Annotated in this window: 53 protein-coding genes (2 of these 53 cut by a window edge); 26 read left to right on the top strand and 27 right to left on the bottom strand. The window is 70.9% G+C overall.

Annotated elements, in window-relative coordinates; translation table 11 throughout:
- The 7 genes from GGQ91_RS08780 to GGQ91_RS08750 all read left to right on the top strand — a co-directional run.
- On the top strand, positions 1-515 hold the end of the coding sequence (locus tag GGQ91_RS08780) for an ATP-binding protein (RefSeq protein ID WP_182591835.1). The gene continues 967 nt to the left of window position 1, outside the view; only the last 515 of its 1,482 coding nucleotides appear in the window; its start codon lies off the left edge, out of view; its stop codon occupies positions 513-515.
- Complete coding sequence (locus GGQ91_RS08775; RefSeq protein ID WP_043346723.1) at positions 512-1,186, top strand: response regulator; 675 nt, start codon at positions 512-514, stop codon at positions 1,184-1,186. Before GGQ91_RS08780 ends, GGQ91_RS08775 begins: the two co-directional genes overlap by 4 nt.
- A 3-nt stretch (positions 1,187-1,189) precedes the next feature.
- Positions 1,190-1,888 carry a TenA family protein gene (locus GGQ91_RS08770; RefSeq protein ID WP_170861868.1) on the top strand — a complete coding sequence of 233 codons (699 nt, stop codon included), beginning with the start codon at positions 1,190-1,192 and terminating at the stop codon, positions 1,886-1,888.
- 16 nt (positions 1,889-1,904) lie between these two features.
- Positions 1,905-2,714, top strand: coding sequence for a DJ-1/PfpI family protein (locus GGQ91_RS08765; RefSeq protein WP_043382881.1), 810 nt, complete (start codon positions 1,905-1,907; stop codon positions 2,712-2,714).
- Between the two features lie 114 nt (positions 2,715-2,828).
- The gene (locus GGQ91_RS08760) at positions 2,829-3,290 is read left to right on the top strand and encodes a tellurite resistance TerB family protein (RefSeq protein ID WP_043346719.1); all 462 of its coding nucleotides are present in this window, start codon (positions 2,829-2,831) and stop codon (positions 3,288-3,290) included.
- Positions 3,291-3,305: 15 nt separating this feature from the next.
- Complete coding sequence (locus GGQ91_RS08755; RefSeq protein WP_043346716.1) at positions 3,306-3,710, top strand: CidA/LrgA family protein; 405 nt, start codon at positions 3,306-3,308, stop codon at positions 3,708-3,710.
- Between the two features lie 3 nt (positions 3,711-3,713).
- Complete coding sequence (locus tag GGQ91_RS08750) at positions 3,714-4,430, top strand: LrgB family protein (protein WP_043346714.1); 717 nt, start codon at positions 3,714-3,716, stop codon at positions 4,428-4,430.
- Positions 4,431-4,434: 4 nt separating this feature from the next.
- On the opposite strand, the gene GGQ91_RS08745 is transcribed toward GGQ91_RS08750, so the two are convergent.
- Positions 4,435-5,532, bottom strand: coding sequence for an NAD(P)/FAD-dependent oxidoreductase (locus tag GGQ91_RS08745; RefSeq protein WP_182591781.1), 1,098 nt, complete (start codon positions 5,530-5,532; stop codon positions 4,435-4,437).
- 302 nt (positions 5,533-5,834) lie between these two features.
- Between GGQ91_RS08745 and GGQ91_RS08740 the strand changes: the two genes are divergently transcribed.
- Positions 5,835-6,242 (top strand): Ros/MucR family transcriptional regulator, encoded by a 408-nt coding sequence (locus GGQ91_RS08740; RefSeq protein ID WP_182591780.1) that lies wholly within the window; start codon positions 5,835-5,837, stop codon positions 6,240-6,242.
- Positions 6,243-6,281: 39 nt separating this feature from the next.
- Here the strand turns inward: GGQ91_RS08740 and GGQ91_RS08735 are convergent, their stop codons facing one another.
- From GGQ91_RS08735 to GGQ91_RS08725, 3 genes are all read right to left on the bottom strand, one after another.
- The gene (locus tag GGQ91_RS08735; protein ID WP_182591779.1) at positions 6,282-8,954 is read right to left on the bottom strand and encodes an MGH1-like glycoside hydrolase domain-containing protein; all 2,673 of its coding nucleotides are present in this window, start codon (positions 8,952-8,954) and stop codon (positions 6,282-6,284) included.
- A 103-nt stretch (positions 8,955-9,057) separates the two neighbouring features.
- Positions 9,058-9,840 carry a fumarylacetoacetate hydrolase family protein gene (locus GGQ91_RS08730; RefSeq protein WP_075380701.1) on the bottom strand — a complete coding sequence of 261 codons (783 nt, stop codon included), beginning with the start codon at positions 9,838-9,840 and terminating at the stop codon, positions 9,058-9,060.
- Positions 9,841-9,949: 109 nt separating this feature from the next.
- Positions 9,950-10,615: an HAD-IA family hydrolase gene (locus GGQ91_RS08725; protein ID WP_182591778.1), complete on the bottom strand. Its 666-nt coding sequence runs from the start codon at positions 10,613-10,615 to the stop codon at positions 9,950-9,952.
- A gap of 210 nt (positions 10,616-10,825) precedes the next feature.
- Between GGQ91_RS08725 and trpA the strand changes: the two genes are divergently transcribed.
- The 4 genes from trpA to GGQ91_RS08705 all read left to right on the top strand — a co-directional run bounded on the left by trpA (position 10,826) and on the right by GGQ91_RS08705 (position 15,108).
- Complete coding sequence (gene trpA, locus GGQ91_RS08720; RefSeq protein ID WP_043382887.1) at positions 10,826-11,665, top strand: tryptophan synthase subunit alpha; 840 nt, start codon at positions 10,826-10,828, stop codon at positions 11,663-11,665.
- Positions 11,666-11,745: 80 nt separating this feature from the next.
- On the top strand, positions 11,746-12,642 hold the full coding sequence (accD, locus tag GGQ91_RS08715; protein ID WP_043346702.1) for an acetyl-CoA carboxylase, carboxyltransferase subunit beta: 897 nt from the start codon (positions 11,746-11,748) through the stop codon (positions 12,640-12,642).
- 7 nt (positions 12,643-12,649) lie between these two features.
- Positions 12,650-13,975 (top strand): bifunctional folylpolyglutamate synthase/dihydrofolate synthase, encoded by a 1,326-nt coding sequence (locus GGQ91_RS08710; RefSeq protein ID WP_043346700.1) that lies wholly within the window; start codon positions 12,650-12,652, stop codon positions 13,973-13,975.
- Positions 13,976-14,208: 233 nt separating this feature from the next.
- Positions 14,209-15,108 carry an outer membrane protein gene (locus GGQ91_RS08705; protein ID WP_043346698.1) on the top strand — a complete coding sequence of 300 codons (900 nt, stop codon included), beginning with the start codon at positions 14,209-14,211 and terminating at the stop codon, positions 15,106-15,108.
- A gap of 120 nt (positions 15,109-15,228) precedes the next feature.
- Here GGQ91_RS08705 and trxA read toward each other — a convergent pair whose 3' ends face one another.
- Together trxA and addA are read right to left on the bottom strand one after the other, a co-directional pair.
- Positions 15,229-15,552, bottom strand: a complete 324-nt coding sequence (trxA, locus tag GGQ91_RS08700) for a thioredoxin (protein WP_010682902.1) — start codon at positions 15,550-15,552, stop codon at positions 15,229-15,231.
- Positions 15,553-15,756: 204 nt separating this feature from the next.
- A complete protein-coding gene (gene addA / locus GGQ91_RS08695) occupies positions 15,757-19,254 on the bottom strand; it encodes a double-strand break repair helicase AddA (RefSeq protein ID WP_182591777.1) in 3,498 nt (1,165 codons plus the stop codon).
- Between the two features lie 211 nt (positions 19,255-19,465).
- On the opposite strand from addA, the gene minC (GGQ91_RS08690) reads away from it, so the two are divergent.
- The 5 genes from minC (GGQ91_RS08690) (at position 19,466) to GGQ91_RS08670 (ending at position 23,281) form a co-directional block, all read left to right on the top strand.
- Positions 19,466-20,134 (top strand): septum site-determining protein MinC, encoded by a 669-nt coding sequence (gene minC, locus GGQ91_RS08690; protein WP_051976083.1) that lies wholly within the window; start codon positions 19,466-19,468, stop codon positions 20,132-20,134.
- A 198-nt stretch (positions 20,135-20,332) separates the two neighbouring features.
- Positions 20,333-21,061, top strand: a complete 729-nt coding sequence (gene minC, locus GGQ91_RS08685) for a septum site-determining protein MinC (protein ID WP_043382925.1) — start codon at positions 20,333-20,335, stop codon at positions 21,059-21,061.
- A gap of 13 nt (positions 21,062-21,074) precedes the next feature.
- Positions 21,075-21,890, top strand: coding sequence for a septum site-determining protein MinD (minD, locus tag GGQ91_RS08680; RefSeq protein ID WP_043346690.1), 816 nt, complete (start codon positions 21,075-21,077; stop codon positions 21,888-21,890).
- Complete coding sequence (gene minE, locus GGQ91_RS08675) at positions 21,887-22,228, top strand: cell division topological specificity factor MinE (protein ID WP_043346685.1); 342 nt, start codon at positions 21,887-21,889, stop codon at positions 22,226-22,228. Before minD ends, minE begins: the two co-directional genes overlap by 4 nt.
- 168 nt (positions 22,229-22,396) lie before the next feature.
- On the top strand, positions 22,397-23,281 hold the full coding sequence (locus tag GGQ91_RS08670) for an alpha/beta fold hydrolase (RefSeq protein WP_043382924.1): 885 nt from the start codon (positions 22,397-22,399) through the stop codon (positions 23,279-23,281).
- On the opposite strand, the gene GGQ91_RS08665 is transcribed toward GGQ91_RS08670, so the two are convergent.
- Complete coding sequence (locus GGQ91_RS08665; protein ID WP_182591776.1) at positions 23,271-24,707, bottom strand: cytochrome P450; 1,437 nt, start codon at positions 24,705-24,707, stop codon at positions 23,271-23,273. The two genes, GGQ91_RS08670 and GGQ91_RS08665, sit on opposite strands and share 11 nt — an antisense overlap.
- A 77-nt stretch (positions 24,708-24,784) precedes the next feature.
- Positions 24,785-27,433 carry an ABC transporter transmembrane domain-containing protein gene (locus tag GGQ91_RS08660; RefSeq protein ID WP_182591775.1) on the bottom strand — a complete coding sequence of 883 codons (2,649 nt, stop codon included), beginning with the start codon at positions 27,431-27,433 and terminating at the stop codon, positions 24,785-24,787.
- A gap of 429 nt (positions 27,434-27,862) precedes the next feature.
- On the opposite strand from GGQ91_RS08660, the gene typA reads away from it, so the two are divergent.
- Positions 27,863-29,686: a translational GTPase TypA gene (gene typA, locus GGQ91_RS08655; protein WP_043346753.1), complete on the top strand. Its 1,824-nt coding sequence runs from the start codon at positions 27,863-27,865 to the stop codon at positions 29,684-29,686.
- 422 nt (positions 29,687-30,108) lie between these two features.
- Here the strand turns inward: typA and GGQ91_RS08650 are convergent, their stop codons facing one another.
- The 5 genes from GGQ91_RS08650 to cysK form a co-directional block, all read right to left on the bottom strand.
- Positions 30,109-30,267, bottom strand: a complete 159-nt coding sequence (locus GGQ91_RS08650) for a hypothetical protein (protein ID WP_182591774.1) — start codon at positions 30,265-30,267, stop codon at positions 30,109-30,111.
- Positions 30,264-30,578, bottom strand: coding sequence for a hypothetical protein (locus GGQ91_RS08645; protein WP_075380696.1), 315 nt, complete (start codon positions 30,576-30,578; stop codon positions 30,264-30,266). The genes GGQ91_RS08650 and GGQ91_RS08645 overlap by 4 nt, the downstream gene beginning before the upstream one ends.
- A complete protein-coding gene (locus GGQ91_RS08640) occupies positions 30,578-30,757 on the bottom strand; it encodes a hypothetical protein (RefSeq protein ID WP_182591773.1) in 180 nt (59 codons plus the stop codon). Before GGQ91_RS08640 ends, GGQ91_RS08645 begins: the two co-directional genes overlap by 1 nt.
- Positions 30,758-30,848: 91 nt before the next feature.
- A complete protein-coding gene (locus GGQ91_RS08635; RefSeq protein ID WP_182591772.1) occupies positions 30,849-31,346 on the bottom strand; it encodes a hypothetical protein in 498 nt (165 codons plus the stop codon).
- Positions 31,347-31,650: 304 nt separating this feature from the next.
- Positions 31,651-32,625: a cysteine synthase A gene (gene cysK, locus GGQ91_RS08630; protein WP_043346761.1), complete on the bottom strand. Its 975-nt coding sequence runs from the start codon at positions 32,623-32,625 to the stop codon at positions 31,651-31,653.
- A gap of 338 nt (positions 32,626-32,963) precedes the next feature.
- Here cysK and GGQ91_RS08625 point away from each other — a divergent pair, with 338 nt between their 5' ends.
- Positions 32,964-33,854 (top strand): TAXI family TRAP transporter solute-binding subunit, encoded by an 891-nt coding sequence (locus GGQ91_RS08625; protein WP_246410604.1) that lies wholly within the window; start codon positions 32,964-32,966, stop codon positions 33,852-33,854.
- Between the two features lie 12 nt (positions 33,855-33,866).
- Here GGQ91_RS08625 and GGQ91_RS08620 read toward each other — a convergent pair whose 3' ends face one another.
- Positions 33,867-34,403: a GcrA family cell cycle regulator gene (locus GGQ91_RS08620; RefSeq protein WP_043346762.1), complete on the bottom strand. Its 537-nt coding sequence runs from the start codon at positions 34,401-34,403 to the stop codon at positions 33,867-33,869.
- Positions 34,404-34,838: 435 nt separating this feature from the next.
- On the opposite strand from GGQ91_RS08620, the gene GGQ91_RS08615 reads away from it, so the two are divergent.
- Positions 34,839-36,026 (top strand): patatin-like phospholipase family protein, encoded by a 1,188-nt coding sequence (locus GGQ91_RS08615; protein ID WP_043758741.1) that lies wholly within the window; start codon positions 34,839-34,841, stop codon positions 36,024-36,026.
- A gap of 97 nt (positions 36,027-36,123) precedes the next feature.
- On the opposite strand, the gene GGQ91_RS08610 is transcribed toward GGQ91_RS08615, so the two are convergent.
- The 3 genes from GGQ91_RS08610 to GGQ91_RS08600 form a co-directional block, all read right to left on the bottom strand.
- Entirely contained in the window at positions 36,124-36,252 is a 129-nt protein-coding gene (locus GGQ91_RS08610) for a hypothetical protein (protein WP_043354815.1), read from the bottom strand.
- A gap of 95 nt (positions 36,253-36,347) precedes the next feature.
- On the bottom strand, positions 36,348-37,760 hold the full coding sequence (gene pyk / locus GGQ91_RS08605) for a pyruvate kinase (protein ID WP_043382905.1): 1,413 nt from the start codon (positions 37,758-37,760) through the stop codon (positions 36,348-36,350).
- A gap of 139 nt (positions 37,761-37,899) precedes the next feature.
- Positions 37,900-38,394, bottom strand: coding sequence for an SRPBCC family protein (locus tag GGQ91_RS08600; protein WP_182591770.1), 495 nt, complete (start codon positions 38,392-38,394; stop codon positions 37,900-37,902).
- Positions 38,395-38,528: 134 nt separating this feature from the next.
- Here GGQ91_RS08600 and GGQ91_RS08595 point away from each other — a divergent pair, with 134 nt between their 5' ends.
- Entirely contained in the window at positions 38,529-39,824 is a 1,296-nt protein-coding gene (locus tag GGQ91_RS08595; RefSeq protein ID WP_182591769.1) for a lytic murein transglycosylase, read from the top strand.
- A gap of 7 nt (positions 39,825-39,831) precedes the next feature.
- Here GGQ91_RS08595 and GGQ91_RS08590 read toward each other — a convergent pair whose 3' ends face one another.
- From GGQ91_RS08590 to GGQ91_RS08550, 9 genes are all read right to left on the bottom strand, one after another.
- The gene (locus GGQ91_RS08590; protein ID WP_182591768.1) at positions 39,832-40,620 is read right to left on the bottom strand and encodes an aldolase; all 789 of its coding nucleotides are present in this window, start codon (positions 40,618-40,620) and stop codon (positions 39,832-39,834) included.
- 94 nt (positions 40,621-40,714) lie between these two features.
- The gene (locus GGQ91_RS08585) at positions 40,715-41,731 is read right to left on the bottom strand and encodes a 5-oxoprolinase subunit C family protein (protein ID WP_182591767.1); all 1,017 of its coding nucleotides are present in this window, start codon (positions 41,729-41,731) and stop codon (positions 40,715-40,717) included.
- Positions 41,731-42,462 carry a carboxyltransferase domain-containing protein gene (locus GGQ91_RS08580; protein ID WP_182591766.1) on the bottom strand — a complete coding sequence of 244 codons (732 nt, stop codon included), beginning with the start codon at positions 42,460-42,462 and terminating at the stop codon, positions 41,731-41,733. The genes GGQ91_RS08585 and GGQ91_RS08580 overlap by 1 nt, the downstream gene beginning before the upstream one ends.
- Positions 42,459-43,220: a 5-oxoprolinase subunit PxpA gene (locus GGQ91_RS08575; RefSeq protein WP_182591765.1), complete on the bottom strand. Its 762-nt coding sequence runs from the start codon at positions 43,218-43,220 to the stop codon at positions 42,459-42,461. Before GGQ91_RS08575 ends, GGQ91_RS08580 begins: the two co-directional genes overlap by 4 nt.
- Positions 43,221-43,248: 28 nt before the next feature.
- On the bottom strand, positions 43,249-44,520 hold the full coding sequence (locus GGQ91_RS08570) for an MFS transporter (RefSeq protein ID WP_182591764.1): 1,272 nt from the start codon (positions 44,518-44,520) through the stop codon (positions 43,249-43,251).
- 43 nt (positions 44,521-44,563) lie between these two features.
- Positions 44,564-45,385, bottom strand: a complete 822-nt coding sequence (locus tag GGQ91_RS08565; protein ID WP_403091077.1) for a putative hydro-lyase — start codon at positions 45,383-45,385, stop codon at positions 44,564-44,566.
- Between the two features lie 159 nt (positions 45,386-45,544).
- Positions 45,545-46,438: a LysR family transcriptional regulator gene (locus tag GGQ91_RS08560; RefSeq protein ID WP_182591763.1), complete on the bottom strand. Its 894-nt coding sequence runs from the start codon at positions 46,436-46,438 to the stop codon at positions 45,545-45,547.
- A 504-nt stretch (positions 46,439-46,942) separates the two neighbouring features.
- A complete protein-coding gene (locus GGQ91_RS08555; RefSeq protein ID WP_043758726.1) occupies positions 46,943-47,809 on the bottom strand; it encodes an outer membrane protein in 867 nt (288 codons plus the stop codon).
- Between the two features lie 586 nt (positions 47,810-48,395).
- Positions 48,396-48,710: a hypothetical protein gene (locus GGQ91_RS08550; RefSeq protein ID WP_182591762.1), complete on the bottom strand. Its 315-nt coding sequence runs from the start codon at positions 48,708-48,710 to the stop codon at positions 48,396-48,398.
- A 707-nt stretch (positions 48,711-49,417) separates the two neighbouring features.
- Here GGQ91_RS08550 and GGQ91_RS08545 point away from each other — a divergent pair.
- Complete coding sequence (locus GGQ91_RS08545; protein WP_053611267.1) at positions 49,418-50,119, top strand: GntR family transcriptional regulator; 702 nt, start codon at positions 49,418-49,420, stop codon at positions 50,117-50,119.
- Positions 50,120-50,129: 10 nt separating this feature from the next.
- Here the strand turns inward: GGQ91_RS08545 and GGQ91_RS08540 are convergent, their stop codons facing one another.
- Positions 50,130-50,546 carry a nuclear transport factor 2 family protein gene (locus GGQ91_RS08540; protein ID WP_043389197.1) on the bottom strand — a complete coding sequence of 139 codons (417 nt, stop codon included), beginning with the start codon at positions 50,544-50,546 and terminating at the stop codon, positions 50,130-50,132.
- Positions 50,547-50,743: 197 nt separating this feature from the next.
- On the opposite strand from GGQ91_RS08540, the gene GGQ91_RS08535 reads away from it, so the two are divergent.
- The 4 genes in view from GGQ91_RS08535 to GGQ91_RS08520 are tightly spaced (at most 12 nt apart) and all read left to right on the top strand, a layout consistent with a single transcriptional unit that may run on beyond the window.
- A complete protein-coding gene (locus GGQ91_RS08535; RefSeq protein ID WP_182591761.1) occupies positions 50,744-51,925 on the top strand; it encodes an ABC transporter substrate-binding protein in 1,182 nt (393 codons plus the stop codon).
- An 8-nt stretch (positions 51,926-51,933) separates the two neighbouring features.
- Positions 51,934-52,803 carry a branched-chain amino acid ABC transporter permease gene (locus GGQ91_RS08530; RefSeq protein ID WP_182591760.1) on the top strand — a complete coding sequence of 290 codons (870 nt, stop codon included), beginning with the start codon at positions 51,934-51,936 and terminating at the stop codon, positions 52,801-52,803.
- 4 nt (positions 52,804-52,807) lie between these two features.
- Positions 52,808-55,276, top strand: a complete 2,469-nt coding sequence (locus tag GGQ91_RS08525; RefSeq protein ID WP_182591759.1) for a branched-chain amino acid ABC transporter ATP-binding protein/permease — start codon at positions 52,808-52,810, stop codon at positions 55,274-55,276.
- A gap of 12 nt (positions 55,277-55,288) precedes the next feature.
- On the top strand, positions 55,289-55,859 hold the 5' portion of the coding sequence (locus tag GGQ91_RS08520) for a polysaccharide deacetylase family protein (protein ID WP_182591758.1). The gene runs 320 nt beyond the window's last position; only the first 571 of its 891 coding nucleotides appear in the window; it begins with the start codon at positions 55,289-55,291; its stop codon lies beyond the right edge, outside the window.

The raw sequence follows: 55,859 nt of genomic DNA, 5'->3' as shown, positions 1-55,859 counted from the left end.
CCGCCCGGGCGGCCGAGATCAGCGCCATCGTCGGCCAGGTCCAGACGGTCAACCGGGAGCTTCTGAACCGCCTGCGGCCGCACGGGCTCGGGCAGGCGCCGCTCGCGACCTGCCTGGACCTGCTCCTGCGCGGCTTCGGGCAGCGCCACCCCGGCCTCAGCTTCGTGGGCCGGTTCGACGGTCTGGCCAAGGGCTACGGCGACCTCGTGGACCTCACGGTGTTCCGCTGCGTGCAGGAGAGCGCCACCAACGCCGTGCGGCACGGCGCCGCGACCCGGGTGGAGGCCGAGGCGACCGAGGCCGAGGGCCGGCTCGACCTCACCATCCGCGACAACGGCACCGGAATCCCCCCGGAACACGGCACCGGGCTCGGTCTGTCGGGGATGCGCGAGCGCGTGGAGGCCCTCGGCGGCACCTTCGCCCTTGACAATGCCGGCCCCGGGGCGATCGTCCGGATCATGATCCCCGTTCCGCCTGACCGGGGCGACGAGACCAGCACCGCGCCGAGCGCATGAACGCCATCGCATCCCAGATCGACGCCGCCGCCACGCGCCTGCCGGTTCTCGTCATCGATGATCACCCCATCGTCCTGCAGGGCTGTCGACGCGTCCTGGAGGATTCCGGCGTGGAGACCATCGCGGAGGCGACCACCGTCGTCGGCGGCTACCGGATCTTCCACCGGCTCCGTCCGCCGGTGGTGATCTGCGACCTGACCTTCCAGGGCAGCGGCATGGCCGGCCTCGGCCTGATCCGGCGCATCCGGGCGGTGGCGCCCGAGACGCGCATCCTCGTCTTCAGCATGCACAACGACCCGGTGATCGTCGCCCGCGCCCTCGAGGCGGGGGCCCTCGGCTACGTCCTCAAGGATCACGCCTCCGCCGAGCTGTTCGAGGCCTTCGCCAAGGTGCGTATCGGCGAGGTCTACCTCGACCGGCGGCTGGCCACCGAGGTGGCGATGCTGCGCGCCGACGCCCGCCGCGCGCCGGAATCGCAGCTGACCCCCCGCGAGCAGCAGATCCTGGCGCGCCTCGCCCAGGGCCGCTCCTACGGCGCCATCGCGGCCGACCTGTCGGTGAGCTACAAGACCGTGACGAATGCCTGCTCGCAGATGCGCCAGAAGCTCGGCGTGCGCACCCTCGCCGAGCTGATCCACGTCGCCGTCACCCACGCGCAGCGGCAGGGCTAGGGCGTGGCGTCTCTCGGACTGGCCGAGGCGGGCGCGCCGGTCTCGTTCTCGCAGGAGGCCTGGGCGCGCAACGCCGCCGCCTACGAGACCATCCGGTCGATGCCGTTCAATGCCGAGCTCGCCGCCGGCACGCTGCCGCAGGGTCGGTTCCGGCACTACATCGTGCAGGACGCACACTACCTGATCGGCTTCGGCCGGGCGCTGAGCCTCGCCGCCGCGAAGGCGCCGGATCCCGACGCGATCGTGCAGTTCTCCCGGGCCGCGCAGGAAGCGATCGTCGTCGAGCGCGCGCTCCATGGCGGCTTCTTCCGCGACTACGGCATCGGCCCGGAGACCTTCGCGGCCACGCCCCTGACGCCGGCCTGCGATCATTACGTCTGCTACCTGCTCGCCACCGCCTATGCCGAGCCCTTCGCGGTGGTCTGTGCCGCGCTGCTGCCCTGCTTCTGGATCTACAAGGCGGTGGGCGACGACATCTTCGCCCGCGCCGCGCCCGGCAACCCGTACCGCGCCTGGATCGACACCTATGCGGGGGCTGACTTTGCCGAGGCGGTGGCGGCCATGATCGCCGCCACGGATCGGGCCGCGCGGGACGCGTCGGCGGCCGAGCGCGCGCGGATGCATCAGGCCTTCACGCAGGCCACCCGGCTGGAATGGCAGTTCTGGGACAGCGCCTACCGCGACGCGGCCTGGTCCCTGTGACCGGCCCGGCGCGCCCGTGACCGCGCCGGAGGCTCGCCGCCGGGATCTCGTCGCCGCGGCACTCGCCGCCGCCCTGGTCTGGCCGCTCCGTCCGGCGCAGGCCGCCGGCTCTGCAGACGCGCCGGACCCGATTTCGCCGGAGCCGATCCCGGCGGACCGCCCCGTCCGGATCGCCATGCTGCTCTATCCGGGCCTGACCGCCCTCGATCTCGTGGGCCCGCAGACCTTCCTGGCCGGCCTCGCTCCGGGCAGCCTCCACCTCGTCGGTGCGGAGACCGGTCCCGTCACGAGCGATACCGGCCTCGCCCTGGTGGCGACCCACAGCTTCGCGACCTGCCCGGCGGATCTCGACGTCCTGTTCGTGCCCGGAGGCGACGGCACGCCCGCCCAGATGGGCCATGCGGCGCTCCTCGCCTTCCTGCGCGACCGCGCCGCCCGGGCCGGCTGGGTCGTCAGCGTCTGCACCGGATCGTTGATCCTGGGGGCGGCCGGCCTCCTGCGGGGCTACCGCGCGACGTCGCACTGGAGCGTGCGCGACGCGGTGCTGCCGCTCCTCGGCGCCGAACCGGTGGCGGAGCGCGTCGTGTTCGACCGCAACCGCGTCACCGCGGCCGGGGTCTCGGCGGGGCTCGACCTCGGGCTGGCGCTCGCCGCCCGCCTGCGCGGGGCCGACTACGCCCGCACCGCGCAGCTCGTCGCCGAATACGCTCCGGCGCCGCCGTTCCGGGCCGGCACACCGGCGGAGGCCGGTCCTGCCGTGGTCCGGGCCGCCGAGTCGATTCTCGCGCCGCTGGTGACGGGGGCCGAGGCCGTGGCGCGCCGTTGAGGGCCGCGCCGGCGATGCAACTTCGCCACGGTCGGGCGCCACGTGCGGCGCCGTGCTTGACGGAGCGACGCCGGGGACCGAACTGTTGCGGTGCACGATCCCCCCGGAGCCGCCATGTCCCTGATCGCACGCCTGCGCGCCTACGCGGCCGAGGCTCTCGGCGTCGGCAACCCCGAGACCGTGGACGAGACGCATCTCGCGGCCACGGCGCTCCTCGTCCACGTCGCCCGCGTCGACGGCATTCTGGCGCCCGCCGAGAGCGAGCGCCTGTCGCGCCTCGTCCAGGGTCATTACGCCGACGGGCCGGATGCGGCACGGGCCCTGATCGAGCGGGCCGCCGCCATGGACTCGGAGGTGCGCGACGTGGCGAGCCTCGTGGAGATGATCCCCCACGAGGCCGACCGGGCCGAGCGCGAAGAGCTGCTGACCATGGCGTGGTCGGTCGCGGCGGCGGACGGCAACGTCGACGAGTTCGAGGAGGCGCTGGTCGAGCGCCTCGGCCGCCTGCTCGGTTTCGACGAGGCCGCCATCTCGGCCGCCCGGCGGAGCGGTCAACAGGGTGTCGCGGCCGCCTAGCCCTCGCGTCCCGCCATGATCGCCAGTCTGGCGCTGATCCTGCTCGCCCAGCTGCTGGGCGAGGTCCTGGCGCGCGGCGCGGGCGTGCCGGTGCCGGGGCCGGTGATCGGTATGGGCTTGATGTTCGCGTTCCTGCTGCTGCGCGACAGCGCGGGGCTCGGCCTGTCGCGCTTCCTGCCGAAGCCGCTCACCGATGGGACGCTCGAAACGACGGCGCGCGGCCTGCTGATGAACCTGTCGCTCCTGTTCGTTCCGGCGGGGGTCGGCGTCGTCGGCCGCCTCGACCTGCTCCGGGCCCAGGGCGCCAAGCTCGCCCTCGTGCTGATCGTCTCGACGGCGCTGTCGCTGCTGGTGACCGTCCTGGTCTTCCGTGCCGTGGCCGCCCGGGTCGAACGGCGTCGACCCGACGGAGAGCCCTGACGCATGGGCGGCGATTTCTCGCTCTGGGTCTATCTCGCCAAGACGCCGCTCCTGTGGCTGACGGTGACGCTGACCGCCTACGTCCTGGCGGACCGGATCGCCGCGGCCACGGGCCGGCACCCGATCGCCAACCCCGTGCTCATCACCGTGGCTCTGGTCGGTGCGGTCCTGGCCATCACGGGCACGCCCTACGGGACCTATTTCGAGGGCGCGCAATTCGTCCACTTCCTGCTCGGACCCGCCACCGTGGTTCTGGCCATGCCCCTCTACGAGCGGCGTGCCACGGTCCTGCGCGCCCTCGCGCCGATGCTCGCGGCCCTCGCCGCCGGCTCGGCCACCACGCTCGCCGTGGTCATCGCCCTCGCGCGGCTCCTCGACATCCCGCAGCCGGTCCTCGTCTCGCTGGCCCCGAAATCCGTGACGTCGGGGGTGGCGATGGGTATCGCGGAAGCGCTGGGCGGCGATCCGACGCTCACGGCCATCCTGGTGATCCTCACCGGCATCATCGGGGCGATCCTGGTCACGCCGATGATGAACCTCCTGCGCATCCGCGACATGCGCGCCCGCGGCTTCGCGGCCGGGCTCGCGGCCCACGGCATCGGGACGGCGCGCGCCTTCCAGGTCAGCGAGGTGGCCGGGACCTTCGCGGGCATCGCCATGGGGCTCAACGCCTTCGTGACGGCGATCCTCGCCCCCCTGGCGCTGCACCTGCTGTTCTGAGGCCTCAGGCGTCCAGACGGTCGGCCACCGCCTCGGCGAGCGACAGGCTGGAGGTCAGCCCTGGGCTCTCGATCCCGAACAGATGCACGATCCCGGGCAATCCGTGCTCCGCCGGGCCGTCGATCCGGAAGTCGGCCGCCGCCTCGCCCGGCCCCGTCAGCTTGGGGCGCAGGCCCGCATAGTCCGGATACAGCGCCCCGTCCGGCAGACCGGGCCAGTACCGCCGGATCGCGCCGTAGAAGGCCTCGGCGCGCCGGGGATCGACCCGGTAATCGAACCCGTCCACCCATTCCACGTCGGGCCCGAAGCGGGTGCGTCCGGCGAGGTCGAGGGTCAGGTGGATGCCGAGGCCGCCGTCGATCCGCGGCGCCGGGTAGATCAGCCGCGAGAAGGCCGGCCTGCCGGTGCAGCCGAAGTAGTTGCCGCGGGCGAGGCGCAGCCTCGGGACGCGCTCGGCCGGGTAGCCCTCCGTGCGGGCGGCCAGGGCCGGGGCGCCGAAGCTCGCGGCATTGACCACCGCGTCGAAGGCCATCGTCCCCGGCTCGGCACCGCCGAACGCGGCCTGCCATTGCCCGTCCCGCTGCGTCAGGCCCTCCACCGGGGTGCGCAGGGCGAGGGCGCCGCCGTGATCCTCGATCTCGCCGAGCAGGGCGAGCATCAGCGCATGGCTGTCCACGATGCCGGTGCGCGGCGAATGCAGCGCCACCGTGCAGGTGAGATTGGGCTCCAGGCGCCGGGCCGTCTCGCCGTCGAGCAGCTCCAGGCCCGCCACGCCGTTGGCCTCGCCCTGCCGGCGGATCGCCGCGATGGTCTCGGCCTCGGCATCGTCGGACGCGACGATCAGCTTGCCGCAGGCGCGATGCGGGACACCATGACTCGCGCAAAAGTTGTATAGTCGATGCGAGCCCGCGACGCAGTGATGCGCGCGTTCCGAGCCGCTTGGATAGTACATGCCCGCATGGATCACCTCCGAGCTTCGGGCCGACACGCCGGTTCCGAAGGCCTCCTCGGCTTCCGCCACCACGATGGCGTGTCCGCGCAGCCCGAGCGCCCGCCCGATGGCGAGACCGACGACGCCGGCTCCGACGACCAGGACCTCCATGTTTTCGGGCTCTCCATCGCGCCCCGACGGGCAGGTGAGTCTTCAATACCGCACTTCAATCGGAACCACGACGCGTCCGTTGATTCGTCATTGACCCTAAATCTCAATCCTAAGTAGAAATATCGGCGTCACAAATGCGCGTCTCGGTTGTGGCGACGGTGATCTGGCGCATAATGGGTCATTCACCGCCTCCGGCCGGGGCCGAAACCGTCTCACGAACACAGACCCGGCCGTCGGCGGCGAAGCATCCGACGGAAGCCACGAGAGCCACAACCGAACAACGTCGAACCGAGGTGATGACCATGCCGACGACATCGCCGAGCGTCGAACTCGCCGCAAAGATCCTGAGCGCCTACGTCACGCGCAACAGCGTCCCGGCGGGAACGCTCCCCGACCTGCTCTCCGAGGTTCACCGCTCCATCACCGCCCTGGACCGGCCGGTCGAGCCGCAGGTGAAGCGCCCGACCGAAGCACAGATCCGCGCCTCGATCCGGCCGGACACGCTCATCAGCTTCGAGGACGGCAAGCCCTACAAGGCCCTGCGGCGGCATCTGACGATGCGCGGCCTCACGCCGGAGGCCTACAGGGCCAAGTGGGGCCTGCCGGTCGATTACCCGCTGGTCTCGGCGGTCTACAGCGCCCGCCGCTCGACGATCTCCCGCCAGATCGGGCAGGGGCAGCGCCTGCGGATGCAGCAGGCCGCGGAATAGCCGGCGCGATCCCTCGCCGGTGCCGGCGAGGGGCGACCGTCACGTCCAGTCCAAGGCCGGGACCTCGGCGCCCGCGGTCGCCACCTCCTGGATCAGCAGGGCCACGAGCCCCGACCATCCGGTCTGGTGCGCGGCGCCGACCCCGCGACCCGTGTCGCCGTGGTAATATTCGTAGAACAGGACCAGATCGCGGAAATGCGGATCCTCCTGTTCGATCCGGCTGTCCCCGTAGACGGGCCGTCGCCCGTCCGGGCCGCGGGTCGAGAGTCCGATCAGACGCCGTGACAGGTGGGCGGCGATCTCGCGCAGCGAATAGGTCCGTCCGGAACCGGTCGGTGCCTCGACCCGGAAATCCGGGCCGTAATAGTCGTGGAAGCGGTTCAACCCGGCGATCAGCAGGTAATTGACCGGCATCCAGACCGGGCCCCGCCAGTTCGAGTTGCCGCCGAACAGGCGCGAGCGCGACTCCGCCGGCTCGTAGGCGAGGCCCAGGTCGCTGCCGTTCCAGGCGAAGCAGAACGGCGCGTCCGCATAGACGCGGGAGACGGCCCGCAACCCGTGCTTCGAGAGGAACTCGTTCGGATCGAGGGCGCGCTGCAGCAATGCCTTCAGCCGGTGCCCGCGCAGCAGCGACAGCAGCGCGGTCTGGCCCTCGCCGGGTTCGTTCCAGCGCGAGACCAGGGTCGCGAGGTCTGGGCGGTTCTTCAGGAAGAACAGCATCCGGTCGCGCAGCGATGGAAGCCGCTCCAGATCGCACGTATTGATGACCGCCACCGCGAAGATCGGGATCAGACCGACCATGGTCCGGGCCCGGATCGGGAGGCGCTGTCCGTCACGGGTCTCGATCACGTCGTAGAAGAAGCCGTCCGGCTCGTCCCAGACACCGGCGCCGGTGGCAGCCGCGATGAGGAGGAAGTGCTCGAAGAACTTCTCGGCCATGTCCTCGTAGGTCGGGTCCTCGAGGGCCAGCTCGATGGCGATCCGCATCAGGTTGAGAGCATAGGTCGCCATCCAGGCCGTCGCGTCGGACTGGGTCAGCGAGGCGCCGTCGCCCACCGGCTTCGACCGGTCGAAGATGCCGATGTTGTCGAGGCCGAGGAAGCCGCCCTGGAACAGGTTGCGGTCGTCGGAATCCTTGCGGTTCACCCACCACGTGAAGTTCAGGGTGAGCTTGTTGAAGATCCGCTTCAGGAAGGCGTGGTCCGGCGTGCCGGTCAGCGCCCGGTCCAGCTCGAAGACCCGCCAGGCGGCCAGCGCGTGGACCGGCGGATTGGCGTCTCCGAAGCCCCATTCGTAGGCCGGCAGCGCGGCGTTCGGATGGGTGTAGGCCTCGTCGACCAGGAGCAGGAGCTGGTTCTTCGCGAAATCGGGATCGATCAGCCCGAACACGATCGCCTGGAGGGCCAGATCCCAGGAGGCGAACCACGGATACTCCCAGGCATCCGGCATCGAGATGATGTCGTTGGCCCGCAGATGGGCCCAGTCGCTGTTGCGGCCGTGCCGCCGCTCCGGCGCCGGTGCGGGCTGCGCCGGGTCGCCGGTGAGCCATTCGCGCACGTCGTAGTGGTAGAGCTGCTTCGACCAGAGCATGCCGGCGAGGGCCTGCCGTTGCACGAGCCGCATCTCGGGATCGACGATCGGCGCCTGAAGCGCTCCGTAGAAGTCGTCGGCCTCCGCCTCCCGGTCGGCGAAGACGGCGTCGAAATCCGCGAAGGGCTCGCCCGGCGCGGTCTCGGGGCGCAGGCGCAGGCGCAGGGTCCGCGTCTCCCCGGGGCCGAGATGGAGATCGTAGCGGGCGGCGCACTTGGTGCCCGACAGGGCGTTGGCGGCGGCCCGGTTTCCGCCCGCGACGCACCGGTCGATCCCGTCCTTGTAGAAGCCCTCGGCCGAACCGGTGCCGAACAGCCGATGCGTGTTCGTCTCGTTCTCGGTGAACAGCAACTCGCCCGCGCCCTCGGCGAAGAAGCGCAGGCCCGGCATCTCGGGGTGGCGCGCCCAGACCGAGCCATCCGAACCGGCCATCAGCTCCGGCTTCTGGACGCCCTGCTTCCAGGACCATGTGTTGCGGGCCCAGAGCTGAGGCAGAAGCGTCAGGTCGGCGGGGTCCGGACCGCGATTGGTGGCGGTGACCCGCATCAGGATGTCGTCCGGAGACGCCTTGGCGTAGGCGATCGCGACGTCGAAATAGCGGCCGGCGTCGAACAGGCCGGTGTCGAAGAGCTCGTATTCCGGGTCGTCGAGACCGCGCCGCGCATTCTCCTCGACCAGCCGCTCATACGGAAAGGCCGCCTGCGGGTACTTGTACAGCATCCGCATGAAGGCGTGGGTCGGGATACCGTCGAGGTAATAGTAGAGTTCCTTGACGTCCTCGCCGTGGTTGCCTTCCTGATTGGTCAGGCCGAACAGGCGTTCCTTGAGGATCGGGTCCCGCCCGTTCCACAGGGCGAGGGACAGGCACCAGTTCAGATGCCGGTCGCCGAAGCCGCCGATCCCGTCCTCGCCCCAGCGGTAGGCGCGGGATCGGGCGTGGTCGTGGGGCAGGTAGTCCCAGGCGTCGCCGCCCGGGCTGTAATCCTCCCGCACGGTGCCCCATTGCCGGTCGCTGAGATACGGCCCCCAGCGGCGCCAGGCCGGGTCGGAGCGGGCCTCCACGAGACGGCGTCCCTCGGCGGTCTCGAAGAGGTTGCGCGGCACGCCGTTGGGCTTGGTCATAGGCTCGCTGCTCCTGCCCCCGCGGTCGCATCAACCGATAGTGCCGCGCCGCCGGCAGAGAAAGTCCGGGCCCGCGCCGCGGCCCGATCCGCGCGGGATCGGGTCACACGATGCGGATCGACAGGTCCGGCAGGCCCTCGATCGAGCCCGCGAGCATGTCTCCCCGCACCACCGGCCCGACATTCTCGGGCGTGCCTGAATAGACGATGTCGCCGGCCTTGAGCTCGAAGGCCTTCGACAGTTCGGCGATCTGCTCGGCCACCGACCAGATCATGTCCGACAGGTCCGCGTCCTGCCGGAGCGTGCCGTTGACGGAAAGCCGGATGCGCCCGCGCCCCGGATGCCCGACCCGTGCGACGGGCAGGATCGGCGTGATCGGCGCGGAGTGGTCGAAGCTCTTGCCGATCTCCCAGGGCTTCTTCTGGTTGCCCATGCCGCGCTGGAGATCCCGCCGGGTCATGTCGAGGCCGGTGGCGTAGCCGTAGACGTGATCGAGCGCCTGCCCGACCTGGATGTCCCGGCCGCCCGATTTCAGCACGGCGACCAGCTCGATCTCGTGGTGATAGTTCTGCGTCAGCGACGGATAGGGATGGTCGGCGAGGCCGTTCGCGACCACCTGCACGGCGTCTGCGGGCTTCTGGAAGAAGAACGGCGGCTCGCGGGACGGGTCGGAGCCCATCTCGCGGGCATGGGCCGCGTAGTTGCGGCCGATGCAGTAGATCCGCCGGACCGGGAAGACCTGCGCCTCGCCCAGGATCGGAATGGTGACCTGTGGCAGCGCGAACAGCGTGCCCGGCTGCGCCTCCCCTGCAGCGGCCTGACCGAGGGTCCCGGCACCGCCCACGGCGACCGCCCCGAGCACGTGACGCCTGTTGATCGTGGCCATGACCTTCGTCCTTCTGCCCGGCTGCGTGCTGCCGCGGACCGCACAACTCGGTCGGCGATACGATGGGGCTGCCCCGGCCGCCAGCGGATGCGGGCCTGGTCGGGGATCCTCAGCCGGCCCGTGTCACCCGGATCCCGCTCCGGTCTGCCGCGACGCGTAGCCGGGTGTAGTCCGCGATCGCGGGATGGCCGGTCTTCACCGGCTCGTGATGGGTCGCGGTGACCACCACGATGCCTGCGCCCGCGGCTTCGGCCGCCCGGATGCCGGCCAGGGCGTCCTCGAAGACGAGGCACTCCGACGCCGCGGCACCGAGGCGTTCGGCCCCCAGCAGGAAGCAATCCGGCGCGGGCTTGCCCTGCGCCACGTCCTCGGCGGCGACCAGAAGGTCGGGGACCGGCATGCCGGCCGCCGCGAGCCGGCGCTCGGCGAGCCGCCTGGGCGCCGATGTGACGATCGCCCAGCGCTCGCGCGGCAGCGCCTCCAGGAACGACCGCGCGCCGGGGATCGCGATGATGTCGCCGACATCCTCCATCTCGGCCTCGGTGATCGCGGCGGCCTCGGCTTCTGGATCGACGCCGGGCAGGTTCAGCCGCCGGATCGTCTCCACCGAGCGCACCCCGTGGATCGTCGGCAGGAAGGCGGCCACGTCGAGGCCGTGCGCCTCGGCCCAGCGCGACCAGATCCGCTCCGCCGACGCAATCGAGCTGATGATCGTCCCGTCCATGTCGAACAGGAGCGCGGCCAGGGGACGTGTCGGGAAAAATGTCTCGGGCATGGGGGACCGCTAGGCCGCCGCCGCCGCCCCGGCAACCGACCCGCGCGCATGGCCGCGTCACGCGGGCTGGCGAGCCTCCGGGACCGACTCGGCGCGCGAGCGGCGCGCTGTCGCGGGAGCCCGGCCCGCTTCACGGGCCGATGCCTTTGGTGTAGCGCGGGTGCAACCCCGGGCCGTCGGCGGCCCTGCAACCGCGAATATCATCCGACCATGCCGAGCCGCATCGACGCCACCTTTGCCCGCGCCCGCGCGGAGAACCGGTCCGTCCTCGTCACCTACGTGATGTCGGGCGATCCCGATCCCGAGACCTCGCTGGAGGTGCTGTCGGCGCTCCCGGGCGCCGGCGCCGACATCCTGGAATTCGGCCTGCCGTTCACCGACCCGATGGCGGACGGCCCTGCGATCCAGGCCGCCGGCCTGCGGGCCCTGAAGGCGGGCCAGACGGTCGCGGGCACCCTCGACCTCGTGCGCCGCTTCCGCGCCGGCAACGACACCACGCCTATCGTGCTGATGGGCTACTACAACCCGATCCACACCTACGGCGTCGACCGCTTCCTCTACGACGCGGTGGCGGCCGGCGTCGACGGGCTCATCGTCGTCGATCTCCCGCCCGAGGAGGATTCCGAGCTGTGCCTGCCGGCCCTCGGCAAGGGCCTCGCCTTCATCCGGCTCGCCACGCCCACCACCGACGAGCGGCGCCTGCCGGCGGTCCTCGCGAACACGGCGGGCTTCGTCTACTACGTGTCCATCACCGGCATCACCGGCACGGCGACACCGGATTTCGGCAAGGTCTCCGAGGCGGTCGCCCGCATCCGCCGCCACACCGAGCTGCCCGTGGTCGTCGGCTTCGGCGTCAGGACCGGCGCCCATGCGACGGCGATCGCCAAGGGCGCGGACGGCGTCGTGGTCGGCTCCGCCCTCGTGGACGCCCTGGTGCGCTCCCTCGACGGCGAGGGCCGGCCTCAGGCCGGAAGCGTTGCGGCGGTGACGGAGCTGGTGCGGGAACTCGCCGCGGGCGTGCGGGCGGCGGGCGTCGGACGGGCCGCCTGACGGCCGGATCGGGGACCCCTGGCGGCGGCGTGCGCCGCACCTGATATCTGCGCGGGCTTGAAGCGGACGGACGCAAGTCGATGGTCGAACCGATGAACTGGATCTCGGAGGTGGTGCGCCCCCGGATCAAGACCCTGTTCAAGCGCGAGACGCCCGAGAACCTCTGGGTCAAGTGCCCGGATACGGGGCAGATGGTGTTCCACAAGGAGGTGGAGGCCAACCACTGGGTCATTCCCGGCTCCGAGCATCACCTGAAGATGGGCGCCCAGGCGCGCCTGAAGATGATGTTCGACGAGGGCACCTGGATCGACGTGGCGCTGCCGGAGGTCGCCACCGACCCGCTGAAGTTCCGCGACGAGAAACGCTACGTCGACCGGCTCAAGGAGGCCCGGGCCAAGACCGGCCTGCAGGACGCGTTCAAGATCGGGTTCGGCCGGGTCGGCGGCCTGCCGATGACGCTCGCGGCGCAGGAATTCGGCTTCATGGCGGGCTCCCTCGGCATGGCGGCGGGCGAGGCCTTCGTGCGCGGCGCCGAGACGGCGCTGGAGAAGCGCACGCCCTACGTGCTGTTCGCGGCGTCGGGCGGTGCGCGGATGCAGGAGGGAATCCTGTCCCTGATGCAGATGCCGCGGACCACGGTGGCGGTGCGCCGGCTCAACGCGGCGCGGCTCCCCTACATCGTGGTGCTGACGAACCCGACCACCGGCGGCGTCACCGCCTCCTACGCCATGCTGGGCGACGTCCACCTCGCCGAGCCGGGCGCCCTGATCTGCTTCGCGGGACCCCGGGTGATCGAGCAGACCATCCGGGAGAAGCTGCCGGACGGCTTCCAGCGGGCGGAGTACCTGCGCGAGCACGGCATGGTCGATCAGGTGGTCCACCGGCACCAGCTCAAGGAGACGATCACGCGTCTCTGCAGCCTCCTGACCCAAGCGCCCCAGGCCGCCGCGCCGGCGGCACCCTCCGAGGCGGCCTGACCCGGCGATGGCCTCGTCCGATGCCCTGATGGCGCGTTTCCTGGCGCTCCACCCCCGCACCATCGACCTGTCCCTGGGCCGGATCGAGCGGCTGCTCGCGCGGCTCAACCATCCCGAGCGTCGCCTGCCGCCGGTGATCCACGTCGCCGGGACCAACGGTAAGGGCTCGACCATCGCGTTCATGCGGTCGATCCTGGAAGCCGGCGGGCTGGCTGCGCATGTCTACACCTCGCCGCACCTCGTCCGTTTCCACGAACGGATACGCATCGGCGGGATCGGCGGCGGCCACTTCGTGGACGAGGATCGTCTCGCCGACGCGTTCGCCCGCTGCGAGACGGCCAATGCCGGCGAGCCGATCACGATGTTCGAGATCACCACGGCCGCGGCCTTCCTGCTGTTCTCCGAGAGCCCGGCCGACGTGCTGCTCCTGGAGGTCGGCCTCGGCGGCCGGCTCGACGCCACCAACGTGATCGACCGGCCGGCCTGCGCGGTGGTCACGCCGATCGGCCGCGACCACGCCGAGTATCTCGGCGACACGGTCGAATCGGTCGCGACCGAGAAGGCCGGGATCTTCAAGCGCGGCTGCCCGGCGGTGATCGCCGCCCAGGATTACGCCGAGGCCGATGCCGTCCTCTGCCGGCGTGCGGAAGCCGTCGGCGCCGGGCCGGTGTTCGTCGGCAACCAGGACTTCTCCGTGCACGAGGAGCGCGGCCGCCTCGTCTATCAGGACGAGACCGACCTGTTCGATCTGCCGCGGCCGCGCCTCGCCGGGCGCCACCAGCTGGTCAATGCCGGCACGGCGATCACCGCGCTGCGCGCCGCCGGATTCGGCGATATCGGTACGGCGGCCCTGGAGCGGGGCCTCACCGAGGTCGATTGGCCGGGGCGTCTGCAGCGTCTCGGCCGCGGCCGTCTGGCCGCCCAGCTCGATCCCGGCACCGAGCTGTGGCTCGATGGCGGCCACAACATCGACGGCGGCCGGATCCTCGCGGCCGCCATGGCGGATCTCGGCGAGAAGAGCGACGTGCCGCTCGTCCTCGTGGTCGGCCTCCTCGGCACGAAGGACGCCGACGGGTTCCTGCGCAATTTCGTCGGACTGGCCCGCGCCCTCGTGGCCGTCCCGATCACCGGGACCATGGCCGCGCGCCCGGCCGAAGAGGTCGCGCGGATCGGCGAGGAGGTGGGTCTCTCCACCTACGCGGCGCCGAGCATCGAGGCAGCCCTCGCCCTGGTGCGGGACATCGCCTTCGAGCGCCCCCCGCGAATCCTGATCTGCGGATCCCTCTACTTGGCCGGCATGGTTCTCGCCGCCAACGACACGCCGCCGGTCTGAGTCGTCTCCAGTGCGGCCGACCTGCGCGCGGCCGCCGTATCAAGTGGCGGGAACGCCGGACATCTGTGAAGTCCGGATTTTGCATTCGAAAATCCGTCGAATCGCCGCAATCGCGCGGATGGAAACCCGTCCACGGCCACGCTTTCCTCCCGCTGTGGCAGCTAAGCTACATCCTCCCGGGGCTCGATCGCATAATTTCATCGGCGATCGGGCTTATGCTGGGGATCACAGTAATGAAGAAGCTTCTCACGTCTCTCGCGGCTTTCACCGCACTCACCGCTGCCGCTTCGGCCGCCGACCTTCCGCGCCGCGCTGCGCCGCCGCCGGTGTTCACGCCCGTTCCGGTGTTCACCTGGACCGGTGCCTACTTCGGTATCAACGCCGGCTACGCGTTCGACGCCAGCAGCAACTCGACCCGCGGCTTCGTGCAGACGCCCGGCAACCCGGTCGCTCTCGTCCCGGGCGGTCTCGTTCCCTACCAGGCCCTGCTGCCGAACGGCTCGTCGCTGATCTACAGCAACGACAGCCGCGAAGGTTTCTCGGGCGGTGGCCAGATCGGCTACAACTGGCAGCTGACCCCGGGCTCCGGCGCCGTGATCGGCTTCGAGGCTGACGCCCAGTACCTCGACTTCGGCCGTCGCGCTCGCTTCGCCACCAACGCCGTGGCGATCAACCCGGGCTTCATCCCGGTCAACGGCACGCTCAACACCATCGACTTCTTCGGCACCGTCCGCGGTCGTCTCGGTTGGGCCTTCGACCGGACCCTGGTGTACGCCACCGGCGGTTTCGCCTACGCCACCGGCACGGATGACGGCGCTCGCGTCGGCCTGCAGAACTTCGCTGGCCGCCGGAACGACTTCAAGACCGGCTGGACCGTCGGCGGCGGTGTCGAGTACGCCCTGCCCACCGACTCGTTCCTGAACTTCTTCCGCTCCTCGGCCGTCACGCTGAAGGTCGAAGGTCTGTACGTGAACCTCGACAACAACAACGGCCGCGCCCAGGCGCCGCTGGTTGGTGCTGCGATCTCCCCGGTCGGCCTCGTGCCGGTGTACTCGCTCTCCGGCATCAGCCGGAACGAGAACGCCTTCGCCGTCGTCCGCGCCGGCCTGAACTACAAGTTCGGCTCGTACTAAGACCTGATACCGGATCCCGGGCTCGACCCCGGGATCCACCAATAATCTTGGGCTCGAAACCGAGAAAGCCCGGCCTCGCGGCCGGGCTTTCTTTTTTATCGTCTAGGTCTTGGGAGTGGCTCAGGCGGTCTGGGCGCCGATCCAGCGCGACAGGTCGCCCTTCGGGGCCGCGCCGACCTTCTGGTCCACACGCTCGCCGTTCTTGAACAGCAGCAGCGTCGGGATCGAGCGGATGCCGTACTGGGCGGCGATCTGCGGATTCTCGTCGACATTGACCTTGGCGATCTTCACCTTGCCCTGCAGGTCGGTGGCGATCTCCTCGAGCGCCGGACCGATCTGACGGCACGGGCCGCACCACTCCGCCCAGAAATCCACCACGACGGGCTCGGCGGACTTGAGAACGTCCTGCTCGAAGCTCGCGTCGGTTACCTTCACCGTCGCCATAACGTTACCTTTCGGAAGCCGCCGTCCGTCGGACGGCGTCGAACGGGCAGGGGCCCGTGCGGTCCCGCCAGAATTGGCGACGCCCCGGCGCGCGGTCAAGAAGTCCGACCGACCCGGCCCGGCGGCCGTCGCGGTGGGCGCACCACCCATGTGCGGTGCCGCATGCCGGTCGCCGTGCTCGCCCGGACGGCCGGAACGGACCATTCACGCCTCGATGCCGACCCGGTCCAGTGCCGCCGCAACGTCGTCGGGGCCGAGGGTGCGGATCACCGGGCCCGAGGTCCAGACGAGGATCGGCTGGATCGTCCGGCCCGGATAGATCTGCGCGAGAAGGCGCGCATAGAGGGCGATCTGGCCGGCCTCCGCCGCGGGGAGGGGGGCGTCGGGTTCGGGCGGGCGGCCGGTCTTGAAATCCGCGATGCGGACGACGTCCGCCGTCACAGCGAGGCGATCGACGCGTCCCTGAACCGCGCGCTCCGCGCCGGCCGCCCGGACACGCCCCGACAGGGCCACCTCGGCGCGGGCATCCGGGCTGAAGAGAGGCGCGAGATCCGGGTCATCGATGATTCGAAGGACCGCCCGGACGATCGCGCGCGGGGCCGCGCGCGGGAGGCCGGGCGCCCGGGACCGCACGAAGGCGAGCCCGGCCGCTTCCCGGCGGGCGGGCTCCACGCGGGGCAGGTGCTGGAGCAGGGCGTGGATCAGGATCCCGCGCCGCCGGGCCTGCGCGTCCGCGAGGCGCGGCGGCGGTACGCGCGCGCCGTCCGCCGCCTGGAGTGCGCCGGACGGGCTCAGGGCCTCGACCTCCGGTTCCGGCGGGACCGGGCTGCGCAGCCAGTCCGGCTCCGGCTCCGGAGACCGCGCAGCCGCGGAGGCCGCCGCCGCCGGGGCCGGCATCTGCGGGGCGCCATCCTGCCAGAACGTCGCCGGTCCGTAGGACAGGTCCAGCGTCCGGCCGGCCCCGAGCGCCGCTTCCAGGCCGGCATGGATCATCCGGCACCACGCCGCCTCGCTCTCGCGCTCGTGGCCGCGGAAGGGCGCGACGATGAGCCGGTCGGCGGCGCGGGTCATGGCGACGTAGAGCAGGCGGTTGTGCTCCTGCCGGGCCTTCGCGAGCAGGGCCGCCCGCGCGGCGTCGGTGGCGGCGCAATCCTGGGTCCGCCCGCCCGACCAGACCGGCGGCAGGGCGATCTCCGTCGCCGGGAGCGGCAGGAGGGGCGGATCGTTGCGGCCCAGGGGCTCGCAGCCGTCGAGGATCACCACGACCGGCGCCTCCAGACCCTTCGCGCCGTGGACCGTCATCACCCGGACCTCGTCGCGGCCCGATTCGAGGTCGCGTTTGACGGTGTGACCGGCCTCGGCACCGACGTAGCGGGCGAGGAAGCCGCCGAGGGACGGCGCGTCCTCGCCGGTCTCGGCCTGGGCGGCGGCTGCGAGGAACACGTCGATGGCGTCCCCCGCCTCGCCGCCGAGACGGGCCACAAGCTTCGCCCGGCCCCCCTGCGGTCCGAGAAGCCGCGCGTAGAAGCCGAACGGGCCGTGGAGCCCGGCCAGCGCGATCCACCCCGACAGGGCCTCGAGCCCGCGCCTTGCGGCCGGGTCGCCGGACGCGGCATGGCGGTGCAGGGCGTCCTCCAGAGTCTCTGCGAGGTCGCGGCGGGTGGCGATCCGCACGAGGTCGTTGTCGGTCAGCCCGACGAGCGGCGTCTTGAGGGCGGTGGCGAGGGTCAGGTCGTCGGCCGGCAGGAGACCCGCACGCCCGGCGGCGACCAGATCGGCGACCGCGATATGGGCGGAGACCTCCAGCCGGTCCTGCCCGGCGACCGGAACGCCCAGTCCCTTCAGGGCGCGGATCACCTCCTCGAAGGCGGGCCCGCGCTTCCGGACCAGGATCAGGACGTCCCCGGGGCGCCAGATCCGACCGGTGGCGTCCCCCGTCGTGGTCCAAGTCCGCACCGCCTGCGCAACCCGGCGGGCTGTGACGATCGCCGGGGCGCTGGTCTCCGGCGCGTCGACGGGAGCGGTCCAGGCATCCGGCTCGGCGGCGGGCTCCGGCTCGGCGATCGGCCACAGCTCCACGGCGCCGGGCGCCCCGGGTCGGGCGCTGGCATGCACGGTCGTGCGCACCGTGTCCTCGAAGGACAGGCCGTCATTGTGCGCATCGATGGCGAAGACCGCGTCGACGGCGCGCAGCACGAGGTCGGTCGAGCGGAACGACAGGGTGAGCGGCACGTCCTCGAAGGTCAGCCCGGCCGAGCGCGATTCCGCGATCCAGGATGCGCGGGTCAGGGCGAATTCCCGCGGCTCCGCACCCTGGAAGCCGTAGATCGACTGCTTGGGATCGCCCACCGCGAAGCGCGTGCGGCTGCCGGTCCGAGCGCCCTCGCCGGCGGCGAATTCCTGCGTGATCGCCCGCAGGATCGCCCATTGCTCCGGATTCGTATCCTGCGCCTCGTCGACCAGGACGTGGTCGATCCCGCGATCGAGCTTGTAGAGGACCCAGCCGGCCCCGACCCGCCCGAGCAGATCCAGCGCCTTGTGGATCAGGTCGTCGAAATCGAGGGCGCCGAGGCGCGCCTTCTGGGCCTCCACGCGGCGGTGGATCTCGGCGGCGATCCGGAACAGGGCCTGCGTCCGGGCGTGGGCCCGGGCGGCGCGCAGGCGGTCGAACAGCGGCTCCAGCCGATCCCGCTCGGCGAGCAACGCCGCCTTGGCATCGGCCGGCACGCTCTTGGTCCCGAGGCTGCTGTCGGCCTTGGGCTCGTCCTTCTGGGTGAAGAAGACCGCGCGGTAGAGGGCCAGGGCGTCGGACCGGTCGGGAAGATCCGCGGAGCCGGCCCGTTCGGCCTCGGCGGCCGCCAGGGCGTCGGCGAGCTTCTCGTCGTTGGCCTTGCCGGTGCGGAGCGCCGCGATCAGCGCTTCCCGATCCTCCGGACGGCACCCGGGGCCGCCGTCCAGGATCCCGGCCTCGATCCGTTCGGCGGAATCCTCCGGCGCCAGGCCCAGCGCCCCGTGCAGCCGCCCGAAGGCCTTCTCGAGGCCTGCCGCGTCGCCGATGAAGCTCCGGGCCCGCATGGCCGAACGGATCGCGGACCGCAGGGTGTCGCCCGTCGCCTCGGGGGTGACCCGCGCCAGGGCGGCGCTGAGGGGCGTGTCGCCGTTCGCCACGGCATCGGCCAGCACGTTGGCCATCTCGATGTCGAACAGCTCCTGGGCCTTGGACTCGTCGAGCACCACGAAGCGGGCCGGCACGTTCGCCTCGAAGGGGAACATGTGCAGCAGCCGCTCGCACAGGGCGTGCAGGGTCTCGATCTTGAGGCCGCCCGGCGTCTCCACCGCCCGGGCGAAGAGGCGGCGCGCCAGCCGCAGGCGCTCGGGCCCGGCGCGCTCGCCGGTGAGGTCGGCGAGTTCGGCGGCGAGGGTCTCGTCGTCGAGCGTCACCCAGCGGCCGAGGAGCCGGAAGACGCGGATCGCCATGTTGGCCGCGGCGGCCTTGGTGAAGGTCAGGCAGAGGATCCGCCCGGGCGGGGCACCGTCGAGGAGCAGCCGCACCACCCGGTCGGTGAGGACCTTGGTCTTGCCGGCGCCGGCATTGGCCGAGACCCAGGCGGAGGCGCGCGGATCGGCCGCCCGCCGCTGGTTGGCGCGGGTGAGGTCATCGACGACGAAAGGGGCGGGGGCGTGCGAAGTGGAGCTGCTCAACGGTCCAATCCGGCTCGGCTGCCGGGTCTCTCTACAACAGAAACGCGCCCGCGGGCCCGCCAAGGCGTCACAGCGGGCATCGCGGGATTGCCCCCGGCGCGGCGCCGTCCCATGGATGCGGACGATCCTGTCCGTGACACCGAACACGCCCGTGACCCAGCCGACATCCGAGCCGGCGCGCCCGCCGATCCGCTTCCGCGGCCGCTCCTTCATGGCCACCGTCCTGGCGCCGATACCCCCGGTGGCCGAGTGGTTCGGCGACCTGGACGCCCTCAATCGCCGCGCCCCGAACTTCTTCGCCGGCCGGCCTGTGATCCTCGACCTGTCCGGATTGCGGCTCACCCGCGAGGATCTCGACGGGCTGCTCGCCGAACTGGCTGCGCGCAACATCGCCGTCCTGGGGATCGAGGGCGCGGCGCCGTCGCTCCTGGGGGCGGGCGCCCCGCCGGCCCTCGCGGGCGGCCGGCCCGCGGGCGAGGTCGCCACGCCGGACGAATCCGCCTCGGACGCGTCCACGGCGACCGAGCCCCAGCCCAAGGAGACGGCCCGCTCGCTGATCCTCGACGCCCCCGTGCGCTCCGGCCAGACCGTGCTGCATCTCGAGGGCGACGTCACGGTCCTGGGCGCCGTCGCCTCGGGCGCCGAGGTCATCGCCGGCGGCTCGATCCACGTCTACGGCGCCCTGCGCGGCCGCGCGATCGCCGGCGCGGCCGGAAACCCGACGGCGCGGATCTGGTGCCGCCGGTTCGAGCCGGAGCTGGTGGCGATCGACGGCCTGTACCGCGCCGCGGACGACCTCGACCCGGCCTTCAGAGGGCAGGCCGTCGAGGTGCGGCTGCTGGAGGATGCGATCAAGCTCAACCTGTTCGAGCGGGGTTGAGCGGCGTTTCATCGCCGACGTTCGGGCCGTCGGTCGAAGGACGGGGCGCCTGACTCCGCTCGCGGTCGAGCCGTGAAAGCGTCCTCCGCTGCTCCGATACAAGGATCCCGGCAGAATTTGCCGACCGGATCAGAAACTTAACCCTTCGGTAACCATACCCGCCGTCAATGGTCCGGTAAGGACTCTTAACGGGCGGACATGAGCGAGACCCACCCCGAGCCGATCGATCCGGAGACCGCCCCCGCGGCGGCTCCTTCCGCGCCCCGGCCGCTCAGCCTGCGCGGACGGGCCTTCAAGGCCCTGGCCCTCTCCCCCGAGCCGCCGCTTCCCGAGTGGCTCGCGGGCCTCGACGCGGCGCTCAAGCGCTCGCCGACCCTGCTGAAAGGCCGGGCCGTCATCCTGGATTGCGCCCAGCTCAAGCCCGAGCCGGACGCCCTCGAAATGTTAATGAACGAACTCAAGGCCCGCGGCATCGCGGTCCTGGGCATCGAGGGCGCCGACACGGTCCTGGACGGCCTGCCGCCGCTTCTCGTCAAGGGACACCCGTCCGAGAAGGTCGAGATCCCGAGCGTCCCGGCCGAGCCGGAGCCGCAGGTGGTCACCTCGATCACCGTCGAGGGCTCGGTCCGCTCCGGCCAGAGCGTCATCAATCCCACCGGCGACGTGACCGTGATGGGCTCGGTCTCCTCGGGGGCCGAGATCCTGGCCGGTGGTTCCATCCACGTCTACGGCGCCCTGCGCGGTCGCGCGATCGCCGGAGCCGCGCGCAACCCGCGCGCACGAATCTACTGCCGCAAATTCGAACCCGAGTTGCTGGGGATCGACCGCCTCGTGCGGACGGCGGAGGACATGGGCACGGCCCTGCGCGGCAAGGCCGCCCAGGTCTGGCTCGATGGCGGCAACATCCGAATGGCAAGCCTGGATTAAGGGAGATCGACGCGTGGCAAAGGTTCTCGTCGTCACATCGGGCAAGGGCGGCGTCGGCAAGACGACGACGACCGCAGCCCTCGGAGCGGCCCTCGCCCAGGGCGGGCAGAGCGTGTGCGTCGTCGACTTCGACGTCGGCCTGCGCAACCTCGACCTCGTCATGGGCGCCGAGCGCCGGGTCGTCTACGACCTCATCAACGTGGTCAACGGCGACGCCAAGCTCCCGCAGGCGCTCATCAAGGACAAGCGGCTGGAGACCCTGCACCTGCTGCCGGCCTCCCAGACCCGCGACAAGGACGCGCTCACCGACGCGGGCGTCGCCCGGGTGATGGACGAGCTGCGCGACAAGTTCGACTGGGTCATCTGCGACTCCCCGGCCGGCATCGAGCGCGGCGCCCAGCTCGCCATGCACCACGCCGACGTGGCGGTGGTCGTGACCAACCCCGAGGTCTCCTCGGTGCGCGACTCCGACCGGATCATCGGCCTCCTCGATTCCAAGACCGCCAAGGCGGAGAAGGGCGAGGACATGGAGAAGCACCTGATCCTCACCCGCTACGACCCGATGCGGGCCGACCGCGGCGACATGCTCAAGACCGAGGACGTGCTCGACATCCTGTCGATCCCGCTGCTCGCGATCATCCCGGAGAGCCAGGAGGTGCTGCGCGCCTCGAACCTCGGCTGCCCGGTGACCCTCAACAACCCGCTCTGCGCCCCGGCGCGGGCCTATGCCGATGCGGCCCGCCGTCTCAAGGGCGAGACCGTTCCGATGAGCCTGCCGGTCGAGCGCAAGTCCTTCCTCGACAAGCTGTTCATGCGGAGGGCGGCGTGAGCATCCTCGGACTGTTCCAGAAGCGCAGCTCCGGCGCGGTCGCCCGCGACCGCCTGCAGCTGATCCTCGCCCACGAGCGCGCGGAGTCGGGTCGCCCCGACCTCGTGATCCAGCTCCGGGAGGAGATCCTGGCGGTGATCGCCAACCATGTCGCGGTCGAGCCCGACAAGGTGAAGGTCACCCTGGAGCGCGGCGAGGGCGTCTCGACCCTCGGCCTCGACATCGAGCTTCCGCTCGGTGCCTCGGCCAAGCTCGACGCCAAGCTGGCGGCCAAGCTCGCCGAGGTCGCGGCCAACAAGGGGTCGGCCAAGCCGGCCTCCTCCAAGAAGGCCGCTTGAGCCGGGCGGGGACCATCCCCGCCGGCACGGTAGACCGCAAGCCGCGCCCGGCCCGCCGGGTGCGGCTTCGTCGTGTCGGTCCCCTTTCGATCCGCGGCCTCGGCTCTCGACCGGGCGCGCCGTCGCACCATGTCGCAAATCTCGGGGGAGATTGGTGAAAGGGTAGCCATGCCGAGCGCCGCGACGGATGACGGGATCCGGCTCCACTACGAGGAGAGCGGTCGGGGTACGCCGCTGATCTTCGTGCATGAATTCGCCGGCGACCATCGCAGCTACGAGGCGCAACTGCGCCATTTCGGAAGGCGCTACCACGCGATCGCGTTCAACGCCCGCGGCTACCCGCCTTCCGACGTCCCGGAGGCCGTCTCCGCCTACTCGCAGGCGCGTGCCGCCGACGACATCCTGGCCATCCTCGACCATCTCGGCGCGCCGAAGGCCCATGTCGCCGGCATCTCGATGGGCGCCTTCGCAACTTTGCATTTCGGCCTCCGGCATCCCGACCGCGCGCTGTCGCTCTGTCTCGGCGGCTGTGGCTACGGCGCCGAACCCGAGCGGCAGGCGATGTTCCGCGCCGAGGCCGACGCCACCGCGGCGATGCTGCGTCGTGACGGCATGGCCGCTTTCGCCGAGCGCTACGCCGTCGGGCCGACGCGGGTGCAGTTCGAGGCCAAGGATCCGCGCGGACATGCCGAATTCAAGCGGATGCTCGCAGAACACTCGGCCCTCGGCTCGGCCAACACCCAGGCCGGCGTGCAGAAGGGCCGCCCGTCGCTCTACGATCTCACGGACGCCTTGCGCCGCATGACCGTTCCGACCCTGATCGTCGCCGGCGACGAGGACTGGCCCTGCCTCGCCCCGAGCCTCATGCTGAAGCAGGTGATCCCGTCGGCGGCCCTCGCGGTCCTGCCCAATACCGGCCACGCCCTCTCCGTCGAGGAGCCGGATGCCTACAACCGACTCCTCGACGAATTCCTGGCGCAGGTGGAGAGCGGCCGCTGGCCGATGCGCGATCCCCGGGCGATCTCGGCGACGATCACCGGGATCAAGGGCTGACCGGATCCCGGGGGATCAGACGGAATCGCGCCGGCCGGTCCGGCTGCGTCGTCACCACCGCCTGGGGCAGGACCGGTTCGCGCTCGTCGAGCACGAGCCGGAACCGCGCCAGCAGACGCGCCAGGGACAGGACGGCCTCGCTCAGGGCGAACTGCGCGCCGATGCAGACCCGGGGGCCTGCTCCGAAGGGCAGGTAGGCGAAGCGCCGCGGCGCGGGGGCGCCCGGCAGGAAGCGGCCCGGATCGAACGCGTCCGGATCCGACCACAGCGTCCGGTGCCGATGGAGCACCCAGGGGCTGACCATGACGATGTCGCTCGCCTTCACCGCATGCCCGGCAACCGAATCGGGACCGAGTGCCCGCCGGACGACCACGAACGCCGCGGGATACAGGCGCAGCGTCTCGTCGATCACAGCGCGGGTGAGCGGCAGGCGACCGTCGCTCTGGCAGCCGGTGGGATCGGTCAGGTCGGCGCTGCGCGCCTCGGCGGCGACCCGCTCCTGCATCTCCGGGGCGAGGGCCAGCAGGTAGGCCGCCCAGAACAGCGTGCCGGCCGTGGTTTCGTGGCCGGCCAGGATCATGGTGGCGACCTGGTCGCGCAATTCGTCGGCGGTGAAGGCAGCCCCCGTATCGGGATTGCGCGCCGCCGCGAGCAGGTCGAGGAGGTCGCCCGCGTGCGGCCTGTCCCGCTCGGCGTCCCGGCGCGCCGCGATGATCCGGTCGAGGAACGGGATCCAGCGGCGGCGGAACCGCGCGCGGGACCAGTCGAGGGGCACCGGCCAGCCCGGGGGGATCACGATGTCGAGGAGATGCGGCCGGCCCATCCGCTCGGCATATTCGGCGATGAACCGGCGCAGCTCCGCGCCGTGCTCGTCCATGCCCACCGAGAACATGGCGCGCCCGGCGATCTCGAGGGCGAGCCTGTAGAACGACGTGAACAGATCGACCGGCCCCGTCGCAGCCTCGGCGGCGATCCGATCCATCCCGTCCGCCAGGGCGGCGTCGATATGGGGCACCAGCCCGTCGATGGCCCGTGGCGTGAAGGCGGGCGCAAGGGTCCGGCGCTGGTGCCGCCAGGCCGAACCCTCGCTGATCAGGAGTCCGTCGCCGAGGATCGGGCGCAGGATGCGGGTCGTTCCGGTGGTGCGGGCGTAGTTCGCCTGATTCTCGACCAGAACCCGGCGGATCGCCTCCGGGTCGCTCAGGACGAAGCTCGACCGTCCGAGAAGCCCCCGGCGGGTGACCGGCTCCTCGAAGGCGCGCCGGGGGAACCCCTCCAGCGCGTTGTCGCGAATCGAGCGCAGGTAGGCGGCGAGCGGCAGCTCCCGCTCCGGTGGCGCACGGTGCGGCGGCACCACGCGCGGCAGGCCGGCAAGGCTCGGGGTCGTCCGGTCCGGTCTCGCGCTCGCGTCCGAAAGTATGGGCATGTGGCGCCATCCTGTGCCGAAGACGGGCAAGCCTGTAAACCGCCGTCCGCACGCCGCGCGGACCGGTCACGCCTACGTCATTCCGCCGCCGTCCGCAGGCGCGTTTCGGCACTTCCGAGCGCCAATCGCGCGGGGAAGCGGGCCGGATCCGAGTCCGTCGAGAGGCTGGCCACCAGGCTGGCACGGGGCAGGGTGGCTTCCGTCACGTCGAGCAGCGTCCCGACGCCGTGCTCCAGATGCTCGTCCACCCGGTCGACCACGAGGATCTCCGGCTCGCGCAGGATCGCCCGGGCGAGGCCAATACGAACCCGGACCCGCTCCGGCAGGAGCTGCCCGCGATTTCCGACCTCCTTCTCGAGGCCGCGCCGCTGGATCGGCCGCTCCAGGTCGAATTCCCGGAACACCGCGCGGGCTTCCCGCTGGATCAGCGTCTCGCCGTGCATCCGCACCGTGTCGATGCGGCCGAACAACAGGTTGTCCAGCACGGTGCTGCGCGGGTTGATCCGGTTCGGATCGTAGGATTCGACGTCGTATCCGTCGTCGCCGTGCATGAAGCCCTGCACGACACCCCGTGCGCCGACGATCCGCTTGGTCAGCGGTTGATTGAGGAGGCCGAAGCGCATCCGCGGCTCGACATAGGCCAGGGCCAGCGCCAGGAAGGCCACGCTGTCGGCTTCGCTGAGGCGCCCCGCCGCGGGCAGGCGACCGAGGCGGCGCAGGTAATCCGGCAGCGCGTCCGGGGTGATCAGCGAGAACCGCCGGAACAGCGGGTGGCCCGGCGGCACGTCGGCGAAAATGTCCTTCAGGTTGCTGGCGATGGCGACGCCCATCCGGTCGAGTTCGTCGAGGAGCTTCACCTTCTCCAGCGCCTCGCGGAACATGGGCACGCCGGCGAGACGGCGCGGATCCGTCAGCGACGTATCCCGGGGGACGCCGAACAGCAGGTTCTCCGCCACGGTCGCCTGATCGTTGTAGCGGCCCCGGGCGAATGGGATCACGAGGTCGGCGAGGCCCTTCTGGGCGAAATGCTCCCGCAGGTGCTCCCGCGCCGCGATCATCCGCTGGCCCACCGGCGTGTCGTGGGCCACCGAACTGAGGGCGCCGAGCCCGAACCTGTAGAGATCGTCGCCGAGGTCGAGCCGGCCGAGCAGGTCGAGCAGACGATCGTCGAGATCCAGGGCGTCGCGAACCCCGAGGCGTCCGAAATCGATCCAGGGATCGTCGACGCTGTCGCAGGGATTGCCGGTCTTCACCGCCTCGTTGATCCGCGTCTTGCTGAGATCGAGGATGTGCGTGCGCAGCGGCTGGACGCGCAGCCCGTACAGGACATTGTCGCGCAGCGTTCCCGGGAACAGCACGGGTTGGATGCCGGCATACGCGATGCGGTGCGCGTGATCCCGTCGCGGCAGGGTGGACAGGTCGTGATCGCCGATCCGGATCGTGCCCCCGGGCGGTAGCTGCAGCCCGGCCAGGACCCGGGCGAATTCCTGCGCCACCGGGCCGGCCGGCACCAGGGCAAGCCGCCCCGGCAGGCGGATCTCGGCGTCGCCGACCTCGATCGGGGCCCCCCCCTGCGGATCGCGCAGGGACAGGCCTTCGAGACGCAGCGGGCTGCCGAGGCGTGGCGGCGGCAGCTCGGCTTCGCGCTCCACCGGCCGCAGGCGGTGCGGGCCGAAATGGGCCGCCACGGTCTCGTACTTGACCTCGACGTCGAGGCGCTGCTGATCCCAGTCGATCAGCTCCTTGAGGGGCGGGGGCAGATCGCGATAGGCGGCGAGCACCGCCACGAGCTGGCCGATGTCGAGCTCTCCCTTCAGGGCGAAGTACCCGCCGATCGCGTAAAACAGGAACGGCGTCACCTGCGCGAGCAGGTTGTTGAGGTACTTTACCGCGAACTTGCGGCGGTAGATTTTCAGCCGCAGGTCGTAGAGGTCGTAGAGCCGTCCGCCGATCTCGGCCCGCTCCCAGCGGCCGGTGTCGTTGAGCATCACCGCCTGCAGCCCGTCGAGCACTTCGGCGACGCGGCCGGCCAGGGCCCGGGAGGCGATCTGGCGCTGCCGGCTCAGGCGGATGATCTCCCGTCGCAGCCGCGGAATCACGATCATCTGCACGGCGACCATGCCGCCGGCCGCGATGCCGAGCCAGATGTTCTGCATCATGATGAAGGCCAGCGCGGTGGCGGCCTGGCAGCCCTGGAACACCGGCACCACAATGGCGTCGCCGATGAAGGCGCCGATCGGCTCGACCTCGTCGCGAATGATCGTCGCCGTCTCGGAGGATTTCACCTCCCGCTGCGTCTCCGGCGAGAAACGCAGCATCAGCGCGAAGAGCTGGAAGCGCAGGCGGCGCAGCATCCGCTCGCCGAGCATGCCCTTCTGCAGGTTGATCCAGAACTTGAACGCGCCGTTGATCAGGACGAGGCCGAGGAACAGGCTCGACAGGCTCAGGAGCAGCTCGAAGCGGTCGAGCTGGAAGCCCTCGAACAGGTGCGTCGTGCCGCCGCCGAGCGCCGCGGGCCAGTCCACGGTGAGTTCGAGGAATGGGGCGGTCGCCTCGCCATGCGCGTAGGCCTTGCCGGTGATCGCGTCGTTGACGATGCGCTTCGGCAGGTCGAGGGAGGCGAAGTAGAACGGGAGCGACGCCAGCACGACGGCGCAGATCCTGAGCTGATTGCCCTTCGAATAGCGCCAGATGTACGGGAACAGCCGCGGCTCAAGCGCGCGCATCGTGTCCTTCCGACGAAAGCCCGCCCTGGCGGCCCGAGGGCCGAATCGCCGCAGTCGGACGCTTGACCCTGGTCGATACGCTACCCGAGGGATCCGGTTTCATCCAATACACCCCGATACGGACGGCGGCGCGCCGGTCGCGGCGTGATCGCGCCGTCATATAGGGTATCCTGCGATGCGGGGGGCATGCAGATCTGCCCTGCAACGGCGGCTCGCGCCGGGCCCAGCCGCAGGCGTGGCGCCGGTGCCGCAGTCGAGAGCCGCCCCCAGCAATCCGGCCCGCGCGGTGCGCCCATGACGTCAGCGGCCTTGCTCAAGAGCGCGCGTCCTTATATTGCGACGCAACCACCACGACTCCGTACCTGAACCGGCGCGGACGGCCGCGCCGCGCGGCCGCCAGGGAGCCGGCACAACCCGTTTCGGGCCGCCATGAATCTGCGCAACATCGCCATCATCGCTCACGTCGACCACGGCAAGACGACGCTCGTCGACAAGCTGCTGGCTCAGTCCGGCACCTTCCGCGAGAATCAGCGGGTCGAGGAGCGGGCGATGGACTCGAACGACCTCGAGAAGGAGCGTGGCATCACGATCCTCGCCAAGGCGACGTCGGTCGTCTGGAAGGACACCCGCGTCAATATCGTCGACACCCCCGGCCACGCCGATTTCGGCGGCGAGGTCGAGCGTATCCTGTCGATGGTCGACGGCGTGATCGTTCTGGTGGATGCGGCCGAAGGGCCGATGCCGCAGACCAAGTTCGTGGTCGGCAAGGCGCTCAAGATCGGCCTGCGTCCGATCGTGGCGATCAACAAGGTCGACCGGCCGGACGCCCGGATCAATGAGGTGGTGAACGAGGTGTTCGACCTGTTCGCGGCCCTCGACGCCACCGACGAACAGCTCGACTTCCCGATCCTCTACGGGTCGGGCCGTAACGGCTGGATGGCCGACAGCCCGGAGGCCGACCCGTCGGTGGGCCTGGAGCCGCTGTTCGACCTCGTGCTGAAGCACGTGCCGCCGGCCAAGACCGAGGATGGGCCGTTCCGGATGCTCGGCACCCTGCTGGAGGCCAACCCCTTCCTCGGCCGGATCATCACCGGCCGGATCGCTTCGGGCTCGGTGAAGCCCAACCAGTCGATCAAGGTCCTCGACCGCACCGGCAAGGTGGTCGAGACCGGCCGCGTGTCGAAGATCCTCGCCTTCCGCGGCCTTGAGCGTGCGCCCATCGACGTGGGCGAGGCGGGCGACATCGTGTCGATCGCCGGCCTCATGAAGGGCACCGTGGCCGATACCTTCTGCGACCCGCAGGTCGACACCCCGATCCAGGCGCAGCCGATCGACCCGCCGACGGTGACGATGTCGTTCATCGTCAACGACAGCCCGCTCGCGGGCACCGAGGGCGACAAGGTCACGAGCCGCATGATCCGCGACCGCCTGTTCAAGGAGGCCGAGGGCAACGTCACGCTCAAGATCGAGGAGGCGGCCGACAAGGACTCGTTCTACGTCTCGGGCCGCGGCGAGCTGCAGCTCTCGATCCTGATCGAGACCATGCGCCGCGAGGGCTTCGAGATCGCCGTCTCGCGGCCGCGCGTCGTGTTCGAGCGCGACGAGGCCGGCGGGCTCCTGGAGCCGATCGAGGAGGTCGTGATCGACGTCGACGAGGAGCATTCCGGCGTCGTCGTGCAGAAGATGTCCGAGCGGAAGGCCGAGATGCTGGAGATGCGGCCGTCGGGCGGCAATCGCCTGCGCCTCGTCTTCCACGCCCCGACCCGTGGCCTGATCGGCTACCAGGGCGAGCTGCTCACCGACACCCGCGGCACCGCGATCATGAACCGGCTGTTCAAGGCCTACGAGCCCTACAAGGGCGAGATGCCGGGCCGGCGCAACGGCGTGCTGATCTCCAACGACCAGGGCGAGGCTGTCGCCTACGCCATGTGGAACCTGGAGGACCGCGGCCCGATGATGATCGAGCCGGGCTGGAAGGTCTACCAGGGCATGATCGTCGGCGAGCACAACCGCGAGAACGATCTCGAGGTGAACGTGCTCAAGGGCAAGAAGCTCACCAACATCCGCACCACGTCGAAGGACGAGGCCGTGCGCCTCACCCCGCCGATCCGTATGACCCTGGAGCGCTCGCTGGCCTGGATCCAGGACGACGAACTCGTCGAGGTGACGCCGAAGTCGATCCGCCTGCGTAAGGCGATCCTCGACCCGAACGACCGCAAGCGGGCGGAGCGCTCCAAGGAAAACGCCGCCTGAGCTGAACGACCGGCAACCGGGCGCTCAGGCCCGGTTGCTGATGCAGCCCTTATGTCCGGCTGATCTCGGGCCCATCGAACCCTTATGCCGGGGACAATACCTCGGTGCGGCGGACCCGAGAGGCCCGCGTGAACCCCGTGACACCGATGTCCGTCGCGTTGAATCCAATCCCGTCGCTCCCGCCTGCCGCCTCTGCGCCGCCCTCCTATCTCGTCGGTCAAGACGGCGAGGGGCATTGGGTGGCCGTGGAGGCTGGTGGGCGTGCTGGAGGCATCTTCCGCAGCCGTCAGGATGCGATCCGCTACGCCTGCCTCGAGACCGGCTGCCGCCCCGGCGACGTGCCGCTGGCGGCCGGACCGATCCCTCTCCGCCTCTCCTGAGCCGCGAGCAGCCGCACCGCGTCGCGGTGCGGCTCTGTCGCGTCAGCTGCCGCCGGGATCGGTCTCGTCGTTCTGCGTGCCTCCGGAGGGCGTGCCCAGGCCGGGCTTGCCCTCGGTCTTCTCGTTCGGGTCCTTCACCGCGTCGGGGGCGACGTTCTTCGGCTTCTCCGGCTGCGGTTCGGTCTCGCGGCGCTCGGTCATTCCTGGGTCTCCTGCTCGGCGCGTGAATGGCCGGCCGCGACTTTGGTGTCCGCGGCCGGGCCCCGCGAGGCTTTCTGGTCCGAATGGCCGCCGGAAGAACCGCCGATGGCGGGCGGCGCGCGTCCGGGCTCGCCGGTCGAACCCCAGCCCTCCTTCGGCTCGCTCCGTGGCGTTCCACCGGATCCCATGTCGGTGATCGCCGCCTGCTCGGGTGTTTGGTGACCACCCCCCGCCGGCGGGGTTCCGCGCGACCCGACCGCGTCGTCGGGCTTGCGGGTGACTGTCTCGGATTCGCTCGTCGCTCGGCTCATCAGCGCTTCCCGTCGTCCTGACCGACGGCGGCGGTGGCGCGGTCGATGGCTTCGCCAAGGTCGGTGCCGCTCCTGGCCTTGTCTTCCATCTGGCCGAGCTTCTCGCGCGGGGTCCCGATCTCACTGGCCTTGTCGGCTTCAGGACTTTCCCGCGGCGTCTGTCCGGTCTGCTCTGTCATGGCTCGCCTCGCTGCCTCTTCGAGGGACAACGGAGGCGGCGCAGGAGGGTTGCGGGGGCCGAGGCGATCGACCGCCGGCGGTCCCCTGATGTCAGGGGCCGACGATCCGCGGCAGGACGGCCTCAGTCAGGCGACGCACGGAATCCTCGGCAGCCCCGCGATCCGCCGCGCGGGCCTCGATCGTCAGCAGATCGCCACCCCGGAGGATGACGGCGGTCGCGCCCGCACCGCGTTCCAGCGCGTAGACACTCAGCCAGCCGATCGCCGGGCCGGCCGGCAGGGCCGAGAGTCGGCAATCCGGGTTCCGCCGAACGCAGAGCGTTTCGAGCGCGCCGAGGGACGTCCTGCCGGAGCGCACCCGCTCTTCCGTCCCGTCGGTCAGGCGCCCGAGCTGCAGCTCGATCGTCGGCGCACCCCTGCAGGACGAACAATTCACGCCGAGATGAAGCGGTGCGGCCTGCGCGGCGGCCTCCGGCCCGAGGGCGGTTCTGGAAGCTTCGGCCAGCCCGGTTAGGTCGTGCAGCGCGAAGCCCTGCGCGAGCGCGGCCTGAGCCCAGAGGCTGAGCATAAGAATAAAGAGACCGCGCATCAGAGAATCGCCACCCGATCGACGGGTCTGGCGTTACCGGAAAGGCTTTTCCGGATCTAGATGCGGCGCTTTTCGGAGCGGCGCGAACTATACCAATTGATCTGTAGTGTTTATAGGCAAAATGGCCTGAAATGAATCTTACAAAGATCAGTTTCACTATTCGAGAGTTCTCTTGGTGTGGTGGTCCCATTCAGGCGGTGCGCCAAATCCGGCCTCTGTGGGGTATATGTCTCGCGCCGAACGGTGCCGGCGCGATTCCCGGGACACCCGTGTTGGAGCGGCCCGAGGGCCGCTCCGATAGCGCCTAACCGATGCCGTCGAACAGGGCCGACGAGATGTAGCGCTCGGCGAAGGAGCAGGCGACGGTCACGATGCGCTTGCCCTGGAATTCGGGCCGCTTGGCCAGCTCCAGCGCCGCGGCGACGTTGCCGCCGGTGGAGATGCCGCCGGGGATGCCTTCCAGGCGGGCGAGGGCCCGGGCGGTCTCGAAGGCGGCCTGATTGGTGACCTTCAGGACGCCGTCGAGGATGTCGGTGTGAAGGTTGTCCGGAATGAAGCCGGCGCCGATGCCCTGGATCTTGTGCGGGCCGGGCTGGCCGCCGGAGATCACCGGGGAATCCTCCGGCTCCACGGCGAAGACCTTCAGGTTCGGCAGGCGCGGCTTCAGCACCTCGCCGACGCCCGTCACGGTGCCGCCGGTGCCGACGCCGGCCACGAACGCGTCGAGCTGGCCGCCGGTGTCGCTCCAGATCTCCTCGGCGGTGGTCTTCCGGTGAATCTCGGGGTTGGCGGGGTTCGAGAATTGCTGTGGCATCACGGCGCCCGGGATCTCCTTCAGGAGTTCCTCGGCCTTCGCGATCGCGCCCTTCATGCCTTGTGCGCCGGGGGTGAGCGCCAGCTCCGCTCCCAGGAAGGCGAGCATCTTGCGCCGCTCCAGCGACATGGTCTCGGGCATCACCAGGATGAGCCGGTAGCCGCGGGCGGCGGCCGTGAAGGCGAGGGCGATGCCGGTGTTGCCCGAGGTCGGCTCGACCAGCGTGCCGCCAGGCTGGAGCTTGCCGGAGGCCTCCAGCGCGTCGATCATGTTGACGCCGATGCGGTCCTTGACGCTGGCGATCGGGTTGAAGAATTCGAGCTTGAGCAGGATCTCGGCATCGACCCCGTGCTCCTTGGGCAGCCGGTTGAGGCGCACCAGCGGGGTGTTGCCGATCGTCTCGGTGATCGAGCCGTAGACCCGGCCGTGGCCGACCTTCGCCGGTGCGTTGATGGTATCGGCCATCGGGGAACTCCTGCGCGTGTTGAAGGATCTGACAGATTTCGGGTCCGGGACGGGCCGCGCCAAGGGATCGCTCACGCGAGGCCGGCCCGGCCGGTTCCGGACGGGAGGCTGCGATATCGCGTTGCCGCGGCCGGAGCAATCGGGCTAAGTGCCCTTACCGAAAGTTCTTTTCATTATTTCAAGGGCATTCGGCCCCGGATGGAAGGCCTTTATCGATTGGTCCGAGCCTGATGGAATTTCATTCTCCAGCCCCCGTCGCGACGACCGGCGGGATCGGCGCGTCGTCCGCATCGGGAGGGCTGGGACGGCCCCGAGGGCCGACTCGTCGGGTCGCTCTGTTGGCCGGCTTCGGGGTGATCCTGGCACGGCCGACCTGGGGGAGCGAGGTGGTCCGCCTCGTGCTCGCCACCGCGACGCCGGGCGGTGGCTTTCCAGCTTTCGGCGAGACGCTCGCCCACGCCATCGCGGCCGTCGACCCGACTTTGGCGATCGAGCGGCGTGCCACCGGCGGGTCGGCCGAGAATGTCGGCCTCCTCCGCACCGGCCGGGTCGATCTCGGCCTCGTACAGGGCGCGTACGCCTATCCGGCCCTCGCCGAAGGCGGCGACCTGACCGTTCTGGCGCCGATGTACCCGACGCCGGGCCTGTTCGTGGTTCCGGCCGGCAGTGCGATCCGCTCCGTGTCGGATCTGCGCGGGCGCAGGGTCGTGCTCGGCACCCATAATTCGGGGCTCACCGTCATGGGCCGGAGCGCCCTCAGCGCCTCGGGTCTCGATCCCGAGCGGGACATCAGCCCGATGCTGCTCGACCGGGCCGGCGACGGTCCGGCCCTGGTGCGGGAGGGCCGCGCCGACGCGCTCTGGGGCGGCGGCCTCGACTGGCCGGGCTTCCATGCTCTGGCCGCCGATCCGGGCGGAGCCCGCTTCTTCGGACCGTCCGAGTCGGGAATCGCGCGCCTCGCGCAGCCGGGCGTGGCAACGCGGCGCCTGACGGTCCCGGCGGGCAGCTTCGCCGGCCAGACGGACCCGATCGAGACGGTCGGATCCTGGAGCTTCATGCTCGCGCGGCCCAGCCTCCGCGAGGACGCGGCCTATCGCCTCGCGGCGGCGCTGGCGCGCACGGACTTGGCCACCGCCCAGCCGAAGAACCTCGTCGGCCTCGTCCCGGCGGACAGGATCAATCCCGGGACCGCCCGCCTCCTCCGCGAAGCGGGCGTGAGCCTGCGCTGAGTCCGCCGGGCTTCAGCGGAAGGAGGCGACGCGGCGGTCGCGTTTCCGCTCGGCTGCCGGCTGGTAGGCGATCTCGGCGTGGTGGGTGCAATAGGGCAGCCCGGTGATCGACCGGGCGCCGCAGAACCGGAATTCCGGGGTCGTCGGATCGCCAAGCGGCCAGCGGCACATGGATTCCCGCAGGTCCATGATGGTCACGCGTTGCGAGACCGCCAGAGCCACTGGCTCCGGAGCCGGCACGGGCGCGGGCGCGGGAAATTCGGGGGCCGGACGATGGGCGAGGATCGCCACCGGCTCGGGCGCCTGTGTCTCGACCACCGCGATGGCGGTCTCGATCTCGACGGTCTTCGACGGCGGCGCGGCGGCGGGAGCCTCCTCGCCACCCCGGGCACGCCCGGCCAGACCGAGGCGATGGACCTTGCCGATCACCGCATTGCGGGTGACGCCGCCGAGCTGCGCCGCGATCTTGCTGGCGCTCTGCCCGTCTTCCCACAACCGGCGCAGCAGCGCCACGCGATCATCCGTCCAGCCGAGAACCGGTTCCATCATCCCCTCCGCCCCCTGCGGCTCGGCTGCGTTCCCGAAAGCGAGGCCGTGTGTTCAGGCCGCCGGACGCCTTATCTCGGCCGACCGTGTCGCCGCGCAGACCGCGCCCTCGCGCGCCGGCTGCCGCACCGCGTGCGACACCCTGTCTCGCCAGGCCACGGGGGAACCCTAGCGCGGCGTTCGCGAGCGTTGCAAGGGCGGCCGGTCCCCCGATGCGGGCCGCCGCGGCGCCTGTCCACCGGCAAAGGCGGCGGCCGATGGCCCCTCGGCCGTGCGATCGAGGCGGCCACGCTTGTGCCCGGATCCCGTGGAAACGTGACCCCTCCGCAACAGCGCGGCCATATCGTCCTGCTCAGCCGGCTATGGTGGAACAGGCTGTACGGCCAAGCTCGTTCCGTGTGGCAGAGTGGGCGCGTTACGCGGTTCAAGGAAGCGACGATGGGTTTTCGTCAGGTCAGCCTGCGCATGGCAGTGGCGTTCGGGCTGGCGGGGCAGGTCGCGGCGTGCGGCAGCGTCCCGCGGACTCCGTACAGCGCCGAGCAGGCCGCGCTGGCGACCATCCCCGGCGTCCCCGGTGCGCGCGTCTTCGCCGACGCGTCGGTGGACACGATCGCGGCGCTCGCCGCCAATCCGGAGCGTCGCCTCAAGGGCTTCACGTATCTGGCCCTGTCGGGCGGCGGCGGTGACGGCGCCTACGGGGCGGGCGTGCTCAACGGCTGGACAGCCTCCGGCAAGCGCCCGGAATTCACCCTGGTGTCCGGTGTCTCGACCGGCGCGCTGATCGCCCCCTTCGCGTTTCTGGGACCGGCCTACGATCCCTATCTGACCGAGTTCTACACCAGCGGCGTCGCGGGTGAGCTGGTGGCCTCGCCCAACCTGGCAAACGTGCTGTTCGGCTCCGGATTGTTCGGTGACGGACGCCTGCGCAGCCTGATCGACCGCTACGTCACGGCGGATCTCCTCAAGGCGGTTGCCGAGGAGCATGCCAAGGGGCGGCGCCTCCTCGTGGTGACGACGAACCTCGATTCCCAGCGGGCGGTGATCTGGAACATGGGCGCCATCGCGGCGAGCGGCGTGCCGAACGCCCGGGAGCTGTTCCGCGACGTGTTGGCGGCCTCGGCCAGCATTCCGGCGGTGTTCCCGCCCCAGTTCATCGACGTTTCGGCCGGCGACACGCGTTTCCAGGAGATGCATGTGGACGGCTCGGTGGTGACGCCGGTCTTCACCCTGCCGCAGAGCCTCCTGTTGCGCGACGGACGGATCCGTACGGGCGGCAAGGCCGAGATCTACGTGGTGATCAACGGCCGTCTCGAGCCGGATTTCGAGGTCACGAAGGACAACACGCTCTCGATCGTCGAGCGCTCATTCACGACGGCGAGCCGGGCGCGCTCCCGGGCCACGCTCACCGCGACCTACGCGCTCGCGCGCGCCAACGGCATCGGCTTCAACCTGACATACATTGACGAGAACGGCCCCAAGGCCTCGGCCGCCAAGGGCTTCGACACCGCCTACATGCGCGCGCTCTACGATGCGGGCCTCGAGAAGGGCCGGACCGGCACCTTCTGGCAGCATACGGTTCCGGCTTCGCCGGTCCTCAGAGAGACCGCGAGCGTCGTGGCGCACTGATCGAACAGGGTTTTGCCGCGCGCCCGACAGGGCGCGCGGTGGACGATGTCAGGTCCCGGAGCTGGATTGCCGGCGCAGGCCCGGTCCTGCCGACCTCTTATTTGCCCAGGATCTTCGTCACGAGGCGGCCGAGCGGGGTCGCCGAGCTGGCGTTCCGGTCGTCGCGGTACACGGGACGGTTCTCGTTGCCGAGGATCTTGGTGACGATGCGTCCGATCAGGTTCATGGCTCGGCCCTCCGTTATCGCGCCCAAATGGCGCAGCTTCCTATCAACGGGTGAGATGTGGGCCGCGTTCCAGATCACGCTCCCGATCGGCCGGCTCAGATCTGCATCAGGCGGATGTTGTTGGTGTTGCCGGCCGAATGGAACGGGATGCCGGCGGTGACCACGATGATGTCGTTCGGCTTGGCGAAGCCCTCGTCCTGCGCATGGTGGCGGGCCTTCGTGGTCATTTCCTCGTAGCTGTCGACATCCTCCGTCAGGACGCTGTGCGCACCCCAGAGCAGGCTCAACCGCCGCGAGGTTGCGACGTTCGGGGTCAAGGCCAGGATCGCAGCGGCCGGACGCTTGCGCGCCACCCGTGCCGCCGTGGTCCCGCTCGCCGTGTAGGCGACGATCGCGGCGGCGCGCACGGCCTCGGCGAGATCGGCCGTGGCGGTCGCCACCGCATGCGGCGGCGTCTCCTCCTCGCCCGGCTCCGAGGCCGCGATGATCGAGTGATAGAGCTTGTGCCCCTCCACGCTGCGGATGATCCGGTCCATCATCGCCACCGCCTCGACCGGGTAGCGGCCGGTCGCCGATTCCGCCGAGAGCATCACCGCGTCGGCGCCGTCATAGATGGCGGTGGCGACGTCCGACGCCTCGGCCCGGGTCGGCGCCGGGGCGTTGACCATGGAATCGAGCATCTGGGTCGCCACGACCACGGGCTTCACGGCCAGCCGGCAGGCCCGGATCAGCTCCTTCTGCCGCGCCGGCACGTCCTCGTGCGGGATCTCGACGCCGAGATCGCCGCGGGCGACCATCACGGCATCGGAGAGCCGGATGATGTCGTCGATCCGGTCCAGCGCCTGCGGTTTCTCGATCTTCGACATGATGCCGGCGCGGTCGCCGATGATGCCCCGCGCCTCGATCACGTCGGAGGGCTTCTGGACGAAGGACAGGGCGACCCAGTCGACGCCGAGATCCAGCCCGAAGGCGAGGTCGGCCCGGTCCTTCTCGGTGAGCGGCGAGAGGTCCAGCAGGGTGCCCGGCAGGTTCACGCCCTTGCGGTTCGAGATCGGTCCGCCGGTGATCACCTCGGCGGTGATGGAAGTCCGCTCGGGCCCTGTGACCCGCACCCGCACCCGCCCGTCGTCGATGAGGAGTTCCTGGCCCGGCACGACGGCGTCGAAGATCTCCGGGTGGTGCAGCGGGATCGCCTGCTTGTCGCCGTCGGCGCCCTCGAGGACGAAGCGCACCGTCTCCCCGGCCTGAAGATCGAGCCGGCCGCCTTGCAGCGTGCCGATCCGGATCTTCGGTCCCTGGAGATCCTGCAGGATGCCGATCGGCCGGCCCACCTCCTTCTCCAGGTCGCGGATCGCCGCGTGGACCTTGGCGTGATCCGCCTGGACGCCGTGGCTGAAGTTCAACCGGAACGTGTCGACGCCGGCGAGGAACAGGGCGCGGAGCTGGTCCGGCGTGGAGCTGGCGGGACCGACGGTGGCGACGATCTTGGCGTGGCGGTGACGGCGCATGCGGGTCTCGCCCTCCTGGGGCTGTCTCTGGGAATCGAGCCGGGCGCTCGGTCGCGCCGCCGCCGCACACAGCGGTGCCCGGCACCGCCGCGGCTCCGGCCAGGCGATGTTTGGCGCGGCGGACTGATTCGGCCGGCGCCTATCTGGCCGTCTCCCGGGCGATCCCGGCAAGCCCGGCGTCGAACACGCCGGTGATGTCGGCGACCGCGTCGGCGTCGCTCATACCCTCGGCGTCGAAGGTCGCGCTCCAGATCACCGTGGACCCTTCACCGTTGGGGCGGACCGCCAGTGTCGCGTTGTAGGCGCGCACCGGCAGGGGGCCCTGGATGAAGCTGTAGCTGTAGCTCATGCCGGTCTCGTCGCGCGCGGTCTCGACTTCCGCGATCGTGCCCAGGCCGCCCTTGACGACGAGGCCGCGGATCTGCGCGCGGATGCCGTCGTCGTCGTCCTCGCCCGACAGGATGCAGCGCTGGACCTGCGGGTGCCAGTTCTGGATCGCGCAGAAATCGCCGATCAGGGCCCAGACGGCAGCCGGCGGGGCCGGGATGTCGCGGCTGCGGGTGACTTCCAGGGCACTGGCTGGTCCGGCGGCCAGAAGGGCCGTACCGATCGCCGTGAGATAAGCACGTTGCACGGTTCGGTCTCCTGGCGTTCGGACTGTCATGACGCGACTTGGGGCGGAGCCGCCGTCACGGCGAGTCCCCGCTGAAGGTGCCGTCGCGGGCTCGGTGTGCTACGTCGCGCGCATCTGGATCACCGGAGATGCCCATGGACGATCGTGCTGCGCCGATGCGGCCCGCGACCTGGAGCGGCCCCCTGCGGACGGTCCTGACGACCGGAGCCTCACTTCTGATCGGTCTGGTGGCGCCGACGCTCGCCGCCGCGGGGCCGGACCGATCCCCGCCGGCCACGCCCCAGCCCTTCGAGACCTGCCGGGCCGATCTGATCGCCTGGGTCACGGCGCGGGCCGTGCCGCAGAGCCTCGCCGAGGCGCAGCTCGCCACCCTGACGCCCGATCCGGACGTGCTCGCCGCAACGCAGAGCCAGGGGGAGTTCGTCCGGCCGATCTGGGACTACATCGAGGCCAGCGTCACGCCGGCCCGCATCGAGGCCGGTCAGCGCAAGCTCGCCGAGCACGCCGACACGCTCGCGGCCATCGAGGCCCGGTACGGGGTCGACCGCCACATCCTGGTGGCGTTCTGGGGCGTGGAATCGAGCTACGGCGCCGTGCTGGACAATCCAGCGGTGGTGAAGCCGGTCGTCCGCTCGCTGGCGACGCTCGGCTGCAGCGATCCCAATCGCTCCACCTACTGGCGCGACGAACTGACGGCAGCGCTCCAGATCCTGGCCTGGAACCAGGCGCCCCTCGACCGGATGCAAGCGGGGCTCACCGGATCCTGGGCCGGCGCCATGGGGCACACGCAGTTCATGCCCAGCGTCTACCAGCGCGAGGCGGTGGATTTCGACGGCGACGGACGACGCGACATCTGGACCTCGGTGCCGGATGCGCTCGCGTCGACGGCTCATTACCTCATCACCCACGGCTGGAAGCCCGGAGAAAGCTGGGGCGCCGAGGCGGCGCTGCCCGAGAATTTCGATGCGGCCCTCGCCGACGAGACGACGGTCCGCACCATCGCGGCATGGCGGGCGCTCGGCGTAAAGCCTGCGCGTGACCGCGCGATGCCGGACGAGGCCGAGGCGACCCTGATCCTGCCCGCCGGAATCCGCGGCCCCGCCTTCCTGCTGCAGCCGAACTTCGCGGTGATCCTGCGCTACAACACGGCCCTGGCCTACGCGCTCACCGTCGCGCTCCTGTCGGATCGCCTGAGCGGCGACCCGGGCCTGGTGCACGACTGGCCGCGGGGCGACCGGCCGCTCACGGCCGACGAGCGGCGCGATCTGCAGACCCGGCTCACGGAGCGCGGCTTCGCCACCGGCGGGGTCGACGGCAAGATCGGCCCCAAGACGCGGGCGGCACTGCGCGCCTTCCAGGGGTCGATCGGATTGCCGGCGGACGGCTATGCCGACGCCACGCTGCTGGACCGGGTCCGGGCAACGCCCTGAGCGGCGTCTACGCCAGGAAGGCGGGCTCGTCCCGGGCCAGCACCCGCTTGACGCTCTCCAGGTGCAGCCGCGCACTCTCGGCGCGTCCCGCCGCCTCCTGGGCCGCCACGTGCCTGACGATCGCCTCGGGCACGGTCTTGAGCGTGCGCCCCGTGCTCATGGCCAGGACCTGCGCCTGCGCGGCGCGCTCGAGATAGTAGAGATCGTCCCAGGCCTCCGCGATGGTCTCGCCCAGCACCATCACGCCGTGGTTCTTCAGGAACACCACGTCCGCCTCGCCGGCGCTCTCGGCGATCCGCCGGCCCTCGGACGCGTCGAGCGCCAGCCCGTTGTAATCCTCGTCCACGGCGATCCGGCCGTAGAAGCGCAGGGCCGTCTGGCCCGCCCATAGCAGCGGCTCGCCCTCCAGCATGGCGAGGGCCGTCGAATAGGGCATGTGGGTGTGGAACGCCGCCCGGGCGCGGGGCTTCAGCCGGTGCAACTCGGCATGGATGTGGAAGGCGGTGGCCTCGGGCTGACCTTCGCCCTCGACGACGTTGCCGTGGAAGTCGCAGAGCAGAAGGCTCGACGCGGTGACCTCCGCGAAGGCGAGGCCGTAGGGATTGACCAGGATCAGGTCGGGCCGCTCCGGCAGCACCGCCGAGAAGTGGTTGCAGATCCCCTCTTCCAGACCGTTCCGGGCGGCCCAGCGCAGGCAGGCGGCGAGGTCGATCCGGGCGCGACGCACGCTGTCGGCGTTCAGGGGCTCGTTGCTGCGGGCGGGCGGGCTTCCCGGGGCGGTAACGGCGTGCGCCATGCGTGCGGGCTTTCCTGTGTCTCGGGATCGGGCCGGGGACTCGGCCGGTGCCGCACTCTATCTACTTGCGTCCCTGAGCGCAGCCGATCTGCGCTCAGCTGCGGCCGTCGGTGACGCCACCGACGAGGTTGAGGCCGAGCAAGAAGTCCGACGCGAAATCCGTGCGGATGACCGGCTCGCGGGGCACCGCCTCGCGCAGGAGATCGCGCTCGGCGCGCCGCGCCGCGACCGCCTCCTCCACCGACACGCGCCGGAACGACAGGCGCGCCCCGCCCCGGACCTGCGCCAGCCGCCCGAGATCCGGTCCGATGACCGTGGCGATCTTCGGGTAGCCGCCGGTGGATTGCCGATCGGCCATCAGGATAATCGGCAGGCCGTTGCCGGGGACCTGGATCGCCCCCATGGCGACGCCGTCGGAGACGATGTCGTGCCCCTTGGCGTGCTTGAGCGGCGTGCCGTCGACGAAGCAGGCCATCCGGTCGCCCCGCGGCGAGACCGTCCAGGGACCCGCCAGGAAGGCCTCGATCTGGTCGGGGGCGAAGTAATCGTCCTGCGGGCCCAGCACCACCCGGATCACCCGGCCGTCGCGGTCGAGCCAGGGGGCGACGAGCCGCTGCGGCGCCCCGTCCAGGGTCCGGCCCTCGGCGACGGGCAGGCGGTCGCCCGCAGCGAGGCCGCGCCCGTCGAGGCCGCCGAGCCCCGAGCGAGTATGGGTCGCCGCCGATCCGAGGACCGGCGCCACGTCGAGCCGCCCAGCGACCGCCAGATAGCCCCAGGCGCCCGCATCGCCGGCCCGCACGACGAGCCTCTGGCCGGGTTCCAGGGTGAGCGCGACCGTATCGGGCAACGGCACCCCGTCCAGCGCGACGCGGAAACCCGGCGCGAGCAGGACGATCCCGACGGGTCCGTCCTCCGCCGAGACGGTGACGCCGCCGGTGGAGATCTCGACGACGGTGGCGTCGAGGGCGTTCGATGCCGCCCGGTTGGCGGCGGCGTGCATCAGCGGGTCCATGGGACCCGCGGCCGTGATGCCGTAGCGCAGGTAGCCGTGCCGGCCCCCGTCCTGCAGGGTTACGCCGGGTCCGGCGGACTCGATGACGAGGGCGGGCATCAGCGGGGCTCCCCGCGCCGGGCCACCGGCTCGCCTGCCGCCTCCCGGGCTGTCAGGGCGTCGAAGGTCGCGGAATCCACCGGTTCGAAGCGGATCTGGTCACCCGCGGCGACGAAGAAGCTCGGGTCGCGCTCGGGCGCGTAGAGACGGGCCGGCGTCGCGCCGAGCACGTACCAGCCGGTCGGCATCGGCACGGTCGCCACCGCGGCGAGACCCCCGCCGATCATGACGGCGTTGCGCGGATGCGGCGGCCGCGGGCTCGCGCGCCGGGGCACCGCCAGGGCCTCCGGCAGGCCGCCGAGATAGGCAAAGCCCGGCGCGAAGCCGTACATGTAGACCCGAAACGTCGTGGCCGAATGGGTCGACACCACCGCCTCCGGCGACAGCCCGCTGCGCTCGGCGACCTGCGCGATGTCCTCGCCATGCGGAGAAGCGTAGCAGCAGGGCAGGGTCCACAGGGTCGGATTGGACGCGCGCGCGGTCGCGCCCGACACCAGCGCCCGCACCCGTTCGGCGAGCGTCGCGCGGTCGAGCACCAGCGGATCATAGTGCAGCATCAGGGAGCGGTAGGTCGGCACGCGCTCCCGCAGCCCCTCGGGCGGATCCGCCCCGAGGGCGTCGTCCAGCGCCAGGACCCGGTCGCTGATCGCCGGGTCGACCGTGCTGCCGAACTCGACCACGAGGGCCGCCTCGCCGGCGTCGAGAAGCCGGGGCTCCGCGACCGCGCTCACGGCCGGAACGGCGCCAGGGTGACGCCCGCGCCCTCCAGTCGGGTCCGCACCGCGCGGGCCGTGGCGACGGCGTGGGCCGAATCGCCGTGGACGCAGATCGAGCGGATCGGCGTCGGCAGCGTCCGGCCGTCCGCCGTGAGGATCGCGCCCGCCTCGACCATGCGCAGGACCCGGTCGGCCGCCTCGCCGGCATCGGTGATCATCGCGCCGGGCTGGCTGCGCGGGATCAGGAGCCCGGTCGGCGTGTAACCGCGATCGGCGAAGATCTCCTGATGCACGTCGAGGCCGCAGGCCTCGCCCGCCGGCACCTGGGCGGTCAGCGCGATGGCGAGCAGCGCGAGGTCGCGGTCCACGGCACGGACGGCCCGGGCGATGGCATCGGCCACCGGCCGCTCCTCGGCGGCGACGTTGGCCAGCGCCCCGTGCGCCTTGACGTAGGTGATGCGGTGGCCGGCATAGGCGGCCAGCGCCTGGGCGGCGCCGATCTGGTAGGCGACGAGCCGCTCGATCTCGTCCGGGCTGAACGGCATCCGCCGCCGCCCGAAGCCCCAGAGGTCGGGGAAGCCCGGATGGGCGCCGACCGCGACGCCGCGCGCCTTCGCCAGCGCGAAGGTCCGGGCCATGATCTCGGGATCGCCCGCATGAAGGCCGCAGGCGACGTTGGCCGAGGTGACGATCCCGAGGATCGCCGCGTCGTCGCCGCAGGCATAGGCGCCGTAGCCCTCGCCGAGGTCGGAATTCAGGTCCACGCTGGTCATCGCCGCCGCTCCGCGTGCCGATCGGGTCTCATAGGGCCGCAACGGGCTCCGGCTCGCTCGGATCCGCGCTGCAAGAATCGAGCGCGCGGCCCGCCGTCTCGGGCAACAGAAGCGCCGCGACGATCACGAGGCAATAGGCGCCCGCCGCCACGACGCCGATGGCGATGCCGAGTGTCAGCGAGCCGCTGAGATGGCCCACCACGGCCGGGCAGATCGCGCCCGTGGCGCGCCCGAAATTGTAGCAGAAGCCCTGTGCGGAGCCGCGGATCCGGCTCGGGAACAGCTCGCTCAGGAAGGCGCCCATCCCGGAGAAGACGCCGGAGAGGAAGAAGCCGAGGGGGAAGCCGAGGACCAGCATCACCGGATCGGTGATCGGAATCAGCGTGTAGGCCAGGACGAGGAGACCGGCGCAGAAGCCGAACAGGATGAAGCCCAGGCGGCGCCCGATGCGGTCGGAGAGCCAGGCGCTGGTCAAATACCCGACGAACGATCCGAAGATCAGCATCAGCAGGTAGCCGCTGGTGTTCAGGACCGAGAGGTTGCGCTCGGTCTTCAGGTAGGTCGGAAGCCACGTGGTCACCGCGTAGTAGCCGCCCTGCATGCCGGTCGCCAGCAGGCTCGCCAGCACGGTCCGGCCGATCAGCGGCCGGGAGAAGATGTCGAGGAAGCTGCCCGTATCGCCGACGTCGCGCATGGCGGCGCGCGTCTGCCGGTAGACTTCCGGATCCTCGATGTTGCGGCGGATCCAGAAGATCAGCACCGAGGGGAGGGCGCCGAGCCAGAACAGGATCCGCCACGCCGCGGCGGGCTCCGCCAGGGCGAACACGGCCCAGAAGGCGATCGCCGCGCAGGCCCAGCCGACCGCCCAGCTCGACTGGACGAGGCCCACCGCCTTGCCTCGATAGCGGGCCTGGATCGTCTCGGCGATCAGCACGGAGCCCACCGACCACTCGCCGCCGAAGCCGAAGCCCTGCAGCGCGCGGGTGACGAGCAGTTGCTCGTAGGAGTGCGTGAAGCCGCTGAGCACCGTGAACAGTGTGAACCACGCGACGGTACCCTGCAGGATGACCACCCGGCCGTAGCGGTCCGCCAGGATCCCGGCCGCCCAGCCGCCGATGGCCGAGGTCACCAGCGCGGCGGTGGCGATGTTGCCGGCCTCGACCTTGGTCAGGCCCCAGACCACGACCAGCGTCGGGATCAGGAAGGTGTAGACCATGTAGTCGAACGCATCGACGCCGTAGCCCGCGAAGGCCGCGCCCAGCACCCGGCGCTCCGCCGGACTCGTGTCTTTCACCCACATGGCGCAACTCCTTGGCGGACAGGCCGTCATGCGGCCGGGAGGGTCACAGGAACGGCAGGTCGCGGTTGAGGAGGTCGGTGATCAGCATGTGACCGGGCGCGTGGGTGATGCAGAGCGGCAGCCGCGCCGCCATCGCCACCGCCTGGGGAGTGACTCCACAGGCCCAGAAGACCGGGAGCTCGTCGGGCTCGATCGGGACCGGATCGCCGAAATCCGGCTGCGCGATGTCGCGGATACCGATCAGGCTCGGGTCGCCGAGATGGACCGGCGCTCCGTGGACCGCCGGCATCCGGGCCGTGACCTGCACGGCCTTGATGGCGTCCGCCGCCTTCATCGGCCGCATGGAGACCACCAGGGGGCCGTGGAACGGGCCCGAGGGCCGTGTGGCGATGGAGGTCCGGTACATCGCGACGTTGCGGCCGAGGGCGACGTGGCGGAGCGGGATGCCCGCCGCGATCAGGCCGGCCTCGAACGAGAAGGAGCAGCCGAGGACGAAGGTGACGAGGTCGTTCCGCCACACGCCGGTCAGGTCGGGCAGCTCCGCCACGAGTTCGCCGCCCTCGTAGACGCGATAGCCGGAAACGTCGGTGGCGAGGTCGAGATCGGTGCCGAGCGTCGGAAGCGTGCGGGCGCCGGGCTGCGAGACGCCGAGGATCGGGCAGGGCTTCGGGTTCTGCTGGCAGAAGCGGTGGAAATCCTCCGCCATGGCCCGCGGCAGGATCATCAGGTTGCCCTGCGCGTGGGCGGGCACGAGACCCGAGGTGTGGCCCCGGAACCGACCCGCGCGGATCGCGCGCCGCGCTTCCGCCGCATCGGCGAAGACAGGTGCTGCGCCGTCGGCGCCCAGGTGCTGGCTCACCGCGATGATCTCCCTGGCTGGTTGTCGAGCGCCGGGCCGGCATCGTCGGCAGCCCGGATTCCGCAAGATCCCGATCGCTTCAGCGATTCATGTCCTGCCGCAACGATTTCATCGCGCCGCAGGGCACGCCAATCGTGATTGCGAATGAGGCGCGATAAACCAGTCTTATCGGCCGGCGGCCCAGGTTTCGGCCACGTCCTGGGCGAGGCGGGCCGCATCCGCCACGAAATGGTGGGCCGGCCGCTTCATGTGCATCGCCGTGAAGGTCAGCTCCGAGAGCAGCGGCTCTGCCGGCAGGACGCGGAGGGTGCCGGCGCGGATCTCGGCCTCGACCACCGCCGGCGGGATCACGCAGATCCCGAGGCCCTCAATGCCCATCTTCACGATGGTGGCGAGCGAGGCGCTGGTGTGGATCTGGCTCGGCAGGAGGTTCTCCTGCAGGACGAGGTCGCGCAGCTCGACATAGGGGCTGGTGTTGCGCGGGTAGGTGATGAGCGGATGGTGCAAGAGCGCGCCGAGGCTCAGGGGCGCGTCGCCCGGCAGCAGGCCCGGCGCGGCGATCCACGCGACCGGGGTGCTGAACAGGGTACGGTTGACGAAGCTCGGCAGGGTGATCGGACCCACGAGGAGTGCCAGATCGATTTCGTCGGCGACGAGGGCGGCCTGCATGTTCGGCGAGATGTCCACGGTGATGTCGACGCCGATCCCGGGATGGGCGGCGCGCATGCGCTCGATGAAGCGCGACAGCCACAGATGGACGATCGTCTCGGACACGCCGAGCCGCAGGGTGCCCCGCGTCCGTCCGGTCTCGTGCAGGGCCGCGCTCATCTCGTCCTGCAGAGCCAGGAACCGCTCCGCGAAACCCAGGAGGAGACGCCCCCGCTCCGTCAGGGCTACGTCCCGGCTCCGGCGCTCGAACAGCGTGCCGTATTCATGCTCCAGGGCCGCGATGCGCTGGGAGACGGCCGGCTGGGTCGTATTCACCTTCTCGCTGGCGCGGCGAAAGCTGGAGAGTTTCGCAACCCAGTAAAACACCTCCAAGCTGCGGAAATCCGCCATCCCGCGATTGTCCCGCTCCGCCGTCGTGGCCGATCATATCGCGCCCTCGCGCGCTGGCATGCAAGCCGTCGGCCGTCGCGTGTCGGCGCGGGATCACCCCGTGCCGCCGCGAGGTCCGCCCGCCCGCCCGGATGACAGGGGCGCGGTTCAGGGCGACGGAAAATCCGAAAGCCTGGCGCTCCCGTGGCGCTTCGGGCGGCACCAATCAGCGCAGGCGCGAAGCCTGAGGGCCTCGTGAAACCCCTTCCAGAAGCACCGACAAGAGCCCGACATCGCGAGGGGAATGCTCAGGTGTGGGCGCAACGGTTTCGGGTGGCCCCACACATGCGGAAACCCCGGGAGCGGAATGCTCCCGGGGTTTTGTCGACCTCGCGACCAGGTTGATCGGGCTGGGATGCAAGGGTCGAGCGAGGGGCATCGCCATCCCGCGGCGACCGGCATGCAGAGGACCAGTCCCATGCCAAGTCTCCGCGAGGGGCGATGGCCCCTCGAGTCACGCTCGGCTTAGTACGAGCCGAACTTGTAGTTCAGGCCGGCGCGGACGACGGCGAACTCGGTCTTGGCGGCGGCGCCGTTGAGGTAGGCTGTGCCGTTCGGGGGCAGGAGGTTGCCGTAGAAGACGCCGCCGGCGGAGTTCTTCTGGCGGTCGAGGCTGACGTACAGGCCTTCGACCTTCAGGGTGACGGCCGAGGAGCGGAAGAAGTTCAGGAAGGAGTCGGTGGGCAGGGCGTACTCGACGCCGCCGCCGGCGGCCCAGCCGGTGCGGAAGCTGTCGCGGAAGCGGTTGCCGGAGAAGTTCTGGTCGTCCTGGCCGGAGCCGTAGGCGAAGCCGCCGGTGCCGTACACGAGGGTGCGGTCGAAGGCGTAGCCGAGGCGGCCGCGGACGGTGCCGAAGTAGTCGAGGCCGTTGCCGCTGGTGGCGACGAAGGCGGGCGGGTTGGAGAAGGCGACGCCGGGGAAGCCCAGGAAGCTGTAGTTCTGGGTGGCGTTGGCGCGGCGGGCGAAGTCGACGTACTGGGCGTCGGCCTCGAAGCCGATCACCACGCCCGAGCCCGGCGTGAACTGATAGTTGTAGCCGATCTGGGCGCCGCCCGAGAAGCCGTCGTTGTTGTTGCGGTTGTTGACGCTGACGACGCCCGAGGTGCCGGGGGAGTTGATCAGCGAGCCGCCCGGCAGGGCGTAGCTGGTGGTGTTGCGGCTGTTGGCGTCGAAGCCGTAGCCGGCGTTCACACCGACGTAGAAGCCGGTCCAGGTGAACACCGGCACCGGCGTGAACACCGGCGGCGGCGCAGCGCGGCGCGGCAGGTCGGCGGCGGACGCCGCAGCCGTGAGAGCGGTGAATGCAGCCAGAGAGGCCAGGATCTTGGTCATGTCCGTGTTGGTTCCGTTAGCAGCGTCTGCTGATCTCGACGTATCAGGCGCGCGATCGGGAAGATGTAGCTCGCCGGCAACACTTGGAAATTCGCGCGCGTCCCGATCTCGGCATCCTTAACGGTTCTATACCGCAGAAATGTTACTCAAAGACGAACAGGAAGATCTGTCGTCGTCTACGGGTTGTCCTCCGAGCCGCGGCGCGCAGGATTGCGCCGGCCTGCGTTTGGTCGGCGTGCCTGACCAAGCAGCCTGGAGGCCTGCGGCGAAGATTTTTGGCGAAGACCTGCGCGGTGGCGCCCGGACGCACGTCGCCGGTGTCGCCCAGGGTCAGCCGCACGCCGTCCGTCCGCGGTCCGGCACGACGGCCCCTGGCGTACGTCTCGACGTACGCGGACGGATCGAAAGCTGATCGATACGGTACGGCCACTTTGCGATTGCAGCTTTCGGGATCGGATCTCGTGGCGGCGTCGCGGGCCGCGGATGCGGCCGATCGCCGGCCGGCGGCGCCTCGACCCTGTCCTGCGGTCTCCGAAGCGCTGGGATAGAGGTGGGCGCCCCGCGATGACGATGCGCCGGGGTCGACTTACCGGCGCGGGGGCTGCGGTTCGAAGTCCAAACCGCATCTCTTCTCGACAGAGGCCTGCTCCAATGCCTTCACCGCTCCCTTGCGGCACGTGAGGTCGGCGGTCTGATGGTTGTCGCCATCGATCAAGAGAAGGGCCGGCAGGACGATGACCGCACCGACTGTCGTGGCGACTTGGTCGCTGCGGCGCTTTTCATCCTGCGGCCCAACCGCCTGTGCCGCCCGCGCGGAGACCCGTCCCGCCTCTTCGCGGATCTGCGCACAGGTTAAATGGCTGAGCTGAATCGGCGAAACCGACGTCGCCGCGACCTTCACGTCGTAAGTTTCTGCGGAGATCCTTGAGATACGGTCCAAATATCGGCTATGGCGTCGTCTGCACAAATCGGCCGTTATCAAATTACAGGGACGCAAAGGACCGGGCCTGAAATAGAAATTTATGTCGAAGAAAGTTTCGGCCGGGTCGATCTATCGCGATCGTGTGACCGATCGCACGGGTTGCACCGGGACGGTTGGACCGATGACGGATGACTTCCAGACAATGTTCGGGCCTCCGAGTGGCATTCCCGCGGCTCCTCGCCGGTTGCGACGCGGACTGTCGTTGCGCGGACCTCGATGGGCGGTCAGGCTCGTCGAACATGGCGCGTGCCGAGGGGGCATATCCGGGGACGAATCGGAACGCCCCGGGCTTCGCCGTCGACCCGCCCGCCGGCGGCTCGCCCCTGCCGCTCCGTGATCGTTCGCGGCTCGATCCGGGCCGCCGGCGGGCGGGCGCCGCCTGCGGGATCGGACCTGAGCGCCGGACGCCCCGTTCTGCCCGGATCCCCTCGGCTTTCGGCGCAGCCCACCGCGGTTCCGCTGCCACCGATCCGGTGGCGCTGGCGTGACCGTTGCACCTGAAGGTCTCCATCGGCAAAGACCCTGCCGCGATACGTCTTCGAACGCATCGAAGCGTCTCGCGACCGAGAATGGACCATGACGCACCAATGCGCAGAGGTATCGGCGATCGGCCGCGGACGGCATCGATGAAGGCGGCCGACGAAGGCGATCGCGTGGGCGCCATCTGCCAAGCCCTGCGCCGGGCCATCGTGGAACGGGCGCTGGCCCCCGGTGACCGCCTGCCCGAGGATGCCCTAGGCGAACGGTTCGGCGTGAGCCGCACCATCGCCCGGCAGGCCCTGTTGCGGCTGGCCGGGGAAGGCCTGGTCGACCTCCGCCGCAATCGCATCGCCGTCGTGGCGACGCCGAGTTGGGAGGAGGCGCGTGACACCTTCGACGTGCGTCTCGGCCTGGAGCGGCTCGTGGTGCGCCGCCTCGCCGGACAGCTCAGCCCCGAGCAGCGTCAGGTTCTGCTGGATCAGATCGCCCGCGAGGAGGCCGCCCGGGGCGGGCCCGAGGCGCTCTCGATCCGGCTCGCGACCGAATTCCATCTGATGCTCGCCGAGATGACCGGCAGCGCCGTGCTGACCCGGTATGTCGCCGAACTCGGCTATCGCTGCGCCCTGATCCTGTCCCTCTACAGCCGGCCGCATTCCTCGGACTGCGCCGTGAGCGAGCACCGCGACATCGTCGCCGCCCTGGTCGCGGGTGATGCCGAACGCGCCGCCGCGCTCATGGACCACCACCTTGATGCGGTCGCCGAGCGGGCGCGCATCGTGCCCCCGACCCCGCGCGAGCGCGATCTCGGACGCCTGTTGGCGCCCTACGTCGCGGGCGGCGGAGCCTGAGCCTTCGGCGTCAGGCCGTGAGGCCGTGCTTCGTCAGCAGACGCTCTGCGCTGTCGTTCCAGACCTCCATCCCGACGATCAGGCCGTCGCGCACGGTGAAGCGGTCGACGTAGCGGTTGCCCTCGAAGGGCGTGCCGTCCGGCCAGGCGCCGTAGAGCGTCCCGAGGCTGTAGACCGTCGTGACGCCGTCGCCCGGGACCACGTCCAGCCGCTCCATCCGCTTCTTCACCCAGGCGTAGCGCCCGGCATTGAAGGCCGTGACCTCGGACGGATGGTTGAAGACCCGCGCGCCGGTGAACACGATCCGGGTGCCCGGCGCCATGTAGCGGGCGGCCGTCTCGGGATCCGGGACCATCGAGGCCTCGAGATAGGCGGTGACGTTGGCGGCGTCGCGCGCGGTCGCCGCGCTGTGGGTCACATCGGTCATGGCAGGCCTCCTGTCGGCCCTAACGTGCCGCAAAAGGCCGGTCCGTGCATGCAGGAAGTGTATGCACTTTGACACGTGATTGAGCACAATATGCCTCCGAGGGTGCACGCACGCGGCGCCGGGAGCGGCCGAGCACCGGAATCTCGCTGGCATGGAGGTTGCGGTCTTCTGGGGCGACCCGCCCTCGGAGACACGCCATGGCCTCCTTCCTGCCCCCGACCCTGCGCCGCTTCGCGGTGACGACGAGCGCGCTGCTCGGCCTTGCGGTCTCGACCGCGCAGGCGGCCGACACCGTCAAGATCGGCCTCGTGACGGCCCTGAGCGGCCAGTCCGCGAAATCCGGCGAGGCGATCTCCCGCGGGATCGGGCTTGCCATCGACGAGATCAACGCCAAGGGCGGCGTCCTCGGGCGTCCGCTCGAGCTGGTGGCCCGCGACGACGAGGCCAACCCGTCCAAGGGCGTGCTGGCGACCCGCGAGCTGATCCAGCGGGTCGGCGTCGTCGCGGTGGTCGGCGGCCTCGACACGCCGGTCTCGATGGCGATCGTGCCCATCGCCAACCAGATGAAGGTGCCGTTCATCGGCCCCTGGGCGGCCGGCACCGGCATCACCCGCAACGGTGCCGCCGACAATTACGCCTTCCGGGTCTCGGCGGTCGATGCCCTCGTCGACGAGGCGCTGGTCGCCTACGCGGTGAAGACCTACGGGGCGAAGAAGCCCGGGATGATCCTCGTCAACAACGCCTGGGGCGAGTCGAACCAGAAGGGCCTCAAGGACGCCCTGCAGGCGGCCAACCTCCCGGCGGCGGGCATCGAGAAGTACGAAGCCAACGACGTCGACATGGTGCCCCAGCTGTCCAGGCTGAAGGAGGCCGGGGCCGACGCGCTGTTCCTTGTCGGCAATGTCGGTCCCTCGGCCCAGGTGGTGAAGTCCCTCGACCGGATGGGCTGGTCGGTGCCGGTCGTCTCGCATTGGGGGCCGGCGGGCGGCCGCTTCGACGAGCTCGCCGGCCCGAGCGCCGCCAAGGTCCACTTCATCCAGACCTTCACCTTCGCGGGCAACACGTCGCCGAAGGCGAACACGGTGCTGGACGCGCTCAAGGCCAAGTACCCGGCGATCAAGTCGATGGCCGACGTCACCCCCGCCGTCGGCATCGCCAACGCCTACGACGCCACGCACCTGCTGGCGCTCGCCATCCAGGCCGCGGGTTCCACCGAGGGCCCGAAGGTCCGCGACGGCTTCTACAAGATCGGCACCTATCCGGGCCTGATCAAAACCTACGACAAGCCCTTCGCCCCCGGCCAGCACGACGCACTCGGCCCGAACGACTACGTGTTCACCCGCTTCAAGGACGGTGAGATCGTCGCGGTGACCAACTGAGCCCCGCGATGCTGACCTCCATCCTCGTCAGCGGCCTCGGCCTCGGCAGCATGTACGGGCTCGTGGCCCTGGGCTTCCACGTGACCTACGCGGTGTCGGGGACCGTGAACTTCGCGCAGGGCAGCGTCGTCACCCTGGGCGCGGTCCTGGCCTATACGCTGGGCGTCACCCTCGGCTGGCCGATGCCGGCCGCGATCGTCCTGGCGCTTGCCGGCTGCGCCCTGTTCGGCCTCGTGGTCGAGCGGGCGCTGGTCCGCCCGTTCGTGGCCCGCGGCTCGGACGCGTGGCTCCTGGCGACGGTGGCGGGCGGCATCGTCCTCGACAACACCGTGCTGTTCACCTTCGGCAAGGAGCCGCGCAGCCTGCCCTCGCCGCTGGCGACGAAGCCCGTTGAGATCCTCGGGACCGGCATCTACCCGCTGCAGCTCGTGATCCCGGTGGTCGGGATCGCGCTCGCCTTCGCGATCCGCACGGTGTTCCGCCGGACCGATCTCGGCCGCGTCCTCCTCGCCGTGGCGCAGAACGCCGACGCCGCCCGCCTGATGGGCATCGACGTGCGCCGCACCGTGGCCTGCGCCTTCGCGCTCTCGGCGGTGCTGGCCGGCATCGCGGGCCTCCTGATCGCGCCGCTCTTCTCGGTCTCGGCCGAACTCGGCACGCTGTTCGGCATCAAGGCCTTCGCGGTGGCGATCCTCGGCGGCATCGGCTCCGCCACCGGGGTGATCCTGGCGGGGCTGCTCTACGGCCTCGTCGAGGCCGGCGTCACCGCGACCCTCGGCTCGACCTACACGCAGCTCGTGGTGTTCTCGGTGATCATCCTGGCCCTCACCCTGCGCCCCGACGGCCTGCTCGGCCGCGCCGCGGTCAACAAGGTCTGACGCGATGCCGTACCTGCGCTCGGCTCCGGCGATGCGGCTCGGCATCGCCGGCCTCACCGCCGCCGCGCTCGGCCTCGTCGCGCTGACCGCGGGCTACAGCCACTTCGTGATCGCCCTCGTGGCGCTGACGACGGTGGCGGGGGTCGGCCTCAACGTGCTCCTCGGCCTGACCGGGCTGATCTCGTTCGGCCATGCCGGCTTCTACGCGATCGGCGCCTACGCGAGCGCGATCCTGACGCTCCACGGCGTCAGTTTCTGGCTGGCACTCCCGGCGGCGGCGCTGATCGCGGCGCTCGTCGGCGGCCTCGTGGCGGTGCCTGCGATGCGGGTGAAGGGCCCCTACCTCGCCATGCTGACGATCGCCTTCGGCTTCATTGTCGAGCACGGCCTGATCGAGGGCGGCGAGCTGACCGGCGGCCAGAACGGCCTCGTCGTGACCGATGCGCCGAGCCTCCTCGGTGAGCCGCTCTCGCCGGCCGGCCTCGCGGTGCTGGCGGTGCTCGCGGCCGGCGCGAGCCTCGCCGGGTTCGACCTCCTCGCCCGCAGCCGCCTCGGCCGGGCGATGCGCGCCGTGCGCGACGCCGACGTCGCGGCCGCGGCGCTGGGCTTCGATCCGGTCCGGGTGAAGGCCCTGGCCTTCGCGATCTCCGCGGCCCTGACCGGCCTCGCGGGGGCTGTCCTGCCGCCGCTGATGCTGTTCATCGCGCCGAGCTCGTTCCCGTTCTCGCAGTCGATCCTGTTCGTCCTGTCGGTGATCGTCGGCGGTGCCGGCACGGTGCTCGGCCCGCTCCTCGGGGCGCTCGTCACCGTGCTGCTGCCGGAGGCGCTGTCCGGCCTCGCCGAGTACCGCCTGCTGTTCTTCGGGGTCGCGACCCTCGCGGTGCTCTGGCTGGTGCCCTCGGGGCTGGTCGGCAGCCTAGCCCGGCTGCTGCCCCGCGGCCGCGCCGCGCCGGCCGCCGGGGACAGCGAAGAGGTGTCGCTGGCCGGCACGACGGCGCGCGATCCCCTGGTCCTCGAGGGCATCGGCATCCGTTTCGGCGGCATCACGGCTGCGGAGGGGGTCGACCTCACCGCCCAGCCGGCGGCGGTCACCAGCGTGATCGGCCCGAACGGGGCCGGCAAGACCACCGTGCTGAACATGATCTCGGGCTTCTACCGCCCGACCGCCGGGGCGATCCGCCTGGGCGGACGCGACCTCGCCGGCCGGCCGGCGCACGTCGTCGCCCGCGCCGGCATCGCGCGCACCTACCAGACCACGCGCCTGTTCGGCTCGCTCCCGGTGGTCGACAACGTCGCCCTCGGCTTCGCGCCGGGCCGGCTGTGGCGCCGCGCGCAGGCGCAGGACCGCGCGACGGCCGCGTCGCTCCTCGCGTTCGTCGGCTACCGGGGCGCCCTCGACCGCTTGGCCGCCGAATTGCCCCATGTCGACCGGCGGCTCGTGGAGATCGCCCGGGCGCTCGCCGGCGGCCCCACGGTGCTGCTTCTCGACGAGCCCGCCGCCGGCCTGTCGCGGGCCGACACCGACCGGCTGGCCGGCCTGATCCGCCGGATCGCCGACAGCGGCGTCGCGGTCGTCCTGGTCGAGCACGACATGCCGCTGGTGATGGGCATCTCCGACCACATCCTCGTCATGGATGCCGGGCGCCCGATCGCACGCGGCACGCCCGCCGAGATCCGGCGCGACCCGGCCGTCCTGCGCGCCTATCTCGGCGGCGCCGACACGCCCGCCCGGCCGCGAAGCACGCCGTGGCAGGGGTCGGCGGATGCCGTCCTCTCCGTCCTCGACCTGACGGCCGGCTACGGCGCCGCGCCCGTCCTCGAGGGCATCCATCTCGACGTGCGGCCGGGCGAGACCGTCGCCCTGCTGGGCGCCAACGGCGCCGGTAAGTCCACGGCCATGCGGGCTCTGGCGGGACTGCTGCGCCCGGTGGCGGGATCGATCGTGTTCGACGACCGGCGCGTCGAGGCGCTGCCCGCGCACCGGATCGCCCGCAGCGGCCTCGTCCTGGTGCCGGAGGGCCGACAGGTCTTCCCGGAGCTCAGCGTCGTCGAGAACATCCGCCTCGGCGCCTTCGGACGCGGGACGCCGATCGACCCGGCCGAGGTCGAGCGCCTGCTCGACCGGTTCCCGCGGCTGCGGGACCGGGCGGCGAGCCGGGCGGGCCTGCTCTCCGGCGGCGAGCAGCAGATGCTGGCCATCGCCCGCGGGTTGATGGCGCATCCGCGCATCCTGCTCCTGGACGAGCCGTCGCTGGGCCTCGCCCCGGCGATGATCAACGCCCTCTACGCCACCGTGGCCGAACTGCGCGACGAGGGCGTCACCATCCTGATCGTCGACCAGATGGCCGCGCTCGCCCTCACGGTCGCCGACCGCGGCTACGTGCTGGAGCAGGGCCGGGTGGTCGCGCGCGGAACCGCCGCGGCGCTGTCGGCGGACAAGGGGCTGGAAGCGGCCTATCTCGGTGCGGCGTAACAGGGTCTCCACATGGACACGAATGCGGGCCACGGCCGCTACAGCTACAGCGCGCTCCCGGACCGGCCGGTCTACGACTGGCCCGAGGGTAAGCGCCTCGCCGTCTATGTCGGGCTGAACCTGGAGACCTTCGCGTTCGGCGAGGGCCTGGGCGCCGAGCTGGCGCCGGGCGGCCCGCAGCCGGACGTGCTCAACTACGCGTGGCGCGACTGGGGCAACCGGGTCGGCGCGTGGCGGATCGCCGAGATGCTGGACGCCCTGGCGATGCCCGCGAGCGTGCTGGTCAACAGCAACCTCTACCGGGACTGCCCCGGGCTGATCGAGGCGTTCCGCGCCCGCGGCGACGAGATCGTCGGCCACGGGCGGACCAACGCGGAGCGGCAGGGCACCCTCGACGAGGCCGCCGAGCGGACCCTGATCGCCGAGACGACGGCGGTGATCGCCGCGCAGGAAGGCCGCCCGCCTTCCGGCTGGCTCAGCCCCTGGATCTCGCAGTCGCGGGTGACGCCCGACCTGCTCGCCGAGGCAGGCTACCGCTACCTGCTGGACTGGGACCACGACGACCAGCCTACGTGGTTCGCGA

It is taken from the genome of Methylobacterium fujisawaense, assembly GCF_014138435.1.
In the GTDB taxonomy this organism is placed as follows: Bacteria; Pseudomonadota; Alphaproteobacteria; order Rhizobiales; family Beijerinckiaceae; genus Methylobacterium; species Methylobacterium fujisawaense.
This window is presented reverse-complemented; position numbering and strand designations above follow the sequence as displayed.

Bases quoted from the DNA above. Each gene is read 5' to 3' on its own strand.
- GGQ91_RS08775 (WP_043346723.1), top strand. From the start codon at position 512: ATGAACGCCATCGCATCCCAGATCGACGCCGCCGCCACGCGCCTGCCG.
- GGQ91_RS08760 (WP_043346719.1), top strand. From the start codon at position 2,829: ATGTCCCTGATCGCACGCCTGCGCGCCTACGCGGCCGAGGCTCTCGGC.
- GGQ91_RS08755 (WP_043346716.1), top strand. From the start codon at position 3,306: ATGATCGCCAGTCTGGCGCTGATCCTGCTCGCCCAGCTGCTGGGCGAG.
- GGQ91_RS08750 (WP_043346714.1), top strand. From the start codon at position 3,714: ATGGGCGGCGATTTCTCGCTCTGGGTCTATCTCGCCAAGACGCCGCTC.
- GGQ91_RS08745 (WP_182591781.1), bottom strand. From the start codon at position 5,532: ATGGAGGTCCTGGTCGTCGGAGCCGGCGTCGTCGGTCTCGCCATCGGG.
- GGQ91_RS08740 (WP_182591780.1), top strand. From the start codon at position 5,835: ATGCCGACGACATCGCCGAGCGTCGAACTCGCCGCAAAGATCCTGAGC.
- GGQ91_RS08735 (WP_182591779.1), bottom strand. From the start codon at position 8,954: ATGACCAAGCCCAACGGCGTGCCGCGCAACCTCTTCGAGACCGCCGAG.
- GGQ91_RS08730 (WP_075380701.1), bottom strand. From the start codon at position 9,840: ATGGCCACGATCAACAGGCGTCACGTGCTCGGGGCGGTCGCCGTGGGC.
- GGQ91_RS08725 (WP_182591778.1), bottom strand. From the start codon at position 10,615: ATGCCCGAGACATTTTTCCCGACACGTCCCCTGGCCGCGCTCCTGTTC.
- trpA (WP_043382887.1), top strand. From the start codon at position 10,826: ATGCCGAGCCGCATCGACGCCACCTTTGCCCGCGCCCGCGCGGAGAAC.
- accD (WP_043346702.1), top strand. From the start codon at position 11,746: ATGGTCGAACCGATGAACTGGATCTCGGAGGTGGTGCGCCCCCGGATC.
- GGQ91_RS08710 (WP_043346700.1), top strand. From the start codon at position 12,650: ATGGCCTCGTCCGATGCCCTGATGGCGCGTTTCCTGGCGCTCCACCCC.
- GGQ91_RS08705 (WP_043346698.1), top strand. From the start codon at position 14,209: ATGAAGAAGCTTCTCACGTCTCTCGCGGCTTTCACCGCACTCACCGCT.
- trxA (WP_010682902.1), bottom strand. From the start codon at position 15,552: ATGGCGACGGTGAAGGTAACCGACGCGAGCTTCGAGCAGGACGTTCTC.
- minC (WP_051976083.1), top strand. From the start codon at position 19,466: ATGGCCACCGTCCTGGCGCCGATACCCCCGGTGGCCGAGTGGTTCGGC.
- minC (WP_043382925.1), top strand. From the start codon at position 20,333: ATGAGCGAGACCCACCCCGAGCCGATCGATCCGGAGACCGCCCCCGCG.
- GGQ91_RS08670 (WP_043382924.1), top strand. From the start codon at position 22,397: ATGCCGAGCGCCGCGACGGATGACGGGATCCGGCTCCACTACGAGGAG.
- GGQ91_RS08665 (WP_182591776.1), bottom strand. From the start codon at position 24,707: ATGCCCATACTTTCGGACGCGAGCGCGAGACCGGACCGGACGACCCCG.
- GGQ91_RS08660 (WP_182591775.1), bottom strand. From the start codon at position 27,433: ATGCGCGCGCTTGAGCCGCGGCTGTTCCCGTACATCTGGCGCTATTCG.
- typA (WP_043346753.1), top strand. From the start codon at position 27,863: ATGAATCTGCGCAACATCGCCATCATCGCTCACGTCGACCACGGCAAG.
- GGQ91_RS08650 (WP_182591774.1), bottom strand. From the start codon at position 30,267: ATGACCGAGCGCCGCGAGACCGAACCGCAGCCGGAGAAGCCGAAGAAC.
- GGQ91_RS08645 (WP_075380696.1), bottom strand. From the start codon at position 30,578: ATGAGCCGAGCGACGAGCGAATCCGAGACAGTCACCCGCAAGCCCGAC.
- GGQ91_RS08640 (WP_182591773.1), bottom strand. From the start codon at position 30,757: ATGACAGAGCAGACCGGACAGACGCCGCGGGAAAGTCCTGAAGCCGAC.
- GGQ91_RS08635 (WP_182591772.1), bottom strand. From the start codon at position 31,346: ATGCGCGGTCTCTTTATTCTTATGCTCAGCCTCTGGGCTCAGGCCGCG.
- cysK (WP_043346761.1), bottom strand. From the start codon at position 32,625: ATGGCCGATACCATCAACGCACCGGCGAAGGTCGGCCACGGCCGGGTC.
- GGQ91_RS08620 (WP_043346762.1), bottom strand. From the start codon at position 34,403: ATGATGGAACCGGTTCTCGGCTGGACGGATGATCGCGTGGCGCTGCTG.
- GGQ91_RS08615 (WP_043758741.1), top strand. From the start codon at position 34,839: ATGGGTTTTCGTCAGGTCAGCCTGCGCATGGCAGTGGCGTTCGGGCTG.
- GGQ91_RS08610 (WP_043354815.1), bottom strand. From the start codon at position 36,252: ATGAACCTGATCGGACGCATCGTCACCAAGATCCTCGGCAACGAGAAC.
- pyk (WP_043382905.1), bottom strand. From the start codon at position 37,760: ATGCGCCGTCACCGCCACGCCAAGATCGTCGCCACCGTCGGTCCCGCC.
- GGQ91_RS08595 (WP_182591769.1), top strand. From the start codon at position 38,529: ATGGACGATCGTGCTGCGCCGATGCGGCCCGCGACCTGGAGCGGCCCC.
- GGQ91_RS08590 (WP_182591768.1), bottom strand. From the start codon at position 40,620: ATGGCGCACGCCGTTACCGCCCCGGGAAGCCCGCCCGCCCGCAGCAAC.
- GGQ91_RS08585 (WP_182591767.1), bottom strand. From the start codon at position 41,731: ATGCCCGCCCTCGTCATCGAGTCCGCCGGACCCGGCGTAACCCTGCAG.
- GGQ91_RS08575 (WP_182591765.1), bottom strand. From the start codon at position 43,220: ATGACCAGCGTGGACCTGAATTCCGACCTCGGCGAGGGCTACGGCGCC.
- GGQ91_RS08570 (WP_182591764.1), bottom strand. From the start codon at position 44,520: ATGTGGGTGAAAGACACGAGTCCGGCGGAGCGCCGGGTGCTGGGCGCG.
- GGQ91_RS08560 (WP_182591763.1), bottom strand. From the start codon at position 46,438: ATGGCGGATTTCCGCAGCTTGGAGGTGTTTTACTGGGTTGCGAAACTC.
- GGQ91_RS08555 (WP_043758726.1), bottom strand. From the start codon at position 47,809: ATGACCAAGATCCTGGCCTCTCTGGCTGCATTCACCGCTCTCACGGCT.
- GGQ91_RS08545 (WP_053611267.1), top strand. From the start codon at position 49,418: ATGAAGGCGGCCGACGAAGGCGATCGCGTGGGCGCCATCTGCCAAGCC.
- GGQ91_RS08540 (WP_043389197.1), bottom strand. From the start codon at position 50,546: ATGACCGATGTGACCCACAGCGCGGCGACCGCGCGCGACGCCGCCAAC.
- GGQ91_RS08535 (WP_182591761.1), top strand. From the start codon at position 50,744: ATGGCCTCCTTCCTGCCCCCGACCCTGCGCCGCTTCGCGGTGACGACG.
- GGQ91_RS08530 (WP_182591760.1), top strand. From the start codon at position 51,934: ATGCTGACCTCCATCCTCGTCAGCGGCCTCGGCCTCGGCAGCATGTAC.
- GGQ91_RS08525 (WP_182591759.1), top strand. From the start codon at position 52,808: ATGCCGTACCTGCGCTCGGCTCCGGCGATGCGGCTCGGCATCGCCGGC.